General features: G+C 66.0%; 48 protein-coding genes (1 of these 48 only partly in view). 26 read left to right on the top strand and 22 right to left on the bottom strand.

The window, feature by feature from the left end:
- Positions 1 to 469, bottom strand: the 5' portion of a protein-coding gene (locus BN972_RS02290) for a TetR/AcrR family transcriptional regulator (RefSeq protein ID WP_036352419.1). It extends 134 nt beyond the left edge of the window; only the first 469 of its 603 coding nucleotides appear in the window; the start codon lies at positions 467 to 469; the stop codon falls past the left edge of the window.
- A gap of 185 nt (positions 470 to 654) precedes the next feature.
- On the opposite strand from BN972_RS02290, the gene BN972_RS02295 reads away from it, so the two are divergent.
- The 4 genes from BN972_RS02295 (at position 655) to BN972_RS02310 (ending at position 5,278) form a co-directional block, all read left to right on the top strand.
- Positions 655 to 1,443: an SDR family NAD(P)-dependent oxidoreductase gene (locus BN972_RS02295; RefSeq protein WP_036352422.1), complete on the top strand. Its 789-nt coding sequence runs from the start codon at positions 655 to 657 to the stop codon at positions 1,441 to 1,443.
- Between the two features lie 11 nt (positions 1,444 to 1,454).
- Positions 1,455 to 2,534 (top strand): NAD(P)H-dependent amine dehydrogenase family protein, encoded by a 1,080-nt coding sequence (locus BN972_RS02300; RefSeq protein WP_036352425.1) that lies wholly within the window; start codon positions 1,455 to 1,457, stop codon positions 2,532 to 2,534.
- Positions 2,535 to 2,536: 2 nt separating this feature from the next.
- Positions 2,537 to 3,628: an NAD(P)H-dependent amine dehydrogenase family protein gene (locus tag BN972_RS02305; protein WP_036352428.1), complete on the top strand. Its 1,092-nt coding sequence runs from the start codon at positions 2,537 to 2,539 to the stop codon at positions 3,626 to 3,628.
- A gap of 105 nt (positions 3,629 to 3,733) precedes the next feature.
- Positions 3,734 to 5,278 carry a flavin-containing monooxygenase gene (locus BN972_RS02310; protein ID WP_200869692.1) on the top strand — a complete coding sequence of 515 codons (1,545 nt, stop codon included), beginning with the start codon at positions 3,734 to 3,736 and terminating at the stop codon, positions 5,276 to 5,278.
- A 162-nt stretch (positions 5,279 to 5,440) separates the two neighbouring features.
- Here BN972_RS02310 and BN972_RS02315 read toward each other — a convergent pair whose 3' ends face one another.
- Positions 5,441 to 7,009, bottom strand: a complete 1,569-nt coding sequence (locus BN972_RS02315) for a long-chain-fatty-acid--CoA ligase (RefSeq protein WP_036352431.1) — start codon at positions 7,007 to 7,009, stop codon at positions 5,441 to 5,443.
- Between the two features lie 34 nt (positions 7,010 to 7,043).
- The gene (locus tag BN972_RS02320) at positions 7,044 to 7,847 is read right to left on the bottom strand and encodes a mycofactocin-coupled SDR family oxidoreductase (RefSeq protein ID WP_036352434.1); all 804 of its coding nucleotides are present in this window, start codon (positions 7,845 to 7,847) and stop codon (positions 7,044 to 7,046) included.
- Positions 7,848 to 8,204: 357 nt separating this feature from the next.
- Between BN972_RS02320 and ligD the strand changes: the two genes are divergently transcribed.
- Together ligD and BN972_RS28025 are read left to right on the top strand one after the other, a co-directional pair.
- Positions 8,205 to 9,164, top strand: a complete 960-nt coding sequence (ligD, locus tag BN972_RS02325; protein ID WP_036352437.1) for a non-homologous end-joining DNA ligase — start codon at positions 8,205 to 8,207, stop codon at positions 9,162 to 9,164.
- Positions 9,165 to 9,173: 9 nt separating this feature from the next.
- A complete protein-coding gene (locus BN972_RS28025) occupies positions 9,174 to 9,470 on the top strand; it encodes a hypothetical protein (RefSeq protein ID WP_065140859.1) in 297 nt (98 codons plus the stop codon).
- 3 nt (positions 9,471 to 9,473) lie between these two features.
- Here the strand turns inward: BN972_RS28025 and BN972_RS02335 are convergent, their stop codons facing one another.
- The gene (locus tag BN972_RS02335; RefSeq protein WP_167659552.1) at positions 9,474 to 9,839 is read right to left on the bottom strand and encodes a YybH family protein; all 366 of its coding nucleotides are present in this window, start codon (positions 9,837 to 9,839) and stop codon (positions 9,474 to 9,476) included.
- Positions 9,826 to 10,533, bottom strand: a complete 708-nt coding sequence (locus BN972_RS02340; RefSeq protein WP_036352443.1) for an SDR family NAD(P)-dependent oxidoreductase — start codon at positions 10,531 to 10,533, stop codon at positions 9,826 to 9,828. The genes BN972_RS02335 and BN972_RS02340 overlap by 14 nt, the downstream gene beginning before the upstream one ends.
- Before the next feature lie 86 nt (positions 10,534 to 10,619).
- On the opposite strand from BN972_RS02340, the gene BN972_RS02345 reads away from it, so the two are divergent.
- Positions 10,620 to 11,561, top strand: coding sequence for a carbohydrate kinase family protein (locus BN972_RS02345; RefSeq protein ID WP_036352446.1), 942 nt, complete (start codon positions 10,620 to 10,622; stop codon positions 11,559 to 11,561).
- Here BN972_RS02345 and BN972_RS02350 read toward each other — a convergent pair.
- The gene (locus BN972_RS02350; RefSeq protein WP_051544972.1) at positions 11,540 to 12,889 is read right to left on the bottom strand and encodes a hypothetical protein; all 1,350 of its coding nucleotides are present in this window, start codon (positions 12,887 to 12,889) and stop codon (positions 11,540 to 11,542) included. The two genes, BN972_RS02345 and BN972_RS02350, sit on opposite strands and share 22 nt — an antisense overlap.
- Before the next feature lie 147 nt (positions 12,890 to 13,036).
- Between BN972_RS02350 and BN972_RS02355 the strand changes: the two genes are divergently transcribed.
- Together BN972_RS02355 and BN972_RS02360 are read left to right on the top strand one after the other, a co-directional pair.
- The gene (locus tag BN972_RS02355) at positions 13,037 to 16,372 is read left to right on the top strand and encodes a helix-turn-helix transcriptional regulator (protein WP_235192350.1); all 3,336 of its coding nucleotides are present in this window, start codon (positions 13,037 to 13,039) and stop codon (positions 16,370 to 16,372) included.
- Entirely contained in the window at positions 16,369 to 17,808 is a 1,440-nt protein-coding gene (locus BN972_RS02360) for an amidase (RefSeq protein WP_036352451.1), read from the top strand. The genes BN972_RS02355 and BN972_RS02360 overlap by 4 nt, the downstream gene beginning before the upstream one ends.
- Before the next feature lie 9 nt (positions 17,809 to 17,817).
- On the opposite strand, the gene BN972_RS02365 is transcribed toward BN972_RS02360, so the two are convergent.
- Entirely contained in the window at positions 17,818 to 18,483 is a 666-nt protein-coding gene (locus BN972_RS02365) for a TetR/AcrR family transcriptional regulator (RefSeq protein WP_036356312.1), read from the bottom strand.
- Positions 18,484 to 18,607: 124 nt separating this feature from the next.
- Here BN972_RS02365 and BN972_RS02370 point away from each other — a divergent pair, with 124 nt between their 5' ends.
- Both BN972_RS02370 and BN972_RS02375 read left to right on the top strand, forming a co-directional pair.
- Positions 18,608 to 19,303: a hypothetical protein gene (locus BN972_RS02370; RefSeq protein ID WP_036352454.1), complete on the top strand. Its 696-nt coding sequence runs from the start codon at positions 18,608 to 18,610 to the stop codon at positions 19,301 to 19,303.
- Positions 19,300 to 20,109 (top strand): SDR family NAD(P)-dependent oxidoreductase, encoded by an 810-nt coding sequence (locus tag BN972_RS02375; RefSeq protein ID WP_036352457.1) that lies wholly within the window; start codon positions 19,300 to 19,302, stop codon positions 20,107 to 20,109. Before BN972_RS02370 ends, BN972_RS02375 begins: the two co-directional genes overlap by 4 nt.
- 8 nt (positions 20,110 to 20,117) lie before the next feature.
- Here BN972_RS02375 and BN972_RS02380 read toward each other — a convergent pair whose 3' ends face one another.
- Entirely contained in the window at positions 20,118 to 21,347 is a 1,230-nt protein-coding gene (locus tag BN972_RS02380; protein ID WP_036352460.1) for a cytochrome P450, read from the bottom strand.
- Between the two features lie 254 nt (positions 21,348 to 21,601).
- Between BN972_RS02380 and BN972_RS02385 the strand changes: the two genes are divergently transcribed.
- From BN972_RS02385 to fadD1, 8 genes are read left to right on the top strand one after another with little or no spacing between them, the layout of a single operon-like run.
- Positions 21,602 to 22,984: a cytochrome P450 gene (locus BN972_RS02385; protein ID WP_036352463.1), complete on the top strand. Its 1,383-nt coding sequence runs from the start codon at positions 21,602 to 21,604 to the stop codon at positions 22,982 to 22,984.
- 15 nt (positions 22,985 to 22,999) lie between these two features.
- Positions 23,000 to 24,178, top strand: coding sequence for an acyl-CoA dehydrogenase family protein (locus tag BN972_RS02390; protein WP_036352465.1), 1,179 nt, complete (start codon positions 23,000 to 23,002; stop codon positions 24,176 to 24,178).
- Between the two features lie 4 nt (positions 24,179 to 24,182).
- Positions 24,183 to 25,259: an acyl-CoA dehydrogenase family protein gene (locus BN972_RS02395; protein ID WP_036352468.1), complete on the top strand. Its 1,077-nt coding sequence runs from the start codon at positions 24,183 to 24,185 to the stop codon at positions 25,257 to 25,259.
- Positions 25,256 to 25,759 (top strand): MaoC family dehydratase, encoded by a 504-nt coding sequence (locus tag BN972_RS02400; protein WP_036352471.1) that lies wholly within the window; start codon positions 25,256 to 25,258, stop codon positions 25,757 to 25,759. The genes BN972_RS02395 and BN972_RS02400 overlap by 4 nt, the downstream gene beginning before the upstream one ends.
- On the top strand, positions 25,756 to 26,184 hold the full coding sequence (locus BN972_RS02405; RefSeq protein ID WP_036352474.1) for a MaoC/PaaZ C-terminal domain-containing protein: 429 nt from the start codon (positions 25,756 to 25,758) through the stop codon (positions 26,182 to 26,184). Before BN972_RS02400 ends, BN972_RS02405 begins: the two co-directional genes overlap by 4 nt.
- Positions 26,181 to 27,383, top strand: coding sequence for a thiolase family protein (locus BN972_RS02410; RefSeq protein ID WP_036352477.1), 1,203 nt, complete (start codon positions 26,181 to 26,183; stop codon positions 27,381 to 27,383). The genes BN972_RS02405 and BN972_RS02410 overlap by 4 nt, the downstream gene beginning before the upstream one ends.
- A gap of 1 nt (position 27,384) precedes the next feature.
- Positions 27,385 to 27,792, top strand: a complete 408-nt coding sequence (locus tag BN972_RS02415; RefSeq protein WP_036352480.1) for a Zn-ribbon domain-containing OB-fold protein — start codon at positions 27,385 to 27,387, stop codon at positions 27,790 to 27,792.
- A complete protein-coding gene (fadD1, locus tag BN972_RS02420; protein ID WP_036352484.1) occupies positions 27,785 to 29,362 on the top strand; it encodes a fatty-acid--CoA ligase FadD1 in 1,578 nt (525 codons plus the stop codon). The genes BN972_RS02415 and fadD1 overlap by 8 nt, the downstream gene beginning before the upstream one ends.
- Before the next feature lie 96 nt (positions 29,363 to 29,458).
- Here the strand turns inward: fadD1 and BN972_RS02425 are convergent, their stop codons facing one another.
- Positions 29,459 to 30,709 (bottom strand): cytochrome P450, encoded by a 1,251-nt coding sequence (locus tag BN972_RS02425; RefSeq protein ID WP_036352487.1) that lies wholly within the window; start codon positions 30,707 to 30,709, stop codon positions 29,459 to 29,461.
- Positions 30,710 to 30,834: 125 nt separating this feature from the next.
- Here BN972_RS02425 and BN972_RS02430 point away from each other — a divergent pair, with 125 nt between their 5' ends.
- Positions 30,835 to 31,119, top strand: coding sequence for a hypothetical protein (locus BN972_RS02430; protein WP_036352491.1), 285 nt, complete (start codon positions 30,835 to 30,837; stop codon positions 31,117 to 31,119).
- Here BN972_RS02430 and BN972_RS02435 read toward each other — a convergent pair.
- The 5 genes from BN972_RS02435 to BN972_RS02455 all read right to left on the bottom strand — a co-directional run bounded on the left by BN972_RS02435 (position 31,094) and on the right by BN972_RS02455 (position 38,646).
- Positions 31,094 to 33,328, bottom strand: a complete 2,235-nt coding sequence (locus BN972_RS02435) for an FUSC family protein (protein WP_051544977.1) — start codon at positions 33,326 to 33,328, stop codon at positions 31,094 to 31,096. The two genes, BN972_RS02430 and BN972_RS02435, sit on opposite strands and share 26 nt — an antisense overlap.
- Positions 33,325 to 34,851 (bottom strand): alpha/beta fold hydrolase, encoded by a 1,527-nt coding sequence (locus BN972_RS02440; protein ID WP_036352494.1) that lies wholly within the window; start codon positions 34,849 to 34,851, stop codon positions 33,325 to 33,327. Before BN972_RS02440 ends, BN972_RS02435 begins: the two co-directional genes overlap by 4 nt.
- A gap of 49 nt (positions 34,852 to 34,900) precedes the next feature.
- Entirely contained in the window at positions 34,901 to 35,386 is a 486-nt protein-coding gene (locus BN972_RS02445; RefSeq protein ID WP_036352497.1) for a hypothetical protein, read from the bottom strand.
- A 72-nt stretch (positions 35,387 to 35,458) separates the two neighbouring features.
- On the bottom strand, positions 35,459 to 36,166 hold the full coding sequence (locus BN972_RS02450; RefSeq protein ID WP_036352500.1) for an LpqN/LpqT family lipoprotein: 708 nt from the start codon (positions 36,164 to 36,166) through the stop codon (positions 35,459 to 35,461).
- Between the two features lie 104 nt (positions 36,167 to 36,270).
- Positions 36,271 to 38,646, bottom strand: coding sequence for a lysylphosphatidylglycerol synthase transmembrane domain-containing protein (locus tag BN972_RS02455; protein ID WP_036352502.1), 2,376 nt, complete (start codon positions 38,644 to 38,646; stop codon positions 36,271 to 36,273).
- 133 nt (positions 38,647 to 38,779) lie between these two features.
- Between BN972_RS02455 and BN972_RS02460 the strand changes: the two genes are divergently transcribed.
- Positions 38,780 to 39,721, top strand: coding sequence for a class I SAM-dependent methyltransferase (locus BN972_RS02460; RefSeq protein ID WP_036352504.1), 942 nt, complete (start codon positions 38,780 to 38,782; stop codon positions 39,719 to 39,721).
- 84 nt (positions 39,722 to 39,805) lie between these two features.
- A complete protein-coding gene (locus BN972_RS02465) occupies positions 39,806 to 40,759 on the top strand; it encodes a class I SAM-dependent methyltransferase (protein WP_036352507.1) in 954 nt (317 codons plus the stop codon).
- Positions 40,760 to 40,803: 44 nt separating this feature from the next.
- On the opposite strand, the gene BN972_RS02470 is transcribed toward BN972_RS02465, so the two are convergent.
- The 5 genes from BN972_RS02470 to recC form a co-directional block, all read right to left on the bottom strand.
- The gene (locus tag BN972_RS02470) at positions 40,804 to 41,538 is read right to left on the bottom strand and encodes a TVP38/TMEM64 family protein (RefSeq protein ID WP_390176173.1); all 735 of its coding nucleotides are present in this window, start codon (positions 41,536 to 41,538) and stop codon (positions 40,804 to 40,806) included.
- Positions 41,539 to 41,593: 55 nt separating this feature from the next.
- The gene (locus BN972_RS02475; RefSeq protein ID WP_036352510.1) at positions 41,594 to 44,155 is read right to left on the bottom strand and encodes an SEC-C domain-containing protein; all 2,562 of its coding nucleotides are present in this window, start codon (positions 44,153 to 44,155) and stop codon (positions 41,594 to 41,596) included.
- A 156-nt stretch (positions 44,156 to 44,311) separates the two neighbouring features.
- Complete coding sequence (gene recD / locus BN972_RS02480; RefSeq protein WP_051544980.1) at positions 44,312 to 46,054, bottom strand: exodeoxyribonuclease V subunit alpha; 1,743 nt, start codon at positions 46,052 to 46,054, stop codon at positions 44,312 to 44,314.
- Positions 46,051 to 49,350 (bottom strand): exodeoxyribonuclease V subunit beta, encoded by a 3,300-nt coding sequence (gene recB, locus BN972_RS02485; protein WP_036356322.1) that lies wholly within the window; start codon positions 49,348 to 49,350, stop codon positions 46,051 to 46,053. The genes recD and recB overlap by 4 nt, the downstream gene beginning before the upstream one ends.
- Positions 49,350 to 52,634, bottom strand: coding sequence for an exodeoxyribonuclease V subunit gamma (recC, locus tag BN972_RS02490; RefSeq protein ID WP_036352513.1), 3,285 nt, complete (start codon positions 52,632 to 52,634; stop codon positions 49,350 to 49,352). The genes recB and recC overlap by 1 nt, the downstream gene beginning before the upstream one ends.
- 73 nt (positions 52,635 to 52,707) lie before the next feature.
- Here recC and BN972_RS02495 point away from each other — a divergent pair, with 73 nt between their 5' ends.
- From BN972_RS02495 to BN972_RS02505, 3 genes are read left to right on the top strand one after another with little or no spacing between them, the layout of a single operon-like run.
- The gene (locus tag BN972_RS02495; RefSeq protein ID WP_036356325.1) at positions 52,708 to 53,223 is read left to right on the top strand and encodes a nitroreductase family protein; all 516 of its coding nucleotides are present in this window, start codon (positions 52,708 to 52,710) and stop codon (positions 53,221 to 53,223) included.
- Between the two features lie 20 nt (positions 53,224 to 53,243).
- On the top strand, positions 53,244 to 53,699 hold the full coding sequence (cynS, locus tag BN972_RS02500) for a cyanase (RefSeq protein ID WP_455709855.1): 456 nt from the start codon (positions 53,244 to 53,246) through the stop codon (positions 53,697 to 53,699).
- Between the two features lies 1 nt (position 53,700).
- Complete coding sequence (locus tag BN972_RS02505) at positions 53,701 to 54,744, top strand: patatin-like phospholipase family protein (RefSeq protein WP_051544982.1); 1,044 nt, start codon at positions 53,701 to 53,703, stop codon at positions 54,742 to 54,744.
- A gap of 97 nt (positions 54,745 to 54,841) precedes the next feature.
- Here BN972_RS02505 and BN972_RS02510 read toward each other — a convergent pair whose 3' ends face one another.
- The 3 genes from BN972_RS02510 to BN972_RS02520 form a co-directional block, all read right to left on the bottom strand.
- Entirely contained in the window at positions 54,842 to 55,537 is a 696-nt protein-coding gene (locus BN972_RS02510) for a crotonase/enoyl-CoA hydratase family protein (RefSeq protein ID WP_036352515.1), read from the bottom strand.
- Positions 55,538 to 55,586: 49 nt separating this feature from the next.
- The gene (locus tag BN972_RS02515) at positions 55,587 to 56,444 is read right to left on the bottom strand and encodes a hypothetical protein (protein ID WP_051544983.1); all 858 of its coding nucleotides are present in this window, start codon (positions 56,442 to 56,444) and stop codon (positions 55,587 to 55,589) included.
- Positions 56,445 to 56,573: 129 nt separating this feature from the next.
- The gene (locus tag BN972_RS02520; RefSeq protein ID WP_036352517.1) at positions 56,574 to 57,290 is read right to left on the bottom strand and encodes an MBL fold metallo-hydrolase; all 717 of its coding nucleotides are present in this window, start codon (positions 57,288 to 57,290) and stop codon (positions 56,574 to 56,576) included.
- Between the two features lie 86 nt (positions 57,291 to 57,376).
- Between BN972_RS02520 and BN972_RS02525 the strand changes: the two genes are divergently transcribed.
- The gene (locus BN972_RS02525; protein WP_036352520.1) at positions 57,377 to 57,592 is read left to right on the top strand and encodes a type II toxin-antitoxin system VapB family antitoxin; all 216 of its coding nucleotides are present in this window, start codon (positions 57,377 to 57,379) and stop codon (positions 57,590 to 57,592) included.
- Positions 57,593 to 57,671: the final 79 nt, after the last annotated feature.

Below are 57,671 nucleotides of genomic sequence, written 5' to 3' on the forward strand. Positions count from 1 at the left end.
TGACGTCGGGATCGACGTCGCCACGTTGCTGCGCCTGCTCAATCTCACGGGCCACCCCGACGATGATCGGATGGTCCCGACCGTCTTCGACGGGCGGACGGGTCTGCGAAAAGTGCAGCGCTAAAAAGTCTTTGAACAATTCTTCGCCGAGCCGACGTTCCAGGCCGGATACCAACCGGACCGCTTCGTGGAGCGCGTCGGCGAGTTCTGGCCCGGTTTCCAGGAATTTGGCGAACTGGTTGGCCATCCGCTGTTCTTCGCGGTGCTCCAACTCGAGCAACACATGTTCTTTGGTGGGAAAGTGAAAGAAAAACGTGCCGTGGGCAACCCCGGCGGCGGCCACGATGGCGCCAACGTCCGCATCGGCCATCCCGGACCGCTTGAATTCGGCGACAGCCGCTCCCATCAGCCGCTCCCGCGTCTGCAGGCGCTTGGTTTCGCGTGCCGAAAGCTTATTGCTCGATGTCATTATGCCGCTTTTGCTGTCCGTTCTGTCTGCGTCGCAAACATGACTGCACACAGTATCGCGATAGCCCTACTCGGGCCAGTAAGACACCAGGGCGAGGCGTAGTTCAATCGTTGACTTAAGTCAATTTGCGTCGTTAGATGATCACGGTATCGCCTCGTGCCGCCGTTCCACTGGGAGGAGCCCCTATGGCATTGGAGCAGTTCAATTTGACGGGGCAGGTGGCCATAGTCACCGGGGCCGGCAAGGGTGTGGGCCAGGGAATCGCGAGGGTGCTCGCCGAAGCCGGTGCGACTGTTGTGGGCACCGCGCGGACAGAGTCGGACATCGTGGCCACCATCGACGGCATCGAGGCGGCCGGCGGCAAGGGGCTGGCGCTGGTCGCGGACGCGATGAGCCGGCCGGATAGCGAGCGAGTGGTCTCGACGGCCATCGAACAATTCGGTCGGGTCGATATCCTGATCAACAACGTCGGCGGGGCCACGTACGCGAGGTTTCTCGATATCACAGACGAAGATTTCCAACTCGCCTTTGACTGGTGCGTCACGTCTACCTTCATCATGAGCCAACTCGTCGCCCCGCACATGATCGAGGCCGGCCGGGGCAACATCGTCAACATCTCCTCGGGTTCAGCGCGTTTCGGCATCCGCGCGCTGGCCGCGTACTGCACAGCCAAGGGTGCCCTGGAAGCACTGACCCGCGCGATGGCTCAGGAACTTGCCCCGAAAATCCGGGTCAACGCCATCGCGCTCGGTTCGTTCGCCACCGACGGTTTACAGTCCAGCCTGGATCTGATGCCCGGGTCGCTGGAGAAGATGCAGGAGGCCACCCCGCTGCATCGCCTCGGCAATGTCGAGGACCTAGGCCGCCTCTGCGTGTACCTGAGCACGGCTGACTGCTACGCCACCAATGCGATCTTCCACGTGGACGGCGGAATCGACTCGAACAACTCGCCTTTGCCGATACCGGACTACTGAGGAGGCTGCTGATGCGCCGGGTGATCCAGTTCTCCACCGGCAACGTGGGACGACATTCGTTGCGGGCCATCATCGGACGTCCAGACTTTGAATTGGTCGGAGTTCACGCCTCCGGTCCGGCAAAGGTCGGCAAGGATGCTGCTGAGTTGTGCGGGTTGACCGAGCCGAGTGGCATCACGGCCACCGACGACCTCGACGCACTCGTTGCCCTCGACGCCGACTGCGTGGTTTATACGGCACTGGGCGAGACGCGGCCGATGGAGGTGATCGATCAAATCACCAGATTCCTCGCCGCTGGCACCAATGTGGTTGGCACATCGCTGGTTTGGCTTGCCAATCCACGACATGCCGATGAGTGGCTGCGAGAACCGTTGCAGCGGGCGTGCGAAGCGGGTAACACGTCGCTGTATGTCAACGGTATCGACCCGGGGTTCTCCGGGGACACCCTGGTCTACTCGGCGTGCAGCCTTACGACTCGAATTTCCTCGATCACCGTCCAGGAGATATTCGACTACGCAAACTACGATGACTACGAGTTCACCGGCAAGTCAATGGGCTTCGGTCTCAAACCGGATGATGACCTGCCCATGCTCTTCCTGCCCGGGGTTGTGGTGTCCATGTTCGGTGGCGCAATACGGAATCTGGCAGACCATCTCGGGATCACACTCGACGAGGTGCGGCAACGCGATGAACGCTGGTACACGCCAGAACCAATCGACTGCATCATGACCAAAGTGGAGCCGGGCGGAATGGCCGCAGTCCGGTTCGCCGCCGAGGGCATCGTCGACGGGCAGCCAGTAATCACCCTCGAACACATCACCAGACTCACCAACGCCGCGGCGCCCGATTGGCCCTACCCGCCGGACGGCCAACCCGGGGTCCACCGAGTCGTCACCGAGGGCGAACCTCGAATAGAGATCAACACCCACGTCTCGCATCCGCTCTTCGACACGACAGACGCCGGCTGCATTTCCACGGCCGCCCGCGCAATGAATGTCATCGACTGGGTGTGTCGTGCGCCCGCGGGATTGATCGCCGTCGACGAGATTCCACCCGCGGAGGCTCTTCGCGGCCTCGTGTGGAAGGAGTAGCCATGACGCAGACCACAAAGGAGAAGTATCGCGTAATCCAGTGGGGCATCGGCAATGTCGGAACGCTCGCGCTGCGCCATTTCGCCGACAACCCCGTCTACGAGGTCGTCGGCGTGCTGTGTAGTCGCCCCGAGAAGGTCGGTAAAGACGCCGGCGAACTTGTCGGGGTGGCCCCGTTCGGTGTGCTCGCAACAACCGACAAGGCAGCTCTGGAAGCACTGGATGCGGACTGTGTGTTCTATGCACCGCTCTGGTCCGACATTGACGAGATCTGCCGTCTGCTGCGGGGAGGGAAGAACGTCGTCGCCTCCGGTGGTGCCTGGTGGTACCGAACCGAAACGAACGCCGCGGACATCGACAAGATCGAGGAAGCATGCCGGGAGGGTGGCACATCGTTCCATGGCGGCGGGATTCATCCCGGCTTTGCGGCGGACCTGCTGGTGCTGACGCTGTGCCGGATCGCGAGCCGGATCGACCGTATTGACATCTACGAAGTGGTGAACTTCAACAAGGACACGCTCAAGTACCTCGACGAAATGGGATTCGGAAAGGAACCGGCTGAGTTTGAAGCGGGGAACCTGTTCGGAGCCGCGTGGTCCCTGTTCGCGCAGTCGCTGTCCATGGTGGTGGACGGCGTGGGCAAGACCGTCGAAAAGTTCACGACGGAAACAAAAGTCGGACTGGCCACGCGCGACATTCCTTACGAGGGAACCGAAGACATGGATATGCCCGGATTGAAGGGGGTCATCAAGAAGGGCACCGTGGCATCCCAGCAGCACGAGTGGTCGGCCTGGGTAGACGGCAGGCCCTTCGTCACCCTGCATGAGATGTACTCGTTCACCGAGCACGACGCGATTGACCCCAGACCGGACTGGGACGGCTACTACCACTACCGCCTGGTGGTGCAGGGCGATGTGTCCACCGAACTGATTCTGCGCGGCGCCGCCGATGAAAACGGTGATCACGGAAATCCCGGATACACCTGGACAGCAATGGGCCCGGTCAACACCATCCCGGCCGTCTGCGATGCACCACCGGGGTTCCTCACCCACAAGGAACTCGGACTGGTGACGCTACGCGGTGTGGTGCGCTAGTCGACGCCAATTTGTTGGGTTTGCTGTGAGGCCCTTTTAACCGAGTCTCCCGGTGGGTACCTACGGAAAGTCAGGTACGGTCGGACGGCCTTCGGGAGGGTTACAGTGACGACGAATTCCAGCACGCAAGCGGCACGCTCAGATCTGCCCAGCCATACCCGGATCGCCATCGTGGGCAGCGGGTTCTCCGGACTGGGCGCGGCTGTAAAACTCAGCGAGGCCGGTCACCAGGACTTCATCGTGCTGGAGCGCGGTGACGATGTCGGCGGTACCTGGCGCGACAACACCTATCCCGGCGCGGCGTGTGACGTGCCGTCCCATTTGTACTCGTATTCGTTTGCTCTGAACCCGAATTGGACGCGATCGTTCTCGAGTCAGCCGGAGATCCAGGAGTACATCCGCGGGGTCGCCAAGGACGCGGGCGTGCTGGATCGCCACGTCTTCAACTGCCACGTCAAAAGAGCGGTCTGGTCGGAAGAGGACAGGCAGTGGGAACTGTCGACCACTCGAGGATCAATGACCGCTGAGGTATTGATCGGCGCATTCGGCGCCCTGGCCGAGCCTAAGCTGCCCGACATTCCCGGTATCGATGACTTCGCCGGGACGCTGTTCCACTCAGCACAGTGGAACCACGATGCTGATCTGACCGGAAAGCGCGTCGCGGTGATCGGCACCGGAGCCTCGGGGATCCAGATAGTCCCGGCCATCGTCGACAAGGTCGAGCACATCGACGTCTATCAACGCACGGCGCCGTGGCTCCTGCCCAGATTCGACCGTCCCTTCTCACGACCGGAACAATGGGCGTTCCGGAAGTTCCCGGGATTGCTGCGGCTGGCCCGGGCCGGCATCTATGCGGCACGCGAGACCCAAGTCGTAGGGTTGGCCAAGTACCCAAGGATGATGAAGCCCTTCGAGTTGATTTCGCGCGCCAAGATTCGCTTTGAAATCAAGGACCCAGAGTTGCGGCGCAAAGTCACACCGAACTTCCGCATCGGATGTAAGCGGATGCTGATCGCCAACGACTGGTACCGCGCCCTGGACAGTGACCACGTCGAACTGGTCACCGACGGCATCGACAAAATCGACGGAAACGCAATCATCACGAAGGACGGCACTAGGCGCGAAGTCGACGCGCTGGTCGTCGCAACGGGTTTCCAGGTCACCGATTCACCGATGTTCGACACCATCTGCGGTAGCGACGGGCGGAGTTTGAGCCAGACCTTCGCGGACGGTGGCATGCGCGCCTACAAGGGTTCGACGATCGCGGGCTTTCCTAACCTTTTTGTGCTGATTGGGCCGAACACCGGCTTAGGGCACACATCGATGGTCTACATGATCGAGTCCCAACTCAATTACGTTGTCGACGCCATCAACACCATGACCCGCCGTGGCATCAGCCGAATCGAGGTGCGCCGGGACGTGCTCGATGACTACAACGACATGCTGCAGCGCAAGCTAGCCGGATCGGTGTGGATGACTGGTGGGTGCGGCAGTTGGTACCTGGACGCTCAAGGCAACAACACCACCTTGTGGCCGGACTTCACGTTCCGATTCCGCAAGCAGACCAAGCGGTTCGACATCGACGCCTACGAAACGTCAACTGCCGCCGATGCTGAAGCGACGCCCGCCCTCAGCGGGCACGGCGGATAGCGAGCAGCCGCCGACTTGTCATGATGTGCCGGGGACTCGGCGAAAGGCGATTGATGCATCCGGGTCGCGTTACTGGTCGTCGCCGTCGCGATTCCGGAACCAAGCATCCTCGACGACGGTGGATCCTTACCGCCCGTCGTCGTCCGTTGACGGGCCGCAGAGTCACACAGTCGCGCGGTCTCGGCCGTCCCAATACGGCTTGCGCAGATCCTTTTTGAGGATCTTGCCGGTCGGGTTGCGGGGCAGCGCGTCAGCAATGTCGATGGTCTTGGGGCATTTGTAGGCGGCCAGTCGCTCCCGGGTGAACGCGATCAGCTCCTGCTCGGTGACCTCACCCTCAAGCGCGACAACGGCTTTGACGACCTCACCCCACTTCTCGTCCGGCACCCCGATGACGGCGACCTCCATCACCGCCGGATGTTCGGCCAGGACCCGCTCCACCTCGATCGAGTAGATGTTCTCCCCGCCCGAGATGATCATGTCCTTGAGCCGGTCCTCCACGAAGATGTATCCGTCTTCGTCGACGCGACCGATATCGCCGGTGCGGAACCACCCGTCCTCGGTGATGGCTTCGGCCGTTGCCTCCGGCTTGTTGTGGTAGCCCTTCATCAATTGCGGTGAGCGGAACCACAATTCACCCTGCTCACCGGTCGGCACGTCTTTCAAGGTGTAGGGGTCGACGACTCGCACCTCGGCGTTGGGCACCAGCGTCCCCGCGCTGCTTAACCGCTCCGGGTGATCCTGCGCCCGATGCGCCTCCGGCAACAGGTGGCTGATCACACCGCACAATTCGGTCAGGCCGTAGGCCTGGATGAAGTCGGTGTTCGGCCACGCTTTCAGCGCCGCGCGCAGCAGCGGCAGTGGCATTGGCGACGCGCCATACGAATACGTCTTCAGCGCGCCGAATAGTTTCACGGCGTCCTCACCCGACTCGAGCACTTTGGCCAGCACAGCCGGAACCAGGAACGTCCGGTTGGCGCCCTTCAGGATTGCCCCGGCCAACGTCATGCCGTCGACGTCGCGGGTCATCACGCTCGGGACCCCGTCGTGAATCCCGAACTGCACGTACGACGAACCGCCCACGTGGAACAGCGGCATGGACACCATGCTCTTGTCGCCGGGGTCGAAATCGAAGCCCTCGTGTGCGTTGAGCGTGTGCGCGATCATGTTCGCCTGCGTCAACTCGACGCCCTTCGGGCGCCCCGTGGTGCCGGAGGAGTACATGATGATGCACACGTCGTCCGGTTCGACATCCGGGGAACGATCGACCGGTTTCGCCCCGGCCAGCAGCGCCTCGTACTGGTCGCCCTCGGCTCCGTCGGGGGTGACCTCGAACACGTGCTCGACGTTGGTGAGCGCCCCGCGCACCTTCTCCACGTTCGGCTTCAGCTCGGATCCGACGATCAACACCTTGGCGCCGGAATCGTTGAGCACATAGTCGAGTTCGTCCGCCGCCAACCGGAAATTGATGATGGCGTTCGCCGCGCCCAGCGACGCGGCGGCGAGCGTCAGCTCGACGCAGGCCGGATGGTTCTTGTCCAGAAACGCCACCACATCCCCACGCCGTACGCCGAGCTCGGTGAGGGCGCCGGCCAACCGGCGCACCCGGTCATTCCACTGCGCCCAGGTCCAGTTGCGGTCGAGGTAGTCGATGGCTTCCTCGTCGGGCTTGGTGGCGGCCCAATGGGCGAGGCGCTCGTCGAGGAAGCGTGGGTCTGCTAGATCCGGCATGCCGTGAGCCTTCCATTGTCGATCGAACAGGGCATCAGTTGATCCGCGCGCTACCGCCCAGACCAATTTCCAACACGCTGCCGGTCACCACCCCGGGGTCGGTGACCAGGTAGACCACGCCGCGGCTGACGTCCTCGGGTTGCAGCCACGGTTGCGGGATCGGGTTGGCCTTCATCATCCGCCGCACCAAGTCGTCGGGGATGTCGTCACCGCCCGTGGGTTGCACCATCGGTGTCTGCGTCGTGGTCGGGCAGACGACATTGACGGTGACGCCCTCTTTGGCGACCTCGAGTGCGACCGACTTGGCCAATCCGATCACGCCCCACTTGGTGGCGTTGTAGGCCGCGAGCTCAGGGATGCCCATCCGACCGCCCATGGATGAGGTCACCACGACCCGGCCGAACCGCTGTCGCCGCATCACCGGGATGACGGCCCGCAGCGTATGAAAGACACCGGTCAGATTGGTGTCGACCAGTTGCCGCCAGATTTCATCGCTGACCTGATCCAGCGGTCCGGTGCTGACCACGCCGGCGTTGGCCACCACGATGTCCAGGCTGCCCATGTCTTTGACGGTCTGCTCGACGACGGCGTTGACCTGCGCCGAGTCACGCACATCGACGGCCACCGGCAGGCACCGCCGGCCCAGCTCTTCGACTAACTTGGCCGTCTCGCGCAGGTCGTCCTCGGTGCCGAGGGGATAGGTCAGGCCGGTCATCGGTGCCGGTGCGTCGGCGGCGACGATGTCGGCGCCTTCGGCCGCCAGCGCCAATGCATGCGCCCGGCCCTGCCCGCGAGCCCCTCCGGTGATCAGTGCAACCCGTCCGTCCAAGACACCCATAGCGCGCAAGGTTAACGGGTAAGCGTCAGCACTTCGCGAGGCTAGTGCCGCGTTCGGGGTGGGAGCGGCTTCGGGATGCAGGCCCCGCGGACACATCCCAGGACTCCGCGGATTGGCGGGGGTGCCGCTTGGGGAGGCGGCACGTGACAGCCGGCGTCCAGGCAGGGCGGGCCGGGAGCGACCGGATCGGCTTGCGCGACTGGCGGGCCGGCAATAGTCAGCGCGGCCGCAGCCAACACTGCGGCCATCAACAACTTCACGGCGCACACCTGCCTTCGAACTGACTGCATGTAGACACCACGATAGTCCTTGCGGCGTGGTTCGAAGCTGTCAGTTCGGTGCGCATAGGCTTTACATATGGGCGCCGGTGAGCAGCGGGCGGGAGTAGAGCTGACCAACCTGGACCAGCCGCTGAGTCCCGAGGCCGGCGCCACCAAGCGCGACCTGATCGACTACCTGGACGCGGTGGCCGACAGGATGCTGCCCGCACTGGCTGACCGTCCGCTGACCGTGCTGCGGGTGCTGCGCGGGCGCGCGCCCTTCATGCAGAAGAACGCACCTAAGTACACCCCAGACTGGGTACGAACGGTGGTCATCTGGGCGGAGGCGTCCCATCGCGAAGTGCATTACCCGGTGTGTGACGACCGCCGGACGCTGCTGTGGCTCGCCAATCAGCGAGCCGTCGAATACCACCCCGCGTTGGGGTTGGCGGACAACATCTATCGGCCCACCCACCTCGTGCTCGACCTCGACCCGCCGGCCGAGAACGGCTTTTCCGCAGTGATTAAGGTGGCGCATCTGGTGCGCCGGGCGCTGCGGGACTGCGGCTTGGATGGCGCGGTTAAGACCAGCGGCGCCAAAGGTATTCACGTATTCGTACCGATCGATGACCATGCGCCGGTGGATGATGTCGCGGCCGCGACCCGGGCCCTCGCCGCTCGCGCCGAAGCGCTCGACCCCGCGTTGGCGACGACGGCGTTTATCGTCGAGGATCGTGCGGGGAAGGTATTCGTCGACGCGACACGTGCGGGGGGTGCCACCGTGGCCGCCGCCTACAGCCCGCGATTGCGCTCCGGCACTCCGGTGTCGTTCCCGTTGGACTGGTCCGACCTGGACCGGGTGAGCCCCGCCGACTTCACCGTGCACTCGGCGATCGACGCCCTCGGCAGCCGCGACCCCTGGGCCGAGTCGATGCCCGGGCCGCAACGCCTGCCGCATGATCTGATTGAGCAAGGCCGCGCGATTCCGGTCGCTCGGGTGGCCGCGATGCATGAGGGAAAGCGACGTGCCCGGGCGCGACGAGCGCGCGAGAACTGAGGAGCAGCGGTGTCTACGTTCAAGCGGTACCTGGGAATTCAACTCTCGATATTCATCTTCGGCATCGTGGGGCCGATCTTCCTGATCATGTTCTTTGCGTCGCAGCCGGATCCACAGATGCGGTGGGCGTTCTGGACAGGGTTGTTCATCACCTACGCCGACATCATGATCGCGCTGGCAATCACCAAGGGAACGCTAGACAACGACAAACCGCCCTCGGACGTCCGTGTCGCGCTGGCGGTGGCCAAGCGCCTGCAGCGCAAGCAAGGCTTCGTGCTGGACGGCGACCCGTCGTTGTCCGAGTAGTGGTTATTCGATTCGCGAAGCCTGGTAGTACGCGATCTTTGCGCCGCCGTCGCCCTCGGTGATCAGTACGCCGATGCGCACGCTGATCGTCGGTCGATCGGGGAAGGAGAAGTCGGCGTGCAGGTATGCGAGCACGCCGCCGGCCCTCGGGCGGGTTTCCAGGATGTCGTAGGACACCGTCATGCCGAGCGCTTGCGAGTCGTAGTACGCAGCAACGCCTTGCGGCCCAACGCTGTACGGCCGCAGACCCTGAAAGATGGCATCATCGGTGAACAGCTCGGCAACCCGCTGCGGTTCGTGGGCGTCGATGTTGGCCTTCCAGCGGTCCATCACCGCACGGACCACCTGTGCTGCGTCAGTGTCCGGCACTTTGACCTCCATCCACGTGCAGGATCTCCCCGGTGACGAACGAGTTGCCCTCCAAGTAGAGCACCGCGTCGACGACCTCACCGATCTCGCCGAGTCGTCCGAGTGGATGCATCCGGGCTAGGAAGTCGTGCGTCGACGGGTCATGCATCGGTGTGCGAATGTTGCCCAGCGCGACCGCGTTGACGCGGATGCCGCGGTCCGCGTATTCGACCGCCAACGCTTTGGTCGCAGCGTTGAGTCCGCCCTTGGTCAGGGACGCCAACGCCGACGGAACCTGGGAGTTCGGGTGGTCGACAAGACTGGTGGATATGTTGACGACGTGCCCGCCGCCCTCGCGGGACAGCATAGCGGCGATAGCGGCGCGCGAAACTTCAAAGAAGCCACGCAGATTCACCCCAGTGACCGCATCGTAGTCTGCGTCGGTGTACTCGGTGAACGGCTTCGGGACGAAGATCCCGGCATTGTTGACCACGGTGTCGACCCGGCCGAAACGCTCCAGCGCCGTCGTGACGATGCGCCCGCCGACCCCGGGCTGCGCCACGTCGCCCGGTACGGCGAGCACCAGCGGATCGCTGGTCTCACTGATGCGGCGTGAGTTGGCCACCACGGCGTAGCCGCGTTCGCGGTAACCGGTGACGAGTGCGTCACCGATCCCCTGCGAGGCGCCGGTGATGATGGCGACGCGTTCACTCATTGGCAGAACCCCTTCTGACTGTGGTGCACTCGTCAACGACCATTTGGCTGCGGTGAATTCCGGCCGCCCAGAGTGAATGGAACCACATGGTGACTCAGCCCGACATCGCCGTCGTCGGCGTCCACGTCCTCGACACGCACATCGTCGGGGTCGCCTCGATTCCGGCGGGGTCCGACGGTCAGCTGGTCGAGACGATCAAAGTGTCCCCGGCCGGCACTGCGGGCGGTACCGCCGTCGTGCTGAGCCGCCTCGGGGCCCACGTCCGCTCCTATGGAGCCGTCGGGGCCGACCCGCTCGGCGACATCCTGTTGTCGTTGCTCGGGTCCAACGGTGTGGATGTCAGCGGTTTGGTGCAGATCGTGGGGAGCCAAACCTCGGCGTCGGTGATTCCGGTGCGGCCCAACGGCGATCGCCCCGCATGGCACTGCGTCGGAGCCAACGCCGCCTTCAGCCTCGACGCGGTCGACCTCGACGAGGTCGCCGGCGGAACCCATGTGCATCTCGGTGGTCCCGAGTTCCTGGGCGGGGCCGCGGCCGCAACATTGCTGCGGCACGCCAAGGACAACGGGTGCAGTACTTCCATCGACATCCTCGCCGCCGGCGACCCGGGCTTGCTGTCCTGGATCAGCGAGGCCTTTCCGCACACCGACTACCTGCTGCCCAACGACGAGCAGGTTCTTGGGTTCACCGGTGAAGCCGACCTGGAAACGGGCGCGCGGAAACTGCTGGCCGCCGGCGTGCGTTGTGTCGCCGTCACCAGAGGGCGGGAGGGCGCACTGGTGGTCACCGCGGATGACGCCTTCGCCGTGCCGGCCTACGCCGTGGACGTCGTCGACACCACCGGATGCGGCGACGCGTTCTCCGCCGGATTCCTTCTTGGCCGAGCTATCGGGCGTGATCTCGCCGAATCAGCGCGGCTGGGTTGCGCGGTGGCGGCGCAGGTGGCCGGCGGCCTGGGCACTGATGCCGGGCTGTACGACCTTGCGGTCGTCGACGATTTCGCCGCTCAGAACCAGGGCCCGGGATAGCGGCCGTCGGCGTCCTGCACCAACACGATTTCCTTGCAGTCGCCCCGCTGGGCGGGTGCCGTCTCACCCTGGCAGACCAGCGTCCAGCCCGTTATCCGGCCGAACGGTCGACCGGACCAGGTGGATGCGACCGGGTCGGTGCTGGGCAGGGCGAGCACCGAGAACGTGCCGCCGGTGTTGGTGACATACAAGTGGTCACCGAAGAACGCCAGCTTCGAGATCGGCTGTTTCTTGGCGTCGTCCCGGTTGGTCAGCAGATCCCAGTGCTGGGTGCGCAGATTCCACACGCCATAGCCGAACTGCGAGGTATCCGAGCCACGGCCGTCGACGAACAACTTCCCGTCCGACAACGTCGCCACCAGGCCGCCGCCGGAAATGCGTTCGCTGTCACCGATTTTGATCAGGGTCCGGGTACTCAGATCGAAAAACTCGGTGGACATCACCGGCGGCGTCTGTGAATCCCAATGGGTGATCTGCACCAATCTGTCTGGCCCGTCGGACAACTCGCCGTCTACGGTGGCGATGTCATTGTCCTGATAGATGGGTTCGCCGGTGGGCAGGCGCAATTCCGCGCCCACCGTGCTGCCGGGCACGGTGCTGCGCTGGAAGGACAGCACGTCCTGCCATACCCGCCCCTGCTGGGGGTCAGTCCACAGCTCGGCCAGATCGGTGTTGGAAAGGACGACCGTCCTCGGTGGTGCCACCGCTGCACGGGCGTCGGTGTAAGCGTTGATCCAGGCGACGCCGGTTGTGGTCGGCGCGAGTCGCCAGTCCTTCGCGGGGGCCAGCTTGCGCTCGGGGTTCGGCGGTTGCAGGTCCCTGGTGGCCAGCGGCTGGCTGGACTTCAGGTCGAACACGTAGGCGGTGGTCCTGGCCGGGCCGGGTTGCGGCCCGTTCCCGGGTTTGACGGTGGTGACGACGTACACGACCTTCATGTCGCTGACGTTGTTCGACAGCGCGCACATGGCGCCGGTGACGGTTTCGCCGGCCGCCACCGCGGGCACCGCCGGCATGATCAAATCGGCGGATTTCGGGTCCAGGATTTTCGGCCGAATGTCTTCGAGTGCGGATTTGCTGGCCGAGAATTCACTCGGGCACCCGAAGTAGACGGTTTCGCCGTAGGTTTTCCAATCCTTGGCCAACGCGCTGATGTGCTGGGGTGGTGGCGCAACGGTGTTGGGCGGCGGTTTGATCGTGGTCTGCGTGGTGTGGGCGGCGGGGGGAGTCACCGTCGCGGTGGTGGCACAAGAGGCAATGGCCAGGCAGCCAAAAGCGGCGGCCAGCGCGCGCAAGCGTCTGGACGCGAACAGCCCGGTAGGCACTCTCATGGCATTTCCCCCCGCGGAGTGGTGTCCATTGAGCCTAAAGGCCTTCGTAGCGGACGGCGAATCGGGCAATTCTCGGCCGCGGCAATTGCGATCCTTAAGAGTTTGCACTGATGTTTTGCTGTGGTAGTTGCGCAGATGCTGGATAACATGAGCGCAACAGCCCGTCTGGACACGTTGAACTGGAGCGATGTGGGCGTGCACGAGCTGCCGACCGGGACGGTGACGCTGCTACTTGCCGACATCGAAGGCTCCACCCGGCTTTGGGAGACCCGGCCCGAGGAGGCCGCGGCCGCCGTCGCGCGGCTGGACCGCACCCTGAGCGATCTTGTCAGCACGCATCACGGAGTCCGCCCGATCGACCAGGGCGAAGGCGACAGCTTCGTCGTCGCTTTCAACCGGGCCGGCGATGCGGTGGCCTGTGCACTCGCCCTGCAACGTGCCGACCTCTCGCCAATCCGGCTGCGCATCGGTCTGCACACCGGCGATGTCCAGCTGCGCGATCCGAACAGTGGCGAGGCGAGCTATATCGGATCTGCCATCAACCGCACCGGCCGGCTGCGGGACCTGGCACACGGGGGTCAGACTGTGCTGTCGAGTGCGACTGAGGCGATGGTCGTCGACAACTTGCCCGCCGACGCGTGGCTGGCGGAGTTGGGGACCTATCAACTGCGCGACCTGCCGCGCCCGGAACGCGTGCTGCAGCTGTGCCATCCGGATCTGAACAACGAATTCGCGCCCTTGCGAACAGTGAAAAGTGTTGCTGCTCATAATCTGCCGGTCCAGCTGACCACCTTCGTGGGCCGTGCGGAGCAACTCGGCGAAGTACGAGAGGCGCTATGTGGTGGTCGGCTGGTGACGTTGACGGGTGCCGGCGGCGTAGGCAAGACGCGGCTCGCGGTAGAGGCTGCGGCTTCGATGGCCGATCAATTCGACGGCGGAGTGTGGTTCGTCGACCTGGCGCCGATCGCTGAACCGGACATCTTAATGATCGCGGTGGCGCGCGCTTTGGGTCTGCCCGACCAACCCAGTCGCTCGACCAAGGAGACGCTGCTTGCCTTCATCGGCGACCGGGAGATGCTTGTTGTCCTGGACAACTGTGAGCATCTCCTGGATGCGACGGCGGCTGCCGTCGAGGCGCTGCTCGGTGGTTGCGCCGGGTTGCGTCTGCTGATCACCAGCCGGGAGCCCATCGGCGTCGCGGGGGAGGCTACATGGCGGGTGCCGTCGCTGTCGCTGAACGATGAGGCGATCGAATTGTTCGTCGACCGTGCACGCCTGGTCCGGCCGGATTTCGTGGTCGGCGCGGACAGTGTCGCGGTCAGCGAGATCTGCCGGCGGCTCGACGGTATGCCCCTGGCAATCGAGCTTGCCGCGGCCCGGGTGCGCGCGCTATCGGTCGAGGAGATTCGCGACAGCCTGCACGATCGCTTTCGTCTGCTCACCGGCACCACCCGCACAGCGGTCCGGCGCCAGCAGACTCTTCGCGCGTCGGTCGATTGGTCGCACGCCCTGCTGACCCAAGCGGAACAGGTGCTGTTTCGCCGGCTCGCCGTGTTCGTCGGCGGCTTCGACCTGGCGGCGGCGCGGGCGGTCGCCGGGGGCAGTGACATCGAGCGCTATCAGGTACTGGATCAAGTCACTCTGTTGGCGGACAAGTCGCTGGTTGTCGTCGAAAGTTCAAGTGATGCAACGCGTTATCGATTGCTGGAGACCGTGCGTCAATATGCGCTGGAGAAGCTGGGTGAGTCCGGGGAAGGTGAGGATGTGCGCGCCCGGCACCGTGACCATTACCTGGCCATCGCGGGTGCACTCGACGACCCAGCCCGAGCAAGCGACGGGCGGTACATCGCGCTGGCCGAAGCGGAGATCGACAATCTGCGGGCTGCGTTCAGCTGGAGTCTCGACAGCGGAGATACCGAAACCGCTTTGCGAATGGCGTCCCTCCTCGCCCCGCTCTGGGTGGTTCGTGGTCGCATTCAAGAGGCTTTGATGGGCTGGTTCGATGTCGCACTCTCCGAAAGCCACTCCGGCGCAGTATCTCCGTCCGCGGTGTCGCGCGCTTTAGCCGACAAGGCCGTACTGCATACCTGGGCTGTCGGTACCGATGGCGGTGACTGGGCCGAGCAGGCCGTGGCGATGGCTCGTGAGATCGGCGACCCAGCTCTGCTGGTGCGGGCCCTCACCGCCTGTGCCGTCATGGCCGCCAGTCAGGGCGAAGCGAAACAAGACTACTTTGACGAGACGATCAGCTTGGCGCGCTCCTTGGGGGATACGTGGACCCTTGGTCAGGTGCTCGGTTGGCAAGCAAGCTTTGCGTTCCTGGCCGGGGATCCGACGACTGTGCGGCAATTGGCCAGCGAGGGGCACCGAATGGCGGCCGAGAGCGGCGATGAATTCACCCTTCGGTACTGCGGCATCTGGCTGTCCTGGGCGCAATTGGTCAACGGCGATGTGGTCGGCGCCACATCCCGACTGCGCGAGATCGAAATCGACGCGCAGGCGACCCAGGATGCACTTTCGTGGGCTTTGGCCACGATCTTCGGCGGTCTGGCGCTGTCCTACCGCGGCGATATTCCGGCCGCGCGGCTTGTTCTGAGCGCACCGATGCGGGTGATCACCGATCTCGGTGGTCTCTGGCTGGGCAATGCCCACGGTGTGCATGCTCAGGCGGCCCTGGCTGCAGGTGCCGTGGGCGACCTTGAATCGGCAAGCGCTGCGGCCTGGGAGGAACTGCAGGTCAACCGCTTTCACCAGCAGATGTACCTCTACTTACTCGCGGAGGCTGCACTGGCCCAGAATGAACTGCACACTGCGCGTACACAGGCCGACGATGCCGTCGCCCAGAGCCGGGGCTGGCATCGAGCGCTGTCGTTGGTAACTCGGGCACGAGTTGCGATCGCAGCTGGCGAATTTGAAAAGGCGGACCGGGACGTGCACGAAGCGCTGGCTTTGGCGGTCAGCCTAGATGTGCTCCTAGCCGTTCCCGACTTGTTGGAGCTACTGGCGACTTTGGCCCTCGGCGCTGGCCGTCATCCGGATGCCGCCCGGTTGTTGGGGGCCGCCGAAGAGTTGCGGCAGCGGATGGGCTCGGTTCGGTTCAAGTCCTATGACGGCGACCATGACGATGTGCTGGCACGTCTGCGAGAGGCTCTGGGCGACACAGGCTTCGAGGAAGCGTGGGGTGCGGGTGCCGCGCTGTCCGCCGAGGAGTCGATCGCCTACGCCCAACGAGGCCGAGGTCAACGGAAGCGACCGAGCAGCGGCTGGGGATCGCTCACACCCACCGAGCGCGCCGTCGTCGAATTGGTGAGTGACGGATTATCCAACAAGGCAATCGCGGCAAAGCTTTTCATCTCATTGCGGACGGTGGAAAGCCACCTCACCCACATCTACACCAAGGTGGGACTGGCCTCTCGGGTGCAACTCGTTCAGGAGGCGGCGCGCCATGCCCGATCAGGCGTCGTGGTAGACCAAAAGCCATGACGGGCCTTGCCGAACAAACACGCTGGATGGACGCCACCGACCAGGCGGCGCTCGTCGCCCGGGGCGAGGTGACGCCCAGCGAGTTGATGGACGCGGCGATCGAACGCATCGAACAGTCGAACCCGGCGCTGAACGCGGTCGTCATCGAATGGTTCGAGCACGCCCGGTCGGTGGCGGCCGACCCCGCCCTGCCCGACGGCCCGTTCCGCGGCGTGCCCTTTCTGCTGAAGGACCTCTACACCAGCTTCGCCGGCCAGACGATGTCCAACGGCAACGTCGCACTCAAAGACGCGGGCCGAATCGACACCACCGACACCACCCTGGTGTCCCGGTTCAAAGCGGCCGGACTCGTCATCGCCGGGCGGACGAACAGTCCCGAGATGGGCAGCCTGCCCACCACGCAGCCGCTGGCCTGGGGACCCACCCGCAACCCATGGGATCTGGACCGCACCCCGGGCGGCTCCAGTGGCGGGGCGGCCGCAGCGGTGGCCGTCGGGATGGTCCCGTTCGCCAATGCCTCCGACGGCGGCGGCAGCATCCGGATCCCGGCGTCGTGCTGCGGTCTGGTGGGGCTCAAGCCGAGCCAGGGCCGGATCACCGTCGGCCCGCTACGCGCCGAGGTGGGTCTGGGAGTGGAGCTGTGCGTGAGCCGCACCGTACGCGACACGGCGGGACTGCTGGACGCGGTGCGCGGACCCGGTGTCGGCGACACCGTCATCGCGCCCGCGCCGCTTCGGCCCTACCTCGACGAGGTCGGTGCCGAACCTGGCCGGCTGCGCATCGGACTACTCGACTTCCACCCGCGCGGCGGCTTCGTCCATCAGGATTGCGTCGACGCGGTGCAATCCGCCGCGTCAATGCTGGAAAGTCTCGGGCACATCGTCGAGCCTGCGTGGCCGCCGTGTCTGGCCGATACGACGTTGCAGCAGAAGTTCATGGCGTTGTGGGCTACGCAGCTGGCAATGGCGGCGCGGGGCTTCAGCGCGACGCTGGGCCGCGAGGTGACCGCCGCGGACATCGAACCGGTGAACTGGGTGCTTATCGAGCGGGCGCGGCACGTGAGTGCCGTTGACTATGCCGCGGCCGAGAACGCGGTGTACGCGTTCCGGCGTGCGCTGCAGCAGTGGTGGGCCGACGGTTGGGACCTGTTGCTCACCCCGACGGTTTCCGAGCCGCCAATTCCGTTGGTGGAGTTCGAGAACAACCCGGAACACCCTACGGCGCCGATGCGCCGCGGCGGTGAGTTCGCGGCGTTCACACCACCGTTCAACATGAGTGGGCAGCCGGCGATCAGCCTTCCCGTGCATCGCAATGCCGACGGCCTACCGATCGGTGTTCAACTCGCCGCTGCCTACGGCAGGGAGGACGTGCTGATTCGCATTGCCGCGCAACTCGAGTCGGCGCATCCGTGGGCGGGGTACCGCCCGACGGCCTGACCGCCCCGTTCACTTGCGCTCACCGTTGAACCGGGCTCGCGCGACGTCGGCCGCGCCGTTGCCCGTGACCAGCCACAGCGTCGTTAAACTCTGCACCAGGTCGTCCAGTGAGACATCGGTCTTTCCGTCCACGAAGGAGAGGATCGCCTGTGCGGTGCCGCCGATGATGAATGCTGGAGCCACCTGGGCCAGTGGATCGGATTCCAACTCCACGCCGTGGATTGTCCGTGCATGCGCGACGAGAATCGTTGTCAGACCGCGCATTACGTTGTTGCGATGTTCATGTAGCGCCGGTGATGTGGCGGTACCGCCCAGCAGCGCCCGCGCCCGCCGCGGATCGCTGATCAACGTCTGAACCACAGCCTGCACGGCGGCGCGTGCCTGTTCCTCGATCGGGCCGGCCGCCGCACCGACTGCCGCGGCCAACGTCGCCGCACCCACCTCCCCAGCAATTTCGTCGACTGCGGCGGCTGCCACGGCATCGAGGCCGTCGAAGTTCTCGTAGAAATATCGCTTGTTGAGCCCGGCCGCGGCGCACAGCTTGTCGACCGTCACCGCGCGCCACTCCTCGCCGGCCATCACGTCCAGGGCCGCGTCGATCAACCGCCCGCGGCGCTGCAATCGGCGCTGCTCGGCCGACTGGCCCCCATAGCTGCGTTGCGGGACCTCGGACACCACTCGATCGTCGCACCTTTCCAGCTCGCAGATGCGAGTGCCTTGACAACCCGGCACGTATCCGGCACGGTTTCGTACCAGAATCAGTGTGGCACGAATTCGTACCAAAAGGAGAGTGGCGGCTATGACACGCACTTCGGCGACGACCACCCGAGGCGGCCGGGACACGGACCGACCCGTCCGGGCCGATGCATCGGTGCTGGCCGAACTGCGTGAATCAGTCAAGGGATCGCCGGCCCTCGCCCGCCGCCAGGGCTGGGATTATCTGCGCGACTTGGGGCAACGAGGGCGGCGCGACCAGCTTGCGGCGATCTTCGCCCAGGGGACGGCCCCAGCGGGACCTGACGGCGCGCTCGAGGGACTGATCGTCGGCAAGCTGTTCGGCATCCCCGAAGCGCATCTGGCAAACCCGCTGCTGAAGATCAATCCGACCTGGCGGGGAAAGACCTTCAACCTGGCCGCCGGGACGGGGTTCAACAGACTGGCGCCAATTGCATGGGCCGCGATGCCGATCATCGCCCCGGGCTATCGGGGGCTGCGGCGAATCGGACGCGAGGCCAAGGGATTTCACTTCACCCACCGCATCGACACCGCCGCCGTGGAGCCGTTCATCAAGATCCGTGCGCTGGACTACGGCGTCGAGGAATACCGGAATCCCAGCGTTCGCACCTTCCCGATCAAACGCACCCGGGACGAGATCGTCGAACTGCTTCCGGGACTGTTCCTGGGCCGCGCGCTCTTGACAATGCGCAGCGGCGAGATTCGCCTCATCGCATACTTCGCCTTGCGGGAATTCAGCGATGAGGGCGCAGTGTCGTGATCAACCTCAAGGGCGCCGTGGTCTGCGTCACCGGCGGTGCGCGGGGTATCGGGTTGGCGACGGCCACGGAACTGGCCCGCAGGGGAGCGCGAGTCCTGATGGGCGATCTGGATCTGGCCGAAGCCGAACGCGCGGCGGCACCGATCGGTGCGCTTGCTGCTCACCTCGATGTCACCGATCCCGCAAGTGTTGCTGACTTTCATTCTGTGGCACGAGATCTGGGCCCGCCCGCGATGCTGGTGAACAATGCCGGCATCCAGTACATGGGTCCGTTCGTTGATCAGAAGCTAAACCTTTTCCATCGTGAGGTCGCGGTGAATTTCGTCGGTGTCATCAACGGCATGCACGAGTTTCTGCCGGGCATGCTGGCCCGTGACTACGGCCACATCGTAAATATCGCGTCGATGGCGGCGAAGGTCACTACACCGGGAATAGCGGTCTATTGCGCTACCAAGTATGCGGTCACGGCGCTGTCACGGGCAGTCCGTGCCGAAATCGCAGGGACCGCAGTAACTATCACAACGGTACTGCCTACCGCCGTGCATACCGAGCTCACCGCCGGGGTCTCACTCGACCTCCTGCCGACCCGCCGGCCCGAACAGATCGCCCGGGTCGTTGCCGACAGCGCGCGATCCACCTTGCGCGAAGTGACCGTGCCGCGCTGGCTGGCGGCCGTCGGCGTGCTCGAGGAGGCTGCGCCCGAGCCGTTGTTGCAACGCCTGAAACAGCTCGCCACGTTGCGCCGCCCGCCGGGGCACTACGACGAACAGCGACGGCGAAACTATCTTGACCGGATCGGGCAGTGACCGCCTGGCTAGCAGTCGAATTCGATCGGCAAGCTGATCGGACCGCTCAGGCTCACCATCGGCTTCCAGGGAACCGGCCCTGACAATCGCGGATTCTGCATTCGGCCCGTGAGCACCGTGAGCGCCTCGGCAAGCTCGCGCCGGGCCAGGTTGGCGCCGAGGCAGTAGTGGATCCCACCGCCGAACGTCAGGATCGCCGGGCTCCCATGCCGGGTGATGTCGACACGCTCCGGCTCGTCATAGATCGCCGGATCCCGGTTGGCCGCAGCGGTATTGGCCAGCACCGTAGTGCCCGCCGGGAAGAGGTAACCGTCCAGCTCGGCGTCCTCGGCCACCATGCGAAGGGTTCCGCACGCGATCGGCGAGTGACGCATGGTCTCCTCAACCGCGCTCATCGCCAGCTCGGGCCGCCGCTGCAGCAGTGCCCACTGCTCGGGGTGCTCGCACAGCACCTGCACCGACGCGGCCAGTTGATTGCGGGTGGTGTCGGTTCCGGCCAACAGCAGGCCGCCGGCAAGCATGCGCAATTCGGCCGGACTCAAGCGGTCGCCGTCGTCTTCGGCGCGGATCAGGTCGGAAAGCAAGTCATCGGTGAGGCTGTGCCGGCGCCGGGCCACCATCTCGTCGACATAGTCGTCGAGCTCTCCCCAGGCCCGCATGACGTCCGGCTCGATCGCGGCTACGCCGTCGATGAAGCTGAAGGCCTTGAAGATCTCGTCGGCCCAGCGCGAAAACTGTTGCCAATCCTCGCGGGGCGCGCCCAGCAGCGCGCAGATGATCGGCACCGGATATGGGCGTGCGAGATCCGTGACGACGTCGCAACGGCCGGCGTCGGCAACCCGGTCGACCAATTCGTCCATCACGGCGACCATCGTGTCGTGCAGGCGCAGCGTGGCCCTTGGCGTGAATGCCTTCGATGTCAGGCTGCGTAGCCGGTGGTGCGCATCGCCCTCCACGCACAGCAAGCTGTTCATCACCTTCTCCCACAAGGGGCCCGAAGTGATGCCCTGCACCACCAGATTCAAGCCGGGCGGGATCCGAAACCGGTTGTCGCGCAACACCGATCGGACCAGCTGATACGAGAGCACCTCCGGTCCGAACGGGCCCAAAGCGACCGGTGCTTGCCGCCGCGCCTCCTGGATGCGGGGATAGATAGCGGCCGGGGTTTCCACCGGGTCATAGGCGAGCGTCGGCAGATCGGCATCGAAGATGTTTTTGGGCGCAATCCCGACCACCATAGTGGCCTCCTATGCAGACGAAGCTGCCACGAATGTATGGCCAGCGGAAGGCAGTGTCAACGACCGTTGCCAGCCGGAGGCGATGTCGCCATACGGAATTGTCTGTCCGTATGGCCGGGCGTCATTGCTGCGCGGCTGGGATGCCGCCGAGGGTTCACAGATTGCCAGGACTGGCGGCGTGTCGCCGTACCTCTGCGCACGTTCGCGCCACGGGGAAATTTGACCCGGTGGACCCAGGCGTCGACGATCGAGTCATGCCCACCCATACATCCACGGCCGCCTCCGCAGCGCTGCCCCCAGGCCCGCGACTGCCCGGCTGGGTGCTGGCAGCGCTGGTGATGGGCCACGGAGCGAAGGCCGTGGCGGCTTGCCGACGCCGCTACGGCAGCGTGTTCGCTCTTCGCATCGCGTTCCTGGGCGACATGGTGTATCTGGGTGACCCGGCCGACATCAAGACGGTGTTCGCCGGTGATCCCCGCGTCTACCACGCCGGGGAAGCGAACAAGATGCTGGCCGGGCTGCTGGGGGACAGTTCGCTGCTGGTCATCGACGAGGACGTGCATCGTGAACGCCGCCGGCTGATGCTGCCGCCCTTTCACCGCGACGCTGTCGCGCGGCAAGCTGCGGTGATGGCCGAGATCGCCGCGGCCAACGTTGCCTGCTGGCCGGTAGGTACACCATTCTCGTTGTTGCCCAAGATGTCTGAGATCACCTTGGAGGTGATCCTGCGGACGGTGGTCGGCGCCACCGACCCGGCGCGGCTGGCGGCGCTACGCGAGATCATGCCGCAGCTGCTCAAGGTCGGTCCGTGGGAAACCCTCGCGATCGCCAACCCGAAGCTGCAGCAGCGGCGGCCGTGGCGCGCGCTGCGACGACGCATCGCCGCCGCCGACGAGCTGCTCTACGCCGAGATCGCCGACCGCCGCGCCGACCCCGACCTGGCCAACCGGACCGACACGCTGGCGATGCTGGTGCGTGCCGACCGGCCGATGAGCGACCGCGAACTGCGGGATCAGTTGCTGACTCTTCTGGTGGCCGGACACGACACCACCGCCACCGCGCTGTCCTGGGCGCTGGAGCGGCTAACCCGACACCCGGCGGTGCTGGCCAAGGCGGTGCGTGCGGCGCACGCGAGCGCAGAGGGAGATCCGGCCGGCGACGAGTACCTCGACGCGGTGGCCAAGGAGACGCTGCGGATCCGGCCGGTGGTGTTCGACGTGGGCCGAGTCCTGACCGAGCCGGTTGAGCTGGCCGGTTACCGGCTGCCCGCGGGCACCATGGTGGCCCCCGGCATGGGCTTGGTGCACGCGAGCCCCGAGGTCTATCCCGACCCGGAGCGCTTTGACCCCGATCGAATGGTCGGCGCTACGCTGACCCCCACCACGTGGCTGCCCTTCGGCGGCGGCAATCGTCGTTGTCTTGGCGCCACTTTCGCGATGGTCGAGATGCGGGTAGTGCTGCGGGAAATCCTGCGTCGCGCCGACTTCGAGACCACCACGGCTCCCGGCGAACGGCAGAAGCTCAAGCACGTCATCTTCATTCCGCATCGCGGCGCCCGGGGGAAAGTCCGGGCGGTCAGAAATATGCCACCCGAGACAAAATCCGTCGCGTGCCCGGCCGCGCATCAGACGACCTAGTACTACTGTCGCGTTGTGGACTTCGCGCTCGACGATGAGCAACGGGCCTGGCTGGCCGAGGTACGCCAGTTTCTCCGGGACAACGTCACCCCCGCCCTGCGCGCCGAGTTGGCCGAGCATGGTCTCGAATTTCAGGGCGGCGAGCTATCGGCATTCCGCCGCAAGATCGGCGAGCGGGGCTGGTTCGGGCTGAACTGGCCCCGTGAGTATGGTGGCCTCGGGCTGACCGCCATCCACCAGCACCTGCTGATGAGCGAGTTCGAGTATTGGGGCGTCCCTGGCCCGGACCTCACGGTCACCTCGGTAGCCCCGATGATCATGCGGCACGGCACCGAAGGGAACAAGAAAGAATTTCTGCCGCCCATCGCCAAGGGCGAAATTGTCTGCGCGGTAGGCTATTCCGAGCCGAATGCCGGCACCGACCTGGCCAGTCTGCGCACGCGCGCGGTACGCGACGGCGACGAATGGGTGATCACGGGGTCCAAGATCTGGAACAGCGGCGCACAGCGCTGTACGCACGAGTGGTTGTGTGTCCGCACCGATCCGGACGCGGCGCGCCATCGGGGAATTTCGGTGATCATGGTGCCCATCGACTCGCCCGGCATCGAGATCCGTCCCCTGTACGCGTGGTCGGGCTACCGCACCAACGAGACCTTTTTCGACGACGTGCGGGTGCCGGTCGGCAACTTGATCGGCGAGGTCAACAAAGGCTGGACGTACATCACCGGAGCGCTGGACCTCGAGCGCGGAGCCCTGACCAACGCGGGTGACCTGCGGCGCGCGCTCGACGACCTGCTGACGCTGGCGTCCAAGCCGCGGCGGGACGGGTCGGTGCCCGTCCACGACACCGTCTTTCGGCGGCGGCTCGCCCAGGCCGAGGCCGATGTCGAGGTCGCAAAACTGATGGGATACGAAGCCGCGTCCATCCTGGACAGCGGACGCATCCCATCGGTCGAAGTCAGTGTCGAAAAGATTTTCACCAGCGAATTACGCCAGCGCATAGCGGATTTGGCGATCGACCTGCTGGGGCCCGACGGTTTGTTGGCGCATCGCACCATCGGGGCACCACTGGGCGGATTCTTCGAACGCCTCTATCGCGTGTCACCGCTGATGCGCTTCGGTGGCGGGACAAACGAAGTGTTGCGGGATGTGATCGCCCAGCGCGGGCACGGCATGCCATCCTACGGGCGGTGATGGGATGCGACTGCTGCCGACCCGGGACCACCACGACCTCGCCGCCATGTTTCGAAGCCTGTTGGCCGAAGACCACTCCGCGCCGGCTTGGTGGCAGACGCTCGCCAAGTCGGGAGTGCTCGGGTTGACGATCGAAGAGGGATGTGGCGGATCGGACGGCGAGTTGACCGATCTCGCCATCTTCTGCCTCGAAGCTGGCCGGGCGCGGTGTCCGTTGGCGGTGCACAGCACACTGCAGGCGGCGCTTGCCATCAATTGGTTGGGCGCCCCGGAAGTGCGGCAGGCCTGGCTGCCAGCGCTGGCGGCGGGAACTGTGCGAGGCGCCACCGCGCTGTGGAGTCCGCGGGATGCGGCGGTGCTGACGCCTACCGTGCGTGCCGTCAAGGAGACCGATGCTTGGCGATTGAGCGGGGTGGCCGATTTCGTCATCGGTGCCGACGAGGCCGATGTGGTTGTCGTCGCCGCCGAAACAGACTCCGGCATAGTCGGTTTCGTTGTCGACGGTGCTGCAATCGCCACGGAACCGCTGACCATGATGGGTGGACACCGCGCGTTCACGGTCACCTTCAACGACGTGCTGGTCAATGATCCCCGCCGCGTCCTCGGCGGCCCAGCGGGGCTGTCCGAGCGGGAGCTGCGCCGCGTGGCGAACGCGGCGACCGCGCTGCTCAGCCTGGATCTGGTGGGGGTGGGCGAGGCCGTGCTGCAGCGCACGGTCGACTACATCAAAATGCGGGAGCAGTTCGGCAGGCCGATCGCTTCGTTTCAAGCCGCCCAGCACCTGGTGGCCGATATGCACATCGCGCTGTCGGCGGCCCGGCTTGCGGCGCATTCGGCAGCGTTCTGGCTCGGCCGCGGCGAGACCGCCACCCGCGCGACCGCCATCGCCAGGATGCACGCCGCGGCGGTCAAGCAGATCACCCTGGAGGCCCACCAGTTACATGGCGGCATGGGCTACGTGGTGGACACCGACCTGCACCTGTTTTCTGAGCGCGCCCGCATGCTGGCCACCCTGGGCGGCGGCGCAGATGTCGCGGCCACCTGGCTTGACGCAGAGATGGATTGGAGCGACGGACAGTGAGCACCGAGAGCCTGATAGATCCCGAATCCGCGGCCCGGATCGGCACCGTCGTCGCGACCGCCAGCGGCGAGGTGAACCAGCGCGACTGGCAGCGTTGGGCCGCAGCGGTCGACGACCACAACCCCCTGTGGTTCGACCCGGACTATGCCCGGGCGCACGGATATCGGGACGTCATCTGCCCGCCGCTGTTCCTGCAATACGCGATCCTGGGCGTCAGTACGCTAGGCGATCTGCGGCCGGATGGATCGTCCGGGGCGGTGACCGGCAGCCTCGCCTTTCCCCGGGCCCCGCGGCGCATGGCCGGCGGCGAAAACACCACATTCCACCTACCCGCCTACCACCGCGACCAGATCGAGATGACACGTACGGTCGAGTCGATCGTGGAGAAGGAAGGCCGTTCGGGGCGATTCGTGCTGGTGACCTGGCGCGGCGAATACCGCAACCAACACCGCGACTTGGTCGCCGAAGCAACCACGTCCATGATTGCCAGGCCCGCATGACTGGACAGGTCTTCTTCGAAGACGTCGAAAACGGCGATGCGGTAACACCTTTGACCGTCACCGTGACCGAAACCCAGATGTTCTTCTTCAGTGCCGCGACCTACAACGGACACCGGATCCACTACGACAAGGACTGGGCGCGGGATGTGGAGCGCTACGAGAACGTGCTCGTGCAGGGTCCGCTGCAGGCCGCGCTGCTGTCCCGGTCGCTCACCGATTGGATCGGCGGCGCGGGGCGTCTGGTGAGATTCTCGGTGCAGAACCGCGCGATCGCCTACCCCGGTGAGGAACTCACGTTCGGTGGCGTGGTCACCGGCAAACGAGCACCGGATCTGGTCGACTTAGAGATCTTCTGCCGTCGGGGTGCGGACGTGTTGATGCCGGGCATCGCTACCGTCGCACTGCCTCATCGGGACACGACATGACCGGTCTGCGCGGTGAAGCCGCCATCATCGGCATCGCGGAACTGCCGGCCGAACGGCGCCAGAGCCGACCGCCGTCGTTCACCCTCGATCAGTACGCCCTGCTCGCCAAACTGGTGATCGAGGATGCCGGTGTGGATCCCGCTGTGGTAAACGGCTTGTCGACGCACGGCATCGCGGAATCCGACATGTTCGCGCCCGCCACGCTGTCCGAATACTTAGGTATTCCACTTGACTTCGGCGACCGAGTGGACTTGGGCGGGGCAACCGCAGCCGGCATGGTGTGGCGGGCAGCAGCCGCGGTTGAACTCGGAATCTGTGCTGCCGTGCTGGCGGTCGTGCCCGGATCATTGGAAATCCCTCGCTCGGAGCGGCGGCCCGGACACACGCTGGGATGGTACGGGGCGTCGAGCAACAACTACGGTTCACCGCAGGCCGAGTTCGAGATCCCCTACGGTAACGTCGGCCAGAACGCGCCCTACGCGCAGATCGCGCAGCGCTATGCGGCTGAATACGGCTACGAAGCAGCAGCTTTGGCAAGTATTGCGGTGCAACAGCGGGTCAACGCCTGCGCTCACCCCGGCGCGGTGTTCTACGGCAGACCCATCACCGTCGACGACGTGCTGAACAGCCCGGTCATCGCCGACCCGATCCACATGCTGGAGACGGTGATGCGGGTGCAAGGTGGCACCGCTGTCCTGATCGGCAACGCCGAGGTTGCGCGACGTGCCCGCCATCGACCCGTGTGGATCAGGGGATTTGGTGAACACATCCGGTTCAAAACCCCCACCTACGCCGACGACCTGCTGCACACGCCAATCGCCCGCGCCGCCGACACGGCGTTTGCGATGTCGGGCCTGGAACGCTCCGACATCGACATGGCATCAATCTATGACTGTTACACCATTACCGTGCTGATGACACTGGAAGACGCGGGGTTCTGCGGTAAAGGCATGGGCATGTCGTGGTTGACCCAGCGTGACTTGACATTTCGGGGTGATTTCCCACTCAACACCGCCGGCGGACAGCTCTCCTACGGCCAGGCCGGGATGGCCGGGGGCATGCACCACGTGGCCGACGCCGCCCGCCAGATCATGGGTCGTGCCCGTGAGGCCCAGGTCCGTGACTGCAACACCGCGTTCGTCACCGGCACCGGCGGCATCATGAGCGAACAAGTGGCCTTGGTTTTAGGAGGTGACTGAGATGAGCGATCAACGACCGCTGCCCGAGCCGACGCCGGTGTCCCAGCCGTTCTGGGATGCGCTGCGCGAGCACCGGATCCTGATCCAGTATTCGCCTTCGGCGGGGAAGTACGTCTTCTATCCGCGGACGCTGACGCCGGGAACCTTCGCGGACGACCTGGAGTGGCGCGAAATCGACGGCGCCGGAACGTTGTACACCTACACCGTCGCGCGACGCCCTACCGGACCGCCGTGGTCCGATCACCTGCCGCAGCTGCCGGCCGTCGTCGAATGGAACGCCGGCCCGCGCGTCAGCACCGAGTTGGTGGACGTCGCACCCGACGACATCCGCATCGGAATGCGGGTGGTGCCGGTGTTCTGCGACGTCGATGACATCACGTTGCTCCGGTATCGGCCGGCCGATGTTTGAGACGGTTCAGCAGCTGTTGCGCGCCCGTGCGCAGGATGACACCGTGGCCGTGCGGCACGGTGACCGGGCCTGGACTTGGCGCGAACACCTCGGCGAGGCGTCGGCAGAGGCATCGGCGCTGCTGTCCCTCATCGACCCGGCACAGCCACTCCATGTCGGTGCCCTGCTTGGCAATTCGCCGGCGATGCTGCGCTCCCTGGCGGCGGCCGCACTGGGCGGCTATGTGCTGTGCGGCATCAACACCACCCGCCGGGGCGCCGGGCTTGCCGCCGACATCCGAAGGGCGGATTGCCAATTGGTGCTCGCCGACACCGAGCACATCTGGTTGCTCGAGGGGCTTGAGCTGGGCGACGTTCCGGTCCTGGACATCAATGGCAATGCCTACCGTGACGCGGTGGCGTCGGCGGGCCCCTTGGTGCCGCGCGAGGCTACCGGGGCCGATCCGGTCACCATGATCTTCACCTCCGGCACCAGCGGTGATCCCAAGGCGGTGCGGTTCGCCCACGCGATGGCGGTGATGTGCGGGGCGAGTCTGGTGCAGCGCTTCGAACTCACCTCCGCCGATGTCTGCTACCTGGCGATGCCGCTGTTCCACTCCAATGGGATCGCGGCCGGCTGGGCGGTGGCGATCTCGGCGGGCTCGACGATGGTGCCGGCCAAGTTCTCGCCGTCGCGATTCCTCTCCGACATCCGCCGCTACGGCGTGACGTACATGAATTACGTCGGCAAGCCGTTGGCGCTCGTCCTGGCCACCCCGGAACGATCCGACGACGCCGACAACACCTTGCGTGCGGCGTTCGGCAACGAAGCCACCGAGCGCGACATCGACGACTTCGCCCGACGATTCGGCTGCCGGGTGGTGGACAGCTTTGGCTCCAGTGAGTTCGCCGTCGTCGTGATGCGCGAGGACGGCACCCCGCGCGGGTCCATCGGGAAGGGTTACCCCGGTGTCAGCGTGTACCACCCCGAGACCGGGGCGGAATGCGCGTCAGCGGTTTTCGACGAGCATGGTGCCCTGATCAACTTCGACGCAGCCGTCGGCGAACTGGTGAACACTTACGGCGCCGGCGGCTTCACCGGTTATTACAACGATCCCGCCGCAACGCGGGAGCGGATGCGCAACGGCATGTACTGGTCGGGCGATCTGGCTTACCGCGATACCGATGGCTGGATCTACCTGGCGGGCCGGACCGCGGACTGGATGCGGGTGGACGGGGAGAATCTCGCGGCCGGTCCCATCGAGCGGATCCTGCAACGCCTGCCAGCGGTCAACCACGTCGCGGTCTACGCCGTCCCCGACCAGAGCGTCGGCGATCAGGTGATGGCGGCACTGGTGCTCAACAGCGGAGGGACGTTGACGCCCAAGCAGTTCGGTGATTTTCTGGCCGCTCAGCCCGACTTGTCGCCAAAGGCGTGCCCGCGCTACGTCCGCATCAATGTGGCTTTGCCGCGAACCGCGACGAACAAGATTCTCAAACGCGAGCTCATTTCGGACGGTGTCAGCGCCGGCGGAGGTGTGCTGTGGGTACGCGCGGGCCGTGGGTGGGAGTACGCGCCGGTCGACGGTTAGGCCGTCGCCGGCCGCGAGCGTGCGCAGATGTACAGCGACACGCCGCGGGGGCCGGCAATCTACGCACCTTCGGCGGGAAAAGCGGGGCGGGTGCGCCTAGTGCGCGACCGGGCACCTACCCCCGTAGTCCACCTGCCAATGCTTGATGCCCGTGATGAACGGCGACCGCAACCGCTCCGGCTCCCCAACCGCCGCCAGGTCGGGCATCGTGTCGGCGATCGCGTTGAACATCAGGTCAACCGTCATGCGCGCCAGGTTGGCGCCGATGCAGTAATGCGCTCCGGTGCCGCCGAACCCCACATGCGGGTTGGGACTACGCAAAATGTTGAATGTGTAGGGATCGTCGAACACCTCTTCATCGAAGTTGGCCGAGCGGTAGAACATCACCAGCCGCTGGCCTTTCTCGATCCGCACACCGCCGAGTTCGGTGTCTGCCAAAGCGGTTCGCTGAAATGCGGTGATCGGAGTGGCCCACCGGATGATCTCGTCGGCCGCGGTGCCGGGCCGCTGCGCCTTGAACAACTCCCATTGGTCCGGGAAGTCGGTGAACGCCATCATCCCCTGTGTGATCGAATTGCGGGTCGTCTCGTTGCCCGCGATGGCCAGGGTCACCACAAACATGCCGAACTCGGCCTCGGAGAGCCGATGGCCCTCCGCGTCGGGCTGGATCAGCGTCGTGACGATGTCCGGCCCGGGATCTTTTGCCTTGCGCTCTGCCAATTGCATGGCATACCACATCATTTCGGCGGCTGACGTCAGTGAGTCGTGCTCGGCGAACTCCGGGTCGTCGCTGCCGATCATCTGGTTCGACCAGTCGAACAGCTTCTCGCGATCTTCCAGCGGCACCCCGAGGAGCCCGGCGATCGCCTGCAGCGGCAGCTCGGACGCCACCTGCCGGACAAAGTCCCCGGACCCCTCCGCGGCCGCCTGCGCGGCGATCTGCCGGGCCCGTTCGGTGAGGTCGGCCCGCAGCCGTTCGACCGCGCGAGGTGTGAACCCGCGCGCGACGATCTTGCGCAGCCGGCTGTGCTCCGGGTCGTCCATCATGATCATCGAAGTCCGGCCGAGCTCGATCTGCGCCTGCGCGACCTCTTCGGGATAGCGCGGTACCACGGACTTCTCGGCCGAGGAGAAGACGTCGCTGCGCAGGGAGACCTCGCGAACGTCTCGGTGCTTGCTCACCACCCAATAGCCGCCGTCGCCGAATCCGCCCTGACCGGGCGGCTGCTCGTTCCACCAAATCGGTGCCGTCGCGCGGAGCTCGGCGAACTCCTGCGCAGGTATCCGGCGGGCATAGATGTCGGGGTCGGTGAAGTCGAAACCCGGCGGCAGATGTGGGGCGGCCATGAAAGATGGTAATGACGCCGCGGTGGGCGGACGCAAGAGTTTCGCAAGAAATGCGCGGCAGCCTGGAGACAGAACCGGTCCGACCGAGAAGAAGGCTCCATGAAAAAACAGCGATAGCAGCCGCGGTGCTGGTCGCCACCGCGCTGGCGACGGCAGGTCCCGCGCAGGCCGATCCGCGGTCCGAAGTGCAAGAGCTGCAACAACAAACGTCGGAATTGCACGCCAGCTGGGACAGCCTGACCCCGGCACAGCGACAGGAGCGCTTGGCGCAGCTGAACCGGCAGACCAGCATCGTGCAGAACGAAACCCAGCACCTGCCGCCCGAACAACAACCCGAAATCGAACTGAGGCTGGGCCAAGTCGCCCTGGAACTGGCCGACCTGCTCAGGAAGGTGTGGCCGGCCCCGTGATAACGGCATCCGCATCGAGGTGGGTTGCTGCGGCGATGACGGCCCGGTCGATCTGACGCAGCGGATGCAGCACGGACGGGTGTGTGCGCGGGTCCGGCCCGGGTGTGGCCGGGTGGAAGTTGCTGTCATATTGCCGGGCCAAGGCCTCAGCCGCGTCCAGGGCGTCCGCAGCGGAGGCCACGGGCGTGCTGTGCGATCCGTCGAGCGTCGCGAGCAACGCATCGATGTTCAGTCGAATCCGGTCGGCCGCCGCGTTGACGGCCGCCGCGAGATCAGGCGGAGCGGACGAGTCCCGGGACTGCTCGCTGCGGCGGGCCAGTATCCGGGCGTAACGGTCGCAGGCACCGAACAGCCTGAGCCGGCGCTGCACTTCGCGGCGGCCCGTCAACCCAGCGACGCCAGCCAGCAGCGGCTTGGCCGTAGCCCTAATCTGTTGCAGCTTGCGGTCCAGCTGCCGCGCCCGATCGGTGGGGCTCTCCGGGCGTCCATCGCCGAACATGCCGGCGATTGACGTCTCGATCAGTTCCGAGAGCGCTGTCAAGAATTCGCGGGTGTCATTGCGCAGTGTGGTCCCAATGTTTGTGGGCAGCACCAGAATCGCGACCGCCACCCCGATCACGGCGCCGATGGCGGTTTCCTCGATCCGTAACAGCAGGACGTCAAGACTGAATTGGCCAAGCAGTCCGTACAGCAACGCCAGCATGGTGGTAATCCAGAACGCCATCAGACTCTGGGTGACCTGCATGAAGTAGAACGCGCAGAACAGACAGACGAAAATCATCACCAGCGATGCGGTGTGGTCGCCCGCGACCAGGGTCGCAACCAGGATGCCGCACGGCACGCCCAGAATGGTGCCGGACAGGCGTTGCCAGCCCTTCGTCAGAGTGTCTCCCCACGTGTTGGTGCCGGCGAACACGACGAATGCCGCGATTACTGCCCAATACCAACGGGCTGGCGACACCGCGTCACCGGTGACGATCGCCAGGGACGCCGCCACGGACGCTTGGATGGCTTGCCGGGTTGTCGGCAGCAGCGCTGGGCCGGATTGGTCCTCGTCTTCGTCCTTGCCGTCGTCGCTGTCATCGCCGGTTATCCGCTCGGGTGCGTCACCGGTCGCGGCGCGCTCGATCATTTCCCGGACTTCCGCAGTCGCCGTCGCTGCCGCGAGTATCGCCAAGGCCAGGCGACGAACCGCCGCTGGGCCAGACTCGCCGGAATCGCCGGGTGACGGCTGCGCATCGATGACGTCTTGTGCTTGGCTCGCCGCGCGACGGAGCCCCGCGGGGTCGGGAAGCCGGATGGCCCACGCTAATTCGCTGAGCGCGGCCGCCAGTGCAAGGCGCGTCGGGGTCGATATCTCGCCTGCCGACAATGCCGCGCGCTGGCCGGCGATCGCGACCCATTCGACGGCGAGCTCGGCATCGAACAGCCACGGTGTGAGGTGTTCGCCGTCGGCGCCCAGCCATAGCACGGCGGGGTTTGCCTTGTCCTCGATCTGGTCTTGCACCATCAGGGCGGTCTCGTTGAGGCGGGAGATCCGTGCCCGGAAGCGGCGTCGACGGCGCTGGTCGAGTCGGCCCGTCCGCATGGCCTCCGCCGTCGTATCGACCACGATGGCCATCCGGGCCCGCAACGAACGAATGGTGGCCCGCAGCACCCGTTCTGGACGATCGGGCAGCACGTATGCGGTCATGACGAACGTGCAGAACGTGCCTACCATGACGGCGACGATCATCCACGGCAACTCGTGCACTCCGGCCCGCAGGAACAGATCGAAGAAGTAGGCCATGAAGGCGACCATGCCGAGCGCGCGCCCGCGCGGGCCGAAACGCCGGACATAGACGGCGATGAACACCACCACCACGAAGACGACGTCACTGGCCAGCTGATAAGGGGTGAGCAGCGCGGCGACACTGCTGGACAGCGCCGCCGGCAATGGCAACAGCGCCATCGTGATCCGCTGCTGACGCGGGTCGGGCTCGTTGACCGAGCGCGCCGCGATCATCGTGATCACGGCGCCGAGCAGGGCTACGGTCAGGGGTTGCCGGGCCGCGCTCGTCAGCGCCACCATGATCAACATCGAACACCCGAGGGCGGCGGTGGTGCGCACCGCCAGCCGAAGCCGCAGCAGCCCCGGATCCGTGCCGACCGTCCAGATCCGGGCCCGCTCGTAGCGCGTCGTCAGCGATGCGGGAATGGCGACCGTCATCCCTCGGGCAGGCTGAACGTCGGCATCGTGGTGTCCGCGATGCACGATTGGTCCACGTCGGTTCGGGGATTGTCGAAGAAGGCCGCCGTAATCTTCTGTGCGCAACCCGATGTCGGTATCACGCCGTGGCCGACCCAGGGGAACCGCAATGCAAGCGAGTTGATCAGGCCGGGTGTCACCTCCCGCATCCATTTCGGCGCGGTGCTCGAGTCGAATGCCCCGGACAGGATCAGGGTGGGGACCTTGCTCAGGACCGGCAGGGTGTCCGCGGTGTCCGACCGACCCAGCCCCCAGGCGTCGCATTCCCGAAAGATCCAGCTGCCGGTCGGGGTGACCCGCAGGACGGCGTCGGGCAGCCGGGGCATCGCCATCCGCGCCTGGGACAGGGCCCGGTCCGGGGTGGTCCAGTCCGTCATTTCCTGACAGTAGGTGCCCAGCGCCAGCCCGGCGCCCAACAGCCCGCGCTCGGTCCCGGACGGCGCTGTCGCGGCGATGCCGGCGCCGGCGAGTTCACCGTCACCGCGGGACAAGGCGAAGATCATCCGCGGAATGTCGACCACTTTGGTGGGATCAGCGCTCCAGTCGAGTATGAGCGGCACTATCTTGGCGCCATCGATCGTGACCTGAGTCGATTCGCCCGTGGGGGTCGATGTGGTGACATCGATCGGGATCTGGCTCAGCCTGTTGACGGTGTCGAAAAACACCGTCGGCAGGTCGGGGTACGCGGCGGCGCACGGCGGCTGGTCGGCGCAGGCTTGAAAGATTGCGGCCATGCCGCTCGCGGGTGCCTGCCACCAGTTGTCGACGAGATTGAGGTGCGGTGGGACCACGGAATCCAACACCATCGACCGGATGCCGCTCGGGTGGTCACGCAAAAGTTGCTGGGCCAAGTCGGTCCCGTAGGAGACGCCGTAGACGTTCCACTCGTGCACGCCCAATTTCTCCCGCAGGTCGGCGATATCGGCGGCGTTCTCCTTGGTGGTGTAGGCCGCGAAATCGACCCCGGAGGCGGTCAGCCGCTTGCGGCATGCCGCGACGGCGACGGCGTCCAAATCCGCGGTCGCCGGTGATTGAAGTGCTAATTGCAAACTCCGAGAGGCGAAGTCGTCCATCTCGGGGCAACTCAGGTGTGGATCACTGTGTAGCGTGCCGCGTTGGTTGACGAAGATGACGTCCCGGTCGGCGTTCATGCCGGCGGCCACTATCCCGGGTGCGTTCAACGTTCCAGCGCCGCCGGGCCCACCGGCGAGGAACACGATCGGATCCGGTTTGGGTGTGGCGGCCGCGGCCTTCACCCGCGCGACGAGAATCCGGATGGTGCGGCTCTTCGGGTCGTCGCGGTTCTCGGGCACGGTGAGATAGCCGCAGGTGTAGTTCGGGCCCAGCTCCGATTGCGGCACACCGGGGAAATTCGGCTGCGGACATGGTGCGCCGGCGTAGGAGACCCGATCCGGTGAACCGTGCGAGCAGCCGGCCAGCAGGCCCGCGGCCAGCACCGCACACAGCAGGCAGACAAGCGTCATCTGCCGACGGCAGCCGCCGAAAAACGTTGTGTGCAAAGGGTTCCGACCGCTATGGCACCGGAGCGAACTTGATTGCCACTAGCTTCTGCCGTTGGATCGCCTCGGCGAACTCCTCGCGCGTCGGGACGGCGTCGTCCCTGAATTTCAGCCCCATCATGCGTTGGGCGCGCTTGGGCCCGTAGGACTGGGCGCAGCGGTGGTAGAGATCGGCAATCTCCGGCCCGTCGGGAAGCAGCTCGCCGCGCATCGCGGTGGTCTTGCCGTCGTAGACGACCTGCGCCGGTGCGCCGCCCTTGAAGTTGTACTTCCAGGCGGCGCCGGCCAGCGCGTAGAGGTTGCCGTCGATCACGTGCGCGCTCACCGGAAGGGAGAACTGCTTCCCTGATTTCCGTCCGGTGAAGTTCAGCACCATCAGCTGCTTGCGCAGGGGACCGGCGAGCGGAGTGCCCAACAAGGCCTTCAACACCGGGTTCACCGCCCGCAACAGAGCCGAGGGCGGATGCCCGACATCGACGGCATAGGACTGTTCTGTCATTTGACCACCGTAAGACCAAAAGTGGTGGACAGCGGCAGCAAGTTCGAAAGTGGCCGTTCGCAGAGAGGTGGCTCAGGGGGTGGTGATGGTGGTCTGGTCGTCGATGACGCCGGTTGCATCCATCAGCTGGCCTGCCTCGTCGTCCAACGCGTCGGCGTTGATCTGCAGCACGTAGAGCCCGTCTGCCGCTGGGATGACGACCGTCTTCTGCGCCACGGTGCGCTTCTTGCCGTTCTTCGTGTACGAGCCGCCGAATTGCCACGCCTTGAAGCTCTTCCCGGGCGGGACACCGAGGGTGGATTCTTTGCCGTTGGCGCTGCCGCCCTCGAATTCGGGGAGGTTCTTCAGCTCACCGGGCGCGTATTCGAGGATCTTGTTCGGGTCGGCGTTGCCCGTGAGTTTGGACACCAAGGCCGCCAGCGTGGGCGGGTCGGCGGGATCGGCGGGCTGCCCGTAGGAGATTCCCCAGTACGGCGCGCCGCCGGGTGGAAGCAATTGCCACCCGTTGGGTGTCGGCAGATTGATGGTCGGCGATCCCGGGTCGCCCGGGTGAACCGGGGTCTCGGTGATGTGGTTCTCGACGATGTAGTCAGCGATGGTCTTGTTTGCCTGCGCGCCCGGTGTGCTGCTGGTTGCCGGCGCCGACGAGGTGGCCGTCGAGGTCGACGTCGAGGTGCTCGTGGAGGTCGACGTCTTGACCTCGGTCTTGGTCTCGGTGTGGCAGCCAGCCAGCGTCAGGCTGACCGCCACGGTCGCCACGATTGCGGTGAGGTCCTTCATCTATCGCATCTCCCGAAATTGGGCCCCGGTACCAGCGCCGGCGACATCGGGACTGAGATTAGCCGAACACCCGGCAATCTGCCCCACCCGCTTTGCCGACTCGGTTACACCATCTCGTTCTTGGTTAGCCAGCGCATCACCGGCCAGCCGACGAAGACTGGTAGCCAACACGTCAGCACCCGGTACAGCAGCACCGACGGCACGCCGATACCCGCGGGCACCCCGAAGGCGGCGAGCCCACCGATCAGCGCGGCCTCCACGGCGCCGACACCACCAGGGGTGGGCGCGGCCGAGGCCAGGGTCCCGCCGACCATCGTGACCACCGTGACGGTGACGAATGTGGTGCCCCCGCCGAACGCTTCGACGCTGGCCCACAGTGCCAATGCTGCGCCCAAAGTCGTTCCGGCACTTCCCAATACGATCAGTGCCAATCGTTTGGGCTCGCGGGCCAGCTCGGTGAGGTCACCGGTGACCTCGTTGAGTTTCGGGCGCAGTTCGGTGGCCAGCCAGCGCCGTAGGTTGGGCACCAGCAGGAAGGTCCCGACGATGCCCAGTGCCACACCGGCGATCAGGTACAGCACGGTGGCGTTCGGGACGAAATGCGAAAGGTCGGTTGAGGTTCCGGCGACGGCGCTGAACAGGATCAACAGCGCTACGTGCACGATCACCTGAACCGACTGCTGCAGTGCCACCGCGGCGGTGGCGCGCAACGCGGTCAGTCCGCCCTTCTGCAGGAACCGGGTGCTCAGCGCCAGGCCACCGACCCCGGCGGGCGTGGTCGTCGCGGCGAAGGTGTTAGCCACCTGCATGATCGACAGTTTCCAGAAGCTCACGGACCCGTCGGCGCAGGCCCACAATGCTCCTGCCGCACCGACGTAGGTCAGCGCAGACACGGCCAGGCCCAGCAGCGCCCACCACCAGTTCGCGGTCCGCAGTTCGGAGAAGAAGGTCGGCACCGTGCTGATGAAGGGATATGCGACGTAGACCAGCGCGCCCAGCAGTACCAGCTGAATGAACTGGGCGCGGCTGAACCGCGTGATGGTCTCGGTCTCGATCTCGTCGGCGCCGGTCTGGTGTTTCACTTCGGCGCGGGCCTCGGCGATGACGGCCTTGGCGTTGGCCACCGACTGCCGGATTCGCTTCGGCACAGCGGATTTGGTGAGCCGACGGCCGGCGGTCAGAATGCTGTCCTTGCCGAAGACCTCGATCGCGGCCCCGACCGCGCGCCGCGCGTCATACAGCGCGGACGTCGTCACCAACAGTTGGGCGATGTCGGACTGGAGCTGTGCGTCGGTGGCACCGTACTCGGCGGCCCCGAAGCCGCCGAACAACACCCTCCCGTCGGCGACGGTGATCTCGTTGCAGCGCAGGTCCCCGTGCGAGATCTGGTGGTCGTTGAGGATCCGCAGGGATTCCCACACCCGGGCCACCGGCGTTTCCCCTGCACACTCGTCGAGCGGCACGCCCTGCACGGGCTGGTGCGCATACAGCGTCCAGCCCCGGTCGAGCACCGCCAGCGCGATCGTCGACGTATTGGCCACGCCAGTCTCACCGATGGCGATGGCCATCAGGGCGCGATGCTCCACCGCGCGCCGCATGGAGGTATGCAGGGGCGCGGTCTCAGACCCGCGCAACCGCAGTTTCCACCACAGCTGACGCACCGCGCCGCCGCTGCGCTGATGTGGCCCGTACAACTCGACCGCCGCCCGCGATCCCGGATCGGTGGATTCGGCCGACAACACCAGCGGCCCCGGTCCGCCCGGCCGGACCACCACCAACCGGGACACCAGGAACCCGCGCCTGGCCATGGCGCGGACCGCGGCTTCCAGGGGCACCTCCAGTGCGGGAGTGCCCACAACCAGCACCACGAACGCACCAACGAACCACCCGACGGAGAGCCCAACCACGGCGCGCGCCGGCACGATGGCGCTGACCACCAGGTGGATCGGTACGAATGCCAACAGCAGCGCCCACCACCAGTGCCGCCAGCGAGCCGGCAGCCAAGGCCCGGACACCGTCAGGACCGCGGCGAGCATCGCGATCCAGCGCGGGTCGTCAAGAAACTGCGCGGGCAGCGTGGTGAGTCTGTCGGATAGGTCGAAGTGCCAGCGCGGCGCGGCGATCCGGTTGCTGCTGATCGACAGGGGCAGCATTGCCATCAGGGCCGCGGTGCCGTACGCGCCCAGCAATTTCCATTGCCGGGACAGGATCAGGCCGATCAGGATCACGAACGGCAAAGCCAGGATCGCGATGCCGTAGACCAGGTACACCAGATCGGCTTGGGTAGGGGTCAGCACCCCGACGATCTGGGAGATCGACTTTTCCAGGGCAACCCAGCGCGGTCGGGTGATCAGCGAGCTGGTCACCACCGCCACAAGAGCCAGGGCGGCCACGCCCAGCCGGATGAGGTCGTTGGTCCGACGAGTGAGTGGTTGCAGCAAGCTGCCGGACACGGTGATATCGCGTCCGTCAACTCGCATGTGCACGGTCCTGGTCCTTCGGATCCGTTGGTCTCGCGGTCGGCAGTTCTACGACAACTTAACGTGCCGGACCCCTCCGATCCCGCTCACGTACGCTCGCGAGCGTTGTGTGCCGGGCAGAGGAGGACTGAGCATGACGCGGACCGATGACGACACCTGGGAGATCACCGAAAGCGTCGGCGCCACCGCGCTGGGCGTGGCAGCGGGCCGCGCCGCGGAAACCGAGAGCGAAAACCCGCTGATCAGTGATCCGTTCGCGCGGGTGTTCCTCGATGCAGTCGGCGACGGGATCTGGAATTGGTTCGCCGCACCCGACCTGCCCGCAGAGATCTTGGAAGCCGAACCCAACCTGGGCGTGCAGATGCAGTCGATGGTCGGCTACATGGCGTCGCGGACGGCCTTTTTCGACACTTTCTTCCTCGACGCCGCCCGCGCCGGCGTGAACCAGGCCGTGATCCTGGCGTCCGGTCTGGATTCGCGGGCCTGGCGACTGCCCTGGCCCGACGGCACGACGGTCTACGAGCTCGACCAGCCCAAGGTGCTGGAGTTCAAGGCGTCGACCTTGGCCGAACACGGCGCCGAGCCGACCTGCAACCGGGTCGCCGTCGCGGTGGACCTGCGCCACGATTGGCCGGCGACGCTGCGCAATGCCGGGTTCGACCCGTCGGCGCCGAGCGCCTGGTCGGTGGAGGGTTTGCTGCCCTACCTACCCGCTGCGGCGCACGAGTTGCTGTTCGAACGGATTCACGGGCTGGCCGCGGCCGGTAGCCGTATCGCCGTGGAGGCGCCCGGCCCGGACTGGATGGATGAAGGCTTTCGCGCGCAACGCAGGGAGCGGATGGATCGGCTGCGCGCGTTGGTGGCACAGGCGGATCCGCAGCGCGAGCTGCCGCGGACCGACGAGCTGTGGTATTTCGAGGAACGCGAGGACGTCGGCGAGTGGTTGGGGCGGCACGGCTGGTCCGCGACGGTGACGCCGGCGCCGGAATTGATGGCCGGTTACGGCCGCGGGATCCCTGAGGGGGTGGAGGACACCTCCCCCCGCACCCAGTTCGTCTCGGCGGTGCGCGACTAGGGTCCGCCCAACGGACGTACAGCCGGTTCACAACCAGCTCCCGTACCTTTGCCACTGGCATGGTGAGTGGCGGGAGGACATGGCATGGTGCGCACCGATAACGACAGCTGGGAGATCACCGAGAGCGTCGGAGCGACGGCGCTGGGAGTGGCCGCCGCGCGCGCGGCGGAAACGCGCAGCGTTGACCCCTTGATCAGCGACCCGTTCGCCCAGATTTTTCTCGACGCCGCCGGCGACGGGGTGTGGAATTGGCATTCCGCGCCGCAGCTGCCGGCCGAGGTGATCGAAGCCGAACCGGATCTGCCGCTGCAGATGCAGGCGATGGTCGACTACATGGCTTCGCGGACAGCGTTTTTCGATCGGTTCTTCGCCGACGCGACCAGGTCGGGTATCCGGCAGGCGGTGATCCTGGCGGCCGGTTTGGATGCACGGTCGTGGCGGCTGCCGTGGCCGTCGGGGACGACGGTCTACGAACTCGATCAGACCAGGGTGCTGAAGTTCAAGTCGTCGACATTGGCCGAGCACGGGGCGGAGCCGACCTGCCGGCGCATCCCGGTCGCGGTGGACCTGCGGCAGGACTGGCCGGCCGCGTTGCGCGAGGCGGGCTTTGATCCATCGGTGCCCAGCGCGTGGTCGGCCGAGGGGCTCCTGCCTTACCTGCCCGCCGCGGCTCAGGACCTGCTGTTCGACCGCGTGCACGGGCTCGCCGCCGACGGGAGCCGGGTGGCCGTCGAAGCGCTGGGCCCCACCTTCCTGGACGAGCGGATCCGGGCGGACCGCCGGGCACGTATGGATCGGCTACGCGAGTTGATGGCGCGGGTGGACCCCCAGCGGGAGATTCCCCGCACCGATGAGCTTTGGTACTTCGAAGAGCGCGAAGACGTGGGGGACTGGTTTCGGCGGCACGGCTGGAAGGTGACCGTCACGCCCGCCGACGAGCTGATGGCCCGGTTCGATCGCCGGCCGCCCAGGGAGGTCCAGGACCGGGTGCCGGGCAATTTGTTCGTCACCGCGCAGCGGACGAGTGCTGGGAACTAGCGCTCGCGGTAGTCGGCGACCATCCACAAGGGTCGCTGGCGTGTTCAGTCATCGTCGCGGTCACCCGGGTCGGATTCCGCGCGGTCGTCGGCATGACTGCCGTGCTCGCGCCAATGCTGGTATCCCCGCCGGGCCGCGAAAACGCCGACGACGGCGGTAATGCACCACACAGCGATCGCGATGTAGGTCAGGGCCGAGGAACCCTCCCGGACCGTCGCACCCAGCGTGGTGTAGACGAACGCCCGCGGAAACGAGCCGATGAATGAACCAACGGCGATCTGCCACAACGGAACTCCGAACGCCCCGAAGGTGTAGCAGGCCAGCGCGTCGGACACGCCGGGGATGAACCGCTGGCCGACAACGGCCCATAAGCCGCTCTTATCGATCAGCGCGTCCACCCGCTCGGAGCGTTTTGGCCCGAGCAGGGCCTTGGCGCTGTCTCTGCCGGCCCGTTGACCGATGCGGCTGGTGACGATAGCCGTGCCCACCGACGAGCCCAGCGTCACGAACAGGCCCACCAGTGGGCCGAACAATAATCCGCTGCCGGCGGCTAGGAGTGACCCAGGCACGAACATCGAGCCCAGGATGGCCGCTGCGCCGACGTACGCCAACGGCGCCAGTGGACCGGTATCCGCAACCGCGCGGTGCACCGCATCCATGTCGATGACTCGCTCCACGCCGATCAAATAGAACATTGTGAGCAGGAAGGCGCCGAACACGACGAGTCGCACGATGTGGCGTCGTCGGGATATCGGTGCGGAGCCGTCGTCCTCAATCACGTTGTCTGCGATTGTTCCCTATGGGCGACGGATCCGCGGTTGACGTGGGAAGCCGTTATCGCAAACCGAGCGCGGTGCGTAGCCGATCAGCGTCCATGCCTCCACGGACCGCTGCCCCTGCGGGAAAGGAGTCGAGGAGTTTCAGCAGGTCGGCGCGGCGGGTTGGGTCGTCGGCGGCTTGCCTGGGTGTGAACCCGTCAAGTGCGGGGATAGCCTCGTCGAGCCAACGGGTCTCGTAGTCGCGGATGAATTGGTCCAATGCCGCGGCCACTGCGGGATCGGCGGGGTCTAATTCCTCTGCCTCGGCAGTGGGCGCTTGATCGGCCAGGGCGGCGGCCTCGCGGGCGTCACGCATCGGGTGACGGACATCGTCGAGCACCCTCATTGCGGGGTCGAGAAGGGTCAGCGTTTCCAGCACGCGATCCATCCTCGGTGCGCTATTGGTCTCCACCCGCAGCGCATCGCCCGCAAGCGTAAGCGTCGCTCGAATCGCTTGTCCGCCTCGCAAATTGGTGGACTCCATCCACTGGGGTGGCTCGTCGCCGTCAATCCGGTCGTAAGTCTGGTCGAGCACTGTTGCGATCCCGGTGGGGTCGCTCACCTGGACGGTGGCCTCGCACAATGTCAGCGGCTCACCTTCGGTGTTGACCAAGCTCGGCGGAGCGAGTCGGCGGCTCAGCTCCGCGACCAGGGTCGCCGGGTCAGGTTCTTCATCGAGCAGGTCGATCAACTGGTCGCGCGCGTGCAGGGCGACCGGCTCGATCCCGCCGAATATCACCGTGTCTTCTCCCGCGGGCACCACGCGGGCGCAGACCAGATCACCGGAGCGCAGTTGTCGGCTAGCCGTTCGCTCGTGCACGTCATGCACGTCACCCGTGCGCACATCGCGCATGGTCATACCGTGACCGCGCCGTACGGCTTCGACCTCGAACACAGACCGCTCGAGCAGGAGCCATTGCTCGGCCAGTGACCGCTCGTCGTCGGGCAGCAACGATCCGCGCAATTGGAGGAACTCGGCGAACGCACCACCTTCGAAGAGCACCGCATCCATGACCAACGGGTCAGCCAGCGCCTCCGGCAGCGCGTCCTCATCGTCAGGGTCGACATAACGGCAGCGTTCGTAACCCACCTCGAAGAGCAGATCATCCCAGCCACCTGCCAATACATGCTCAACTGCCTTGGCATACAACCACTTTGACCGTGCAGCCAACGGCAGCTCCTCGCGGCCGAGGTGGCACTTCTTGTATTTGCGGCCCGACCCACACCAGCATGGGTCGTTGCGTCCGACGTCGCGGCGCGGCTCAGATCGATGCTGCTCTAACAGCGTCAGCAATGGATGGTCCGGATCGGCACCGGCGCGGCGCAGCAGGGTCAAGCCGCGTTCGGCGTCGCCGCGGTCAGAGGCGATCCTGGCCAGATCAAGCAGTGGCAGCGGCCAGGTGCTATCCATCGATTCGGCCGCGAGCAACTCGCGTTCCGCTGCGTCGATGTCGCCGAGCCGTTGCAGCGCCACCGAGCGCAGCCAGCTCGCAGCCACCCGGGCGGCGCGAGGCACGGTTGCTGCCAGAATTTCCGCCAGCAGGCCCAGCGCGGCCGCTCCGGGCGGGTCGGTATCGACGGTCTCGGCCACCAGCGCCTCGGCCAGCGCAGGTTCGGAGAGCGCGGCCCCGAAGTCGGCGGCAACCTCGACGAAGGATTCGGCATACTCGTTCGCCGCGCTCAAAATGTCCTGTGCAGAAGCGTCATCCTCGGCGGCGTCGAGCAGCAGCGCTATTTCCTCGTAGATTCTGATCAGCGCGCACAAAGCGGCCGCGGCTTCGATGTCCAGTTGGTGGCGCTCGGCCAGCAGTTCACACCTGCGCTCGAATCGCCATGCGTCGAAATCGAATCCACCCGGTGCCACCCAGTCGCCGTCCTGGGTGAGGCCGAAGCCGTCGAGGAGCTCGCGCAGCGGTAGCGACGGTTCGGTGAACACATCCGGTTCCCCGACGCATGTGGTCCAGATTGCCGCGGGAAGATAGGTTGGCTCGTCGGCGTCGACCACTGCTAATAGCCCCGCGCGCAGGACACCGTCATGCTCAGGTGTTGTCGTATCGACCCGCTCGATGGCCAGGCCGCCCGAACCGAGCCGCACCCCGACCAAGTCCCCACCGGTTACACCGAGCCGCTGCAGCGTGTCCGGCTCCAGAAGCAGGGCCGTACCCGAGCCCATCAAGTCGTCGGGGATGCCCCGTTCTTCGATCAGCTCGTCGTCATACCCGTCCACGGCGGTTTGCCACACTGAGCCGTCAGCGAGCCGGTCATAGGGTTCGTGCTCGCCCAGTGCGGTGATCGGGTCCAGATCAGGGGTCACCGTGAGCATGTCGAAGGCGGTTTCGGCGTCGGTGACCCGGTGGGTGAACACTCGCCCGGCCAGTATCGTCGGCAACCACACCCATCGCTCATCAACCAATTGCCGTGCTGGAAAGTCGTTTTCGAGTCTGAGCGCACGCAGAATGGGGTCGGGATCCGGCACACCGGCATCGCGCAACCGACGGGCAATGTCGTCGTCGGGCAGCGGCCCGTGTTCGGAGAGGACTTCCGCCAGGGTTTCGACCGGATCGACTGCCTTTGCCACGGGAGCCACCCTATGCACATCGCACGGGATCCGGGCGCTGGGCGACCGACAATTGTCAGACCCGCAGAGCACAGTGGCCTCAATCGAGGCGATACCGGGACTCGCCTCAGTTCGGGATTGAGGTCGACATGGGAAATCGGGCCAACTTCGTGATCGTCAAAGATCAAGACTCAGCCGCTGCGCCAACCCGCTGGCCCGCACCGCCCGCCGCTCGATCGCGGCACGCACGCCGGCCTCCGAGCCAATCACGCGCACCTTCTTTTTTGCCCGAGTCACCGCCGTGTAGAACAGTTCCCGGCTCAGCAGCCGCGAATCTTCCGGCGGCATCAGCACGGTGACCTCATCGGCCTGGCTGCCCTGGCTCTTGTGGATCGTCATCGCGTGCATGGTTTCGACGTCGGACAGCCGGCTGGTGGCGAAGTTCAATAACTTGTCGGCGCTCGCGACGACGGCACGCAGCGATTCGTCGTCGACGATCGTCACCCCGGTGTCCCCGTTGTAAACACCCAGCCCGTAGTCGTTCGTCGTCACCAGCACCGGTCTTCCGGCGTACCACGTCGACCAGATCGGCTCGCCCGTCGCCTCGGCCAACCATCGTTCGACCTGACGGTTCCAGTATTCGACGCCGTAGCGTCCGCGGCGGTGTGCGCAAAGAAATCGATGCTCGTCGAGCATGGCCAGCGCCGCGTTGGCATCGCCGAGCACCGCGGCCCTTCGCAGTGCAAGGGCATGCGGCACAAGAACATTGCGCAATTGTTCGGTTGGATCCTCGGTGTCGAGCCATTCGATGTGCTCGTCACCGGCGCGCAGCAGGTCCAGGGCAGCATCGGCGGCACCGTCGCGGATCGCCGAAGCCAAGTCGCCGATGGATCGGCCGAACCGGTGCGACGTTCGCAGCGCCGCCACCCTGGCGCTGACGTGCGCGCCCAGTCCGTCGACGAGGTCGGCGAGCACCGCGCCGGCCTCCACGGACGACAACTGGTCGGGATCGCCGACGAGCAGTAACCGGGTATGGGAACGCACCGATTCCAGCAGCCGCGCCATCATGGTCAGCGAGACCATCGAGGTTTCGTCGACAACGATCACGTCGTGCGGCAGCCGGTTACCCCGGTGATGCCGGAACCGCGACGAAGTGTCCGGGCGGCTGCCCAGCAACCGGTGCAGGGTGGTAGCCCGCAGCCCGGAAACCCGTTGTTGGTCAACGAGGTCCAGCTCTCCCAACTCGAGCTGCACCGCTTCGTGCAGGCGCGCCGCCGCCTTCCCGGTGGGTGCTGCCAGGGCAATGCGCAGCCGTGGCCTGCCGTCCCGTTCGGCCTGCTCGGCGAATAGCGCAAGCAGTCGCGCCACCGTGGTCGTCTTGCCCGTCCCCGGTCCACCGGTCAGCACCGTCAAACTCTGCCGCGACGCGATGGCGGCGGCCCCGCGCTGTTCTTCATACCCTTCGGGAAACAATCGGGCGACATCCAGCGACACGTCCGGCGCCCGCGCCGACAGCAGAGCCAACAGATCGGCCGCGACCTGCTGTTCCTCCAGCCAGTAGCGGTCCAGGTACACCAGGCTGTCGCCGTAGATCCGCAGCACCGGCGGTGAATCGGCCAGGGGGCTGGCTCGCAATGCGGTCAGCCACTCGTCCGCCGGCGGCCAGGGGAGATCGGGCGCGCCGACCTGGTCCTCGATCGCGCGCAGGTCGATGCAGACCGAGCCACCCCGAAGGGCGCGCACCACCAGCGCGACCGCCAGCGATACCGACTCCTCGGGCTCACCCGACATCGCGGTAAGCCGTTGGGCCACATGCACATCGGCTGACTCCAGCACGCCGGCTTCGTTGAAGGCCCGCAGCAAACCCGAGGCGCTGACCGCCTGTCGGCGATCGGCGGGATCGGCGACATCGATCGTCATGCCGCCGCCCGGCCCGCATCGAGGAGGTCGGACAGTTCGGTCACCAATGCGCTCGGCGGTGCCCAGCTGAACACACCGGCCGGATGTCCGTCGAGCACGGGGGTGTCGGCCCCGCACATTCCACGCAGGAACAAGTACAGCACGCCACCAAGGTGACGCCCCGGGTCGTAGTCCGGCTGCCGCCACCGCAGGAAGCGGTGTAGGACCACGCTGTACAGCAACGCCTGCAGGGGGTAATCCGAGTGCAACATCGCCTCGGCCAGTCGCGGGCTGGTGTAATCGGCGGCGGTCAGCGGTTTGTCCGGCTCACCCAGCCAGTTGGTCTTGTAATCGACCACCAGATAGCGATGAGTCGACCCATCCGGGATCCGAAGCACGGCGTCGACCGAACCGCTGAGATACCCGCGCAGTGGCTGGCCGCCGAGGGCATCGCCCAGCAGCCTGTCGGCGTAGGACGCCAGCGGATCGGTTGTCGCCAGATGCGAGCGCAGCAATGCCCCCACGTCGGCGAGCCGGATCGGCGGGAGCCCGACGCGGCCATCGCCACCGGCTAACGGAAACTCGAAGTCCATTTCTCGCAACCGATCTCGTAATCCGATCTGCCGCAGCGTCCGGCCGCCCGCCAGCGGGCCCAGCGGGGTGTCGTGTAATGGAACCAGGGCCGCGGCAAGGTCGGCATCCGGCACGCCCACCGGCCACCAGGCCGAGTGCGCACTGACCTGAGCCTCCAGTTCGACGACGAGGTCGGCCGCGAATGGGTCGGCGGTTTCCAGTATCGCGTGGACCAGGGTGCCGAACTTCGCTCCAGTGGGCAGTGCCGCCATCGGTGAAGGCACGTCCGACCCCGCGGGCGTGTGCAGCAGTGGGATGTCGCCGACCTCGTCGTCCAGTTCGGTGATCTCCGGCTCGCTGGTGACTCCCGTCGTCTCGGCGGCCTTGATCAAGCCCGAGTACGAGGTGCGCCGCCAGGTGGTGTCGATGCTGCGATGAAAGTGCCGGGTGTCCAGACCGGACGGCGGCGGCGGTCCGGAAACGGCTGGCGCCGGGGCGATTACGGACTCTTCGAGCGCCGGACCGCCGGCGACCTCCCATTCGCGGAACCGGTCCCACGCGTCGTCATCGGTGATCTTGGTCGGTACGCAGCGGTCCGGAACGGCCGTCTCGCCCGGCCGGCGGCCCCGGAGCAGCCGCGACAGCCCGCCGTTGGGTTCGTCGAATGCCGGTGACCACCAAGTCACCACCTGCGACTGGGCTCGCGTCATCGCGACGTAGGTCAGCCGGCTGTCGTCGCTGGCATCCTCCCTTATCGCCAGCGTTTCCACGGCGGCGAAGTCGGGACTTTCCTTCCCGCCGATGTGCAGACAGCGCACACCGTTGTCGTGGAATAGCATGAGGTCGCGTTCCTGGATGTTGCGGTTGAACGCAAAGGGCAGATAAACGACGGGGTATTGCAAACCCTTGCTCACCCACACCGTCATGATCTGAACGGCGGCGGCATCGCTGTCGAGCCTCCGGTTGCGTTCGGCGGCGCCGCCGCGCTCTTCGCGTTGCCCACGCAACCAATCCCGCAGCGCCGGCAGCGCATAGCCTTCGCGGTGCGCGGTCTCCTGCAGCAGCTGGGTCAGGTGCGCTAGGTCGGTCATGTGCCGTTCGCCGTCCCGCCACGACAGCACCCGGTCGCCCATCCCGCCCAACTGTGCGGCCTCGAAGATTGCGGCGACACCCCGCTCGCGGGCATGTCCAGCCCACACCCGCAACGTTTCGGCGACCTGGTCGGTCAACCGATCACCGCCCGCGGCAAGGGTTTCCGCGGTCTCACCGAAGAACATCGTCGCCGCGGCGGCGCGCACCACGCCGGGGCGGTGCGGTTGATCGAAAGCCTCCAGCAAAGACAGCCAATCGTCTGCGGCCTGGGATCCGAACACATCCGAATCACCGGTGTAGACCGCCGGGATGCCGGCTCTCGTCAGTGCATCGTGGCAGGCACGTGCGTCCTTGTGTTTCTCGACAATCACCGCGATATCGCGGGCCTCCAGCGGGCGGCCGTCGAAAGTGGCGTCAGCGGCCAGCAGCCGGCCGATGTCGGTGGCGAGGTCTTTACCAATGTGCTCGCGCAGCTCGTCAATGCGCGGATTGGTCAAGCCCTTGCGGCCCAACGTCTCTCGGCGTACCACGCGAAGCCGGAACGGGTCATTGTGCGGGGCGCCGGCCAGACGGTGGCCCTGGTGGGAGGCCGCGACTTCATGCACAACTATTCGCGGGTCACCGAGTTGAGCGCCCCGCAGTACAACCTGCAGCCGATCCACCAGCGCGCTGTCGCTGCGCCAGTTGGTCGCCAGGGTCCGCTTTTCGCCCGCGGTCTGCGAGGCGTCGAGGTAGGTGACGATATCGCCGCCGCGGAAGGCGTAGATCGCCTGCTTCGGGTCGCCGATGAGGATCAGGGTGGAACGTCCGCTGAACGCCCGGTCGAGTACCCGCCATTGCACCGGATCGGTGTCCTGAAACTCGTCGACCATCACGATCGGCCAGCGCTGGTGCATGCGCAGTCGGGCGGGGGAGTCGTCGCTACGCAGCGCGTCGGAGAGCCGGATCAGCAGATCGTCGTACCCCAGTACCCCTCGGCGCCGCTTGCGCGTCTCCAGTTCGGCCAGAACGTCTTTCGCGAAGCGGACACACATCGCGGCCCGCGAGTCAGGATCCGGGTCGCTTGGACGCAGGTCGGTCGATGGATTGCTGACCACCGTCCGTGCCAGTCGCAGAGCGTCGCGGTAGGTCAGCTCCGGATCGTCGCGTCGGTGGCCGAAGTGAGCCAGGTAGAGGTCGTCGACGATCTCGGCGGTCAGGTCGTCCAGGTCCTCGACCAGGGTGACGCCGGCATCGGTGTCACCCGCTACGCCCAACGATTTGAGCACCAGCTGGCAGAACTGATGGGTGGTGGCGATCGTCGCCGCGTCGAAGCTTGCCAGCGCGTCGCGCAACCGCTGCTTGCGCGCGGTGCGCTCGGCCTCGGTGCCGTCGATCAAATGCCGCACCAGCTGGTTGTCACCGGCTACCGTCGGGTCGTCGAAAGCCCTTACTGCGTCGACAATCTGGCATCTGACCCGTTCGCGGAGTTCCTGACTCGCGGCCCGACCGAAGGTGATGAGCAGCATTTGATCGAGCGTGGCCACGTCCTCGGCGATGTAACGGGTGACCAACCCGGCCAACGCGAACGTCTTGCCCGTCCCGGCGCTGGCTTCCAGCACCGTGGTGGAGCGCTCGGCGGGCAGCGGGCCCAGCAGATCGAACGGTCGCATCAGCCGCGCCTCCGCTCCGCTCGCAACATCGGGCGCCACAGGCGCGCGGCGTAGGCGCCGAGCCGCGTGTCCTCCCCGGCGCATTCCTCACCGGGCCGTACCGGTTGCATCAGTTCACTCAGCCGTGCGTTCCAGCCCCAGGCGCGCACGGACGCTGGGTCTTGGTTTTCGCCGGGGAAGCGATTGCTGTGCCAGCGGAAGGACGCGGCTTGCTCCGCATCATCACCGGTGTGCCGGGCAACCGCCCAGGCGTAGGACGTTTTTATCGGCAAGGGAATTGGCTCGCGCCGCCCCGCATCGTAGATGGCGACCAAGTCCCGGAGCAGCTCGATGGCTTGCTCTTGCGGCCGCACCAGCTCCTCCTCCCGCGGGGTGGCACCCCGCTTCGCGCGGCCGACGCACACCGCCGACCAGTCGCGCCTTGGATCGTGAGCGATCAATGCCAGCAAGGGAATCCAGCATTGCACCAGGTGCTTGCCGTCCAATTTCGAATAGGTCACCGACACCAAACGATCGCCGAACACCTGCGACACCGTCCCGGTCAGCCGACGCCCGCCGAGGTCGATGTCGACGTCGTAGGCCGCCGCTTCGGCACGCCGATACGTGCGCGCCGCGTTCGCCAAGACCTCGGCCTGATCCCGGATCTCGGTGACCTTGCGCCAGCCGAGGTGACCAGGCGGCAGGGTGCCGCGGCGCCATTCGGCTTGCCGCGCCTCGTCCGGTGCCATGCCACCGAGCATGTCGGCCAGCATCCGATCGCCGACCGACCATTCCTCGAGGTTGTTGATGTCTACCGGCATCGCATCCTGGACGCCGTCCACGTCCCAGGGCAACGTGTACTCCAGCGCCCGGAAGAATCCCTTCACCGGGTCCTTGAAAAAGGCCAGCAGATCGGCAAGGACCACATCGTCCGGTGCGGGCGGCGGCAGCGGCCGGCCTATGAACTTCGGCCGCTCGCAACGTGCTCCGGTTGCGGACCGGGCCGCCCGTAGCACGGTCAGATCGAAGCTGAACGGCACCTCGGGTATCAGTCTGCCGGGTTCCACGTTGCGAAAGTCAAACGGCTGCAACGGATGTTCGACGACGATGCGCTCGCGTACTTTCGCTTCGGTCGTCACGTCGAGGGTGTCCAGCAGCTCCGCCAGTGGAACCGCCGGTGGTCTGCGCTGACCCGAGTATTCGTTGGCGCCGGTGTAGGTGATGACCAGGTGCTCGGTGGCGGCACCGATCGCGTCGAGCAGCAATTGCCGGTCCTCGGAACGGATGTCGCGTTCACCGGTCAGCGGACACCGGGCCAGAACATCGTCGCCGTCGACCACACCCAGGCGCGGGAATACGCCGTCATCCAGGCCGACCAGGCACACCACTCGGTGGGGGACCGAACGCATCGGCACCATCGTGCAGACGGTCAGGGTGCCGGTGCGGAAGTTGGCGCGGGTGGGCCGCCCGGCGAGGTGTCGCTGCAGCAGCGCGCGAATATCGGGCAGCCGCAACAGGGTGCCCGCCCGGCGGCCCGCGGTGCGCAGCACGTCAGCGAATTCGCGGCGCAGTTGGTCGGTCTGCCACGTCTCGTCGTCGTCCACGCGGGTCAGCAGCGTGATGCCGTCGGCCAGTGCGGTCAGCCAGTCGCCCAGTGGGTGCGTACCGGTGAGCGAGTCCACCACCCGCTGCAGCCGGTCGACGTATTCGGCGAGTTTGCCGGCCAATTCGACGCGGTTGCTGCCCACATCGTCGAGGGGCAAGGTCGAGTCGATCCAAGCGTGCGACGCGTCCGACATGGCAATGCCGGCCAGGATGCGATCGATGCCGAACCGCCAAGTGTTATGGACGAAGTCGACCCCAAATGGCTTGCGGTGTTCCTGGTCGAATCCCCACCGGATGTTCGACTGTCGGACCCAGCGGGTGATGCCTTCCAGGTCGTCGTCACTGAAGCCGAACCGGGCGCGGACCGGAGCGGCCTGGGCGAGATTGAGCACCTCGCTCGCCGTCACCCGGCCGCCGGCCAGGGCCAGCAGCTCCGCTGCGACGCCGAGCAGCGAATTGGTCTGCAGCAGAGAGCGATCGGCGAGCCGGACGCGGAGCCGGTGCGCTGGGTGCGCGCCGCTGACCACGTCGCCGAGCCCGAAGTCCGCGACGATCAGCGGCGCGTAGGTCTCGATGTCCGGGCACATGACGAGGATGTCGCGCGGTTCCAGGGTCGGGTCGTCGGCGAGCAGGCCCAGTAGCACCTCACGCAGCACGTCGATTTGCCGGGCCGGGCCATGACAGCTGTGCACCTGGATCGACCTGTCGTGGGTCGTCAGGTTGCGGCCCGCCTCTCGGACGGCGTTGGCGGCCAGATCCGATTGCAGCCAACCGAGCAGGGTGTCCGGCCGATTCGGGGCGGCCAGCGACTCGTCAGTGGCGGGATCGGCGGGCAGGCCGCGCTGCAGCTCGCGCAAATCTCTGCCCAGGGTCGTCAGCAACGGATGGCCGACGGCGCGGTGGCTGGTGTCCTCGCGGCGCGGTACTGCGCCGTGGATTGGCGCGAGGGCCCGCCACAACGCGTCGCTGGGGTGCGGCAGCCACAGGTGCAGTTCGTGATGGGTGGACAACGCTTCGAGGAGCTGGATGTCGGTGCACGCCAACCGGGTGTGGCCGAACAACGACAACCGCGACGGCAGGTCGGCCGGGCCACTCCGTAGCTGATGGACGGTTTCCTCGTGCCGGACATGTGGGGGATCGGCGTCTATCAGCGCGACCAGGGCACGCCAAAGTTGTGGTTGCCAGGCCAGGTCGGAGTGCAGATCGCCGGTGTCGCCGTTCAGCCAGTCCGCAAGTAAGCCGGGCCGTTGCCGCGCGTAGGAGGCGAACAGGCCGGCCAGGCGGCGGGCCACGGCGTACCTTCGCCCCCGACGCAGTTCCGCCTCCGCGCCAGTGTCAAAGTGCCCGAGATGCTTTGCCAGCGTGGCAGACCACGGTTCGTCCAAGGAGCGGTCGATTACCTCCAGCAACGGCCAAGTGATGGCATCCGGTGACCACGGGTCTTCAGCGGCGGTGCCGGTGATCTCGGCGATCAGCGACGCCGGGCTGCGGAACGTCACTCCCGCGCACACGCCGTCGCCGCCACCGGGCCCGGTGCCCAGCCGATGAGACAGTCGCTGACTGAGCCAGCGCTCCACCCCCCGTGCCGGAACCAACACCAGCTCCTCCGCGAACGGGTCAGGCAGCCGGTCGGCCAAGAGCGCGCTGAGCCCGTCGGCGAGCAGGTCGGTGCGCTCGGCACGGTGCAGATGAAGTGCCATCGCGGGCCACGATAGACCGGGACTCCGACACCGGTGGCAGCATGGGACGGGTCAAGCCGTGAGGGAGGAACCGATGGAAGCGTGGGATGCGATCCGGGCCCGGCGCAATGTACGCGAGTACACCGAGCAGCCGGTCTCGACCGAGGACCTCAACCGTATCGCCGAAGCCGGGTGGCGCGCGCCGTCGGCGAAGAACCGCCAGCCCTGGGATTTCGTCATCGTCACCGAAAAGGCGGCACTGCAAGAACTTTCGACGGTGTGGATGGGAGCCGGTCACATCGCCGGGGCGGCGGCCGCGATCGTCCTGGTGATTCCGGAGCCTCCCGACGAACGCCGGAAGGTGATCGACCAGTACGACGTGGGCCAGGCGACGATGGCGATGATGCTCGCGGCGACGGACCTAGGCATCGGCACCGGTCACTCGTCGGTGGGGGACCAGGACAAGGCACGGGCCATTCTCGGCGTGCCCGACGGTTACCAGGTGGCCTACATGCTTGGGGTCGGCTACCCGTCCGACCGACCGTTGACCCCTATTCGCAAGCCCAACCGCCGGCCCTTCGACGAAGTTGTACACCGCGGGCGCTGGTAATGCTTGGCATGCTTGGGGCCATGAACAGAAACGAGATCACCGAGCAGATCGTCGTGGCCCGCCTGGCCAAGGGCCTGAGCTGGCAAAAACTTGCGGACGCCATCGACCGGCCGCTGCTGTGGACGACGTCGGCGCTGCTGGGGCAGCACCCCATTCCGCCCGAGCAGGGCAAGGTGCTGGTCGAACTGCTGGGCTTGGAGGACTCCGCGGTAGCGGTGCTGGCGGCACCGCCGATGCGCGGCGGCTTGCCCACCGCGGTCCCTACCGACCCGACCATCTACCGCTTCTACGAGGCGTTGCAGGTGTACGGCGGCGCGATCAAAGAGGTGATCCACGAACAGTTCGGCGACGGCATCATGAGCGCCATCAATTTCAGCCTCGACCTGCAGAAGAAACCGCACCCGTCGGGTGATCGCGTCGTCGTTACGTTCGACGGCAAATTCCTTCCCTATCAATGGGCTTCGGCGCAGGACTGACATGGCCGGGAAGCCTGCGGCACCTGCCGCGCCCAGCCGCCGCAAACCTGTCGACCTCGTGCTCTCCGGCGGTGGCGTCAAGGGCGTCGGGCTGGTGGGCGCGGTCGTCGCGATCATGGACGCCGGGTACGCGGTCAAACGCGTCTCCGGTGTGTCGGCCGGTTCGCTGGTCGGGTCGATCCTGGCCGCGGCGTCCAACGGTGACCAGCTGAGCAGCGCCCAGATCAAGGAAATCGCGCTGACCCTGCCCTATGAGAAGTTCCGTGATGCCGGGCCGGTCGGTCACCTGCCGGTGGTCGGTCAGGCGTGGGGTCTGCTTCGGGAGAACGGCATCTACCGGGGTGACTTCGCGCATCAATGGATCCGCAGTGAACTGAAAAACCTGGGCGTCACGACCTTCGGTGATCTGGCGCTGCGGGACAAGCAGATCCGCGCCGACCGCCGCTACCGGTTGGCCGTCACCGTCACCGACATCACCACCGGACAGTTGGTGCGGCTGCCGTGGGACTACGAGCGGCTGTATGGCCTCGATCCCGACGAGCAACCGGTCGCGGACGCGGTTCGCGCCTCGATGTCGATCCCGTTCTACTTCCGCCCGGTCACCTTGACCAGTGCCACAGGGCTGAAGTCGACGCTGGTGGACGGCGGTGTGCTGTCGAACTTCCCGATCGACTCCTTCGACCGGTTCGACGGCAAGCCGCCGCGCTGGCCGACCTTCGGGGTGACGGTCATGCCCAATTTGCCCGAGGGTAACGACCAGCTGATCCCTGGAGTGGGTGCGCTGCGCCTACTCGGGCCGCCTTCGGTGCTGCTCGAGCAGCTGATCACCACCATGTTCGTCGGCCATGACCAGACCTATCTGAACCAGCCCTGGGTAAGCGCGCGGGCGATCCGGGTGGATTCCACCGCGGTGAACTTCTTGGACTTCGGGATCTCCCGCAAAGACGCCGAAGCGCTCTACACCAAGGGTTACGACGCGGCCATGGCGTTTCTGTCGAACTGGAACTGGGTCCAGTACCTGGAGAGATTCCGTCAGTATCAATAGCGCCGAAGTGCCACGGTAAGGCGGCTCGAGTGCCAGAATCGGAGACGGAGGAGGCGCCGGTGTGCAGCGGTTGTTCGGGCAGCCGCTCACCCACGGCTCAGAGGCCCAACTCTTTCTCGATCCCGTCGATGCCGGCCCGCATCGCTTTCAGCGTGTCGGCGCGGGTCCGTAATTTGGTGGCGGCGTGGGCTTTCTGGTTGAGGCCGGCGAACTCCCGGGCCGCTTCCTCGGCGCGGCTGACCACCACTTCGGGCAGCACCATCTCGTCGATGAAGCCCGCGGCCAGCGCGGTTTCGCCGAAGAAGGTCTTGGCCAGTCCCGTGGCCTGCTGGTAGGCCGACCGGGTCAGCCGCAGCTTCATGATTTCCAGCGCGGGATACGGGATGACCATGCCAATCGCGACTTCGTTGGCCTGAATGTTGTACGCGTGGGCGGCGATTCGGTGGTCACCGGAGGACAGCAGAAATGCCCCCATCGCGATGGCGGGTCCGGTGCAGGCCATCACCACCGGCTTGGGGTAGGACAGCAGGCGGTAGGACAACTCGAAGCCGCCACGCAACATGTCGATCGCGGGTTGCGCTTCACCTGAGGTGAGGATCTTGAGGTCGAATCCGCCGCTGAACACCCGCTGATTGCCGGTGATGACCAGGGCCCCGACGTCGTCACTGTCGGCCTGATCGATCGCCTCGTTGAGGGCCCGCTGCATGGTCGGCCCCAGTGCATTGACCTTGCCGTCGTCCATCCGGATGACTCCGATGGTTTCATCGTGGGTGTAGACGACCGGACCGCTCATAGGGCTACTCCTTCGCTGCGGACCTCGATTGAATCAGATCGTCGCGCGATCACACCCGTTGGCTGCGATGCTTACCCAGCTCGTTTTCGGCGTCACCCCAACGCAAGCTGACGTCGGTGGGCTCGTCCAGCTGCCGGGTGCGCCACCTGTCCTGGGTTTCCTGTACCGCGCGGTTGATTCGATCGATCTCGCTGCGGAACACCTCGGGGCGCGTTTCCTTGCTGGCGTAGTGGAAGTAAGTGAGCAGGTTGCGCAACAACTCCAGCTTCTGCTTCTCGCGCTTGGCCAGGTCGTGCGTGGTCATCAACTCGATCCGTTGCACCGGTGGCAGCGCGTCCCAGTCGAGCACCACCTTGGTCTCCAGCGGGGTGCGAGGGCGCTGCCAAAATTTCCAGCCACGCGGTCGGTCGGGACGGTCGTAGTAGGTCACCGTGCCTTCGAAGCGCGATTCGACGCCGTGCCCGATCTCGGCGCGGTCTAGCGCCGAGTCCCAGACCATCCGCCACTCCTGTCCGGGTGCCAGCGTCGGCAGCTCACGGGGCAGTTGCAGTTCCACCACGTCGGCGTAACCGTCGGACGCGTTCTCGTACTCGGCCACCGTCGGAGGATTAGGAAAGTTGAACCGGATGTCGTAGGCCGCGGTGCGACCGAAGTTGCGGACCACCAGCTCGATCACGTGCCAGTCCGCAACGTGCGGCTCCATCAGCATCGCGACGTGCGGTCGCGTCTTCTCCGCTGCCAAGGCGCGGTTCCGCTGCAGCTGCCGGTGGGTAAAGATCAGAGCGGCGACGCCGAGTGCGATCGCCGCCCATGCGGCCCACACCAACCAGGTGCTGGACTCGACGTTTTCGATTCCGTGCCAGCTTGCCTGCCAGCTGGACTCCCAGCTTCGTTGCGCCCACCCCATGGAATCCGCCCTCCGCTTGTTCCTGACCCCGGACCGGAATGTAGTGCACTGATCCTAGAGCGGGTTCCTGAGTATTGCTGCCAGGGTTATCGCCGGTGCCCAGAATGGCAGTGCGTGTTCGCCACGCCGTTAGCCGCCCATCATCATTCGCCACTGGTCGAGATTGGCCGGCCGGTACACGTAGTTGAAGCGTTTGACCTCCGACAGTGCGGCGCTCGGATCGGCCGAATACCAGTGCCCGGGAAACACCGTCGGATCACCCGGTAGCGCGGCGAGTTGCTGCAGGCTTCGATACATCTCGTCGGAATCGCCGCCGGGGAAGTCGGTGCGCCCGCAGCCGTCCAGAAACAGGGTGTCGCCGGCGACCAACCGGCCGTCGAGCAGAAAGCACTGGCTGCCCGGCGTGTGGCCGGGGGTGTGCAGCAGTTCGATCTCGATGTCGCCGACGCTGAGCTTGTCCCGGTGATCGTGGCTGGTCAGGTCGCTAAGCGGGATGCCGGTAATTCGCGACACCCACACCGCTTCGTGGGTGTTCACGTGTACCGGTACCGCGGTGCGTTCCAGCAGCTCCGCCAGGCCCTTGAGCTCGAAACCCATCATCGAGCCGCCGACGTGATCCGGGTGATGATGGGTCACCAGGACGCCCGACAGGCGCATGCCGTCGGCCTCCAGCGCGTCCACCAAGTCCCCCGCGGCGTAGGCCGGGTCGACCACCACGCAGTCACCGGTGTCGCGGTCGCCGATCAGGTAGGCGAAGTTGCGCATCTGCGCGGCGATGGGGTCGCCGGCGGCGAAATCGCGCCCCGAAAGCAGTTGACGGAAGTAGAGCCGGTCCGAGTCTGACACGGCACCAGCGTATTGGGTCGCCAGAAAAACCTCTCAACCTGGCCTTCTCTCGGCCCAAATCGGTCAGCACTGGGTAAAGTTGGTCCATGTTGAAGAGGGTCGACATCCTTGTTGAAGCCGATTTGCTGCAAGGGGTAATTGACAAATTCCACTTGCTGGATGCGCGGGAGGCGGTCCACCTCGCCCTGAAGGCGGTGCTGGACGAGGGTCCGGAGGTCGAGCACGACCCGCAGGACGAGGACTACGACGAGTTCAGCGACCTCAGCGCCTGGCAGCTGCACCGGAACGGCGACAGCGGCTGACTCGTCCTGGTTTGGAGACGTTGCGGGGCAGGCTGTAACCTCTTTCTGGCCCTTGAAGCGCACCTGCACGACTGGTCGC

This window comes from Mycobacterium asiaticum DSM 44297 (assembly GCF_000613245.1).
GTDB classification, from domain to species: domain Bacteria; phylum Actinomycetota; class Actinomycetes; order Mycobacteriales; family Mycobacteriaceae; genus Mycobacterium; species Mycobacterium asiaticum.

Coding starts and splice junctions, on each gene's coding strand:
- BN972_RS02295 (WP_036352422.1), top strand. CDS start 655: ATGGCATTGGAGCAGTTCAATTTGACGGGGCAGGTGGCCATAGTCACC.
- BN972_RS02300 (WP_036352425.1), top strand. CDS start 1,455: ATGCGCCGGGTGATCCAGTTCTCCACCGGCAACGTGGGACGACATTCG.
- BN972_RS02305 (WP_036352428.1), top strand. CDS start 2,537: ATGACGCAGACCACAAAGGAGAAGTATCGCGTAATCCAGTGGGGCATC.
- BN972_RS02315 (WP_036352431.1), bottom strand. CDS start 7,009: ATGCCGGATCTAGCAGACCCACGCTTCCTCGACGAGCGCCTCGCCCAT.
- BN972_RS02320 (WP_036352434.1), bottom strand. CDS start 7,847: ATGGGTGTCTTGGACGGACGGGTTGCACTGATCACCGGAGGGGCTCGC.
- ligD (WP_036352437.1), top strand. CDS start 8,205: ATGGGCGCCGGTGAGCAGCGGGCGGGAGTAGAGCTGACCAACCTGGAC.
- BN972_RS02340 (WP_036352443.1), bottom strand. CDS start 10,533: ATGAGTGAACGCGTCGCCATCATCACCGGCGCCTCGCAGGGGATCGGT.
- BN972_RS02345 (WP_036352446.1), top strand. CDS start 10,620: ATGGTGACTCAGCCCGACATCGCCGTCGTCGGCGTCCACGTCCTCGAC.
- BN972_RS02350 (WP_051544972.1), bottom strand. CDS start 12,889: ATGAGAGTGCCTACCGGGCTGTTCGCGTCCAGACGCTTGCGCGCGCTG.
- BN972_RS02355 (WP_235192350.1), top strand. CDS start 13,037: ATGAGCGCAACAGCCCGTCTGGACACGTTGAACTGGAGCGATGTGGGC.
- BN972_RS02360 (WP_036352451.1), top strand. CDS start 16,369: ATGACGGGCCTTGCCGAACAAACACGCTGGATGGACGCCACCGACCAG.
- BN972_RS02370 (WP_036352454.1), top strand. CDS start 18,608: ATGACACGCACTTCGGCGACGACCACCCGAGGCGGCCGGGACACGGAC.
- BN972_RS02380 (WP_036352460.1), bottom strand. CDS start 21,347: ATGGTGGTCGGGATTGCGCCCAAAAACATCTTCGATGCCGATCTGCCG.
- BN972_RS02385 (WP_036352463.1), top strand. CDS start 21,602: ATGCCCACCCATACATCCACGGCCGCCTCCGCAGCGCTGCCCCCAGGC.
- BN972_RS02395 (WP_036352468.1), top strand. CDS start 24,183: ATGCGACTGCTGCCGACCCGGGACCACCACGACCTCGCCGCCATGTTT.
- BN972_RS02405 (WP_036352474.1), top strand. CDS start 25,756: ATGACTGGACAGGTCTTCTTCGAAGACGTCGAAAACGGCGATGCGGTA.
- BN972_RS02410 (WP_036352477.1), top strand. CDS start 26,181: ATGACCGGTCTGCGCGGTGAAGCCGCCATCATCGGCATCGCGGAACTG.
- BN972_RS02415 (WP_036352480.1), top strand. CDS start 27,385: ATGAGCGATCAACGACCGCTGCCCGAGCCGACGCCGGTGTCCCAGCCG.
- fadD1 (WP_036352484.1), top strand. CDS start 27,785: ATGTTTGAGACGGTTCAGCAGCTGTTGCGCGCCCGTGCGCAGGATGAC.
- BN972_RS02425 (WP_036352487.1), bottom strand. CDS start 30,709: ATGGCCGCCCCACATCTGCCGCCGGGTTTCGACTTCACCGACCCCGAC.
- BN972_RS02435 (WP_051544977.1), bottom strand. CDS start 33,328: ATGACGGTCGCCATTCCCGCATCGCTGACGACGCGCTACGAGCGGGCC.
- BN972_RS02440 (WP_036352494.1), bottom strand. CDS start 34,851: ATGACGCTTGTCTGCCTGCTGTGTGCGGTGCTGGCCGCGGGCCTGCTG.
- BN972_RS02445 (WP_036352497.1), bottom strand. CDS start 35,386: ATGACAGAACAGTCCTATGCCGTCGATGTCGGGCATCCGCCCTCGGCT.
- BN972_RS02450 (WP_036352500.1), bottom strand. CDS start 36,166: ATGAAGGACCTCACCGCAATCGTGGCGACCGTGGCGGTCAGCCTGACG.
- BN972_RS02455 (WP_036352502.1), bottom strand. CDS start 38,646: ATGCGAGTTGACGGACGCGATATCACCGTGTCCGGCAGCTTGCTGCAA.
- BN972_RS02460 (WP_036352504.1), top strand. CDS start 38,780: ATGACGCGGACCGATGACGACACCTGGGAGATCACCGAAAGCGTCGGC.
- BN972_RS02465 (WP_036352507.1), top strand. CDS start 39,806: ATGGTGCGCACCGATAACGACAGCTGGGAGATCACCGAGAGCGTCGGA.
- recD (WP_051544980.1), bottom strand. CDS start 46,054: ATGACGATCGATGTCGCCGATCCCGCCGATCGCCGACAGGCGGTCAGC.
- recB (WP_036356322.1), bottom strand. CDS start 49,350: ATGCGACCGTTCGATCTGCTGGGCCCGCTGCCCGCCGAGCGCTCCACC.
- recC (WP_036352513.1), bottom strand. CDS start 52,634: ATGGCACTTCATCTGCACCGTGCCGAGCGCACCGACCTGCTCGCCGAC.
- BN972_RS02495 (WP_036356325.1), top strand. CDS start 52,708: ATGGAAGCGTGGGATGCGATCCGGGCCCGGCGCAATGTACGCGAGTAC.
- cynS (WP_455709855.1), top strand. CDS start 53,244: ATGAACAGAAACGAGATCACCGAGCAGATCGTCGTGGCCCGCCTGGCC.
- BN972_RS02505 (WP_051544982.1), top strand. CDS start 53,701: ATGGCCGGGAAGCCTGCGGCACCTGCCGCGCCCAGCCGCCGCAAACCT.
- BN972_RS02510 (WP_036352515.1), bottom strand. CDS start 55,537: ATGAGCGGTCCGGTCGTCTACACCCACGATGAAACCATCGGAGTCATC.
- BN972_RS02515 (WP_051544983.1), bottom strand. CDS start 56,444: ATGGGGTGGGCGCAACGAAGCTGGGAGTCCAGCTGGCAGGCAAGCTGG.
- BN972_RS02525 (WP_036352520.1), top strand. CDS start 57,377: ATGTTGAAGAGGGTCGACATCCTTGTTGAAGCCGATTTGCTGCAAGGG.